Raw genomic sequence first — 57,671 nt, 5'->3', positions numbered from 1 at the left:
TAAATATTTTCATCTTTTAACCTTTTAATAACGCGTATAGCCTGATCTATTGCTGCGTCTCCATTGACGTGAAGCTGTGCAGTTATATGGTTTTGGAAAAGTATTTTTAGATCGTTATATAATGTTTCATCCGTAAAGATGGGAAACCCTTTGTAATCTTTAGACTGACCTTCAGGGGGAATTAAATAAGGCTGAGTAAGCCAGGCTGTTTTACCTTGTGGAGAACCATCATCAGAAAATTTGAACCCGGCTAGCTTCAAACGATTTTCATACTTCATATATTTTGGCTTGAAACTGGTGAAATCCTTTTTGAAATACTCATAATCCGGAAAGTAAACAACATCAGCTTTAAGAAGATGTTGAGATGCAGCTTTTTCTAACAAAGCAACACTTTCTCCCATAGTCCTTCCGTCACAAATAGTCGTCTGTCCATAGCTGAGCCATTCATCCTGAGCTTTCATCAGATTTTCCATGGCATGAGCTTGAGTATCTTTGCCCTTATTCATTTTTTCCGTTATTGCCAACAACGCAGTGAAACTTGCATTCTCTTCTAATTTTCCATTCAGTTTCCCTGTTTTTTTATCCCTGCCAATATGCCCTCCTTCAGGATCTTTTGATGATTCTGTTATTCCCAGAAGTTTTAGCATGGCACTGTTTGCTACGCTGGCATGACCTGAAGCATGAATAACTATAATAGGATTGGTTTTACTGATGACATCCAGTTCTGTTTTTGTAGGATGACGATGTTCTGTGATAATCGCATCATCATACCCATTTCCAATAACAGGTATATTATCTGTGATTTTTTTGTCTTTGATGTAGTTTTTAATTGTAGCCTGTAAATCTTTAATTGAATTTACAGTGCCATAAGGCTCAGGAGATAAATCTACAACATCCATCATCCCGGCTCTTGAAGTAAGATGTCCATGAACATCTATAAAACCGGGAAGAAGTGTTTTACCATTTAGATTAATGATTTTAGTGGCTGGTTCTGAAAAATGTTCAGCATCCGATTTTGTTCCGGCAAAAAGTATTTTCCCATCTTTGACGGCTACTGCTTCCACTTGAGCAGGAGTATCCTCCATTGTTATAATAGGACCTCCGAAATAGAGTATTTCTGCTTTTTCTTGGGGAATCTTATTTTGACAACTGCTTATAACTGCAGGTAAAAGAAGAGTGTATAATATCCTTTTCATAAATAATTAATTCAAATCATGGTGAGAAACAAATTTACAAAATAATAGATTATTATTAGTGAATTTTATTATGTGTTTATAATTTCATTATATTTATAAGACTAATCTCAATTTTTTAATATAAAATAATAAACTATGGATCTATTTATGTTAGTGCCAATTTTTGGTGTCATAGCTTTGCTTTATACATTTCTTCAGAGCAACTGGGTTAATAAACAGAATGCGGGAAATGAAAAAATGAAAATAATCAGCGGCCATATTGCAGACGGTGCAATGGCTTTTCTAAAGGCTGAATATAAAATCTTAACGTACTTTGTTGTTGTAGTCGCCATTCTTTTGGCTGTGATGGGCTCAAGCAATGCCAATTCACACTGGAGTATCGGAGTTGCCTTTGCGGTAGGAGCGATATTCTCTGCATCAGCCGGTTTTATCGGTATGAAAATCGCCACCAAAGCGAATGTGAGAACTGCTGAAGCTGCAAGAACTTCACTGTCAAAAGCCCTTAAAGTATCTTTTACCGGAGGATCAGTAATGGGAATGGGAGTTGCCGGACTGGCTGTGCTGGGCTTAGGAGCTTTATTCCTGATTATTAAACAGATCTTTGCGCCTGAAGCAACTGTTGATTCTCATGAAATGGAAAAGACCATTGAAATTCTCACAGGATTTTCTCTTGGAGCTGAATCCATTGCCCTTTTTGCAAGAGTAGGAGGAGGTATTTATACAAAAGCAGCTGATGTGGGCGCTGATCTTGTAGGTAAAGTAGAAGCCGGAATTCCGGAAGATGATCCCCGAAACCCTGCAACCATTGCAGATAACGTAGGAGATAATGTAGGAGATGTTGCAGGAATGGGTGCTGACCTTTTCGGGTCTTATGTTGCAACAGTTCTGGCCACGATGGTATTAGGCAGGGAAACTGTTTCTGATGATGCTTTCGGAGGTTTTGCACCAATTCTTTTACCCATGCTGATTGCGGGGACAGGAATTATCTTTTCCATGATCGGGACTTTATTCGTGAAAATTAATGATAATGAAGGCTCATCCACTTCCAGCGTTCAGAATGCTTTAAACCTTGGAAACTGGGGAAGTATCGTGATTACTGCTATTGCATCTTACTTCCTGGTAACCTATATCCTTCCTGAAAAAATGGTTCTCAGAGGTCATGAATTTACTAAAATGGGAGTATTCGGAGCCATTATGGTAGGTCTGGTAGTAGGAACTTTAATGAGTATTATTACAGAATATTATACAGCAATGGGGAAAAGACCGGTTTCCAGTATTGTGAGACAGTCTTCTACAGGACATGCAACCAATATTATCGGTGGGCTTTCCGTGGGTATGGAATCTACTTTGCTTCCGATTATTGTGCTGGCAGGAGGAATCTATGGCTCTTACCTGTGTGCCGGACTTTACGGAGTGGCTATTGCAGCAGCAGGAATGATGGCTACTACAGCTATGCAGCTTGCTATCGATGCTTTTGGACCTATTGCAGATAATGCCGGAGGGATTGCCGAAATGAGTGAGCTTCCTAAAGAAGTCCGTGAAAAAACAGATATTCTTGATGCGGTAGGAAATACAACGGCGGCTACAGGAAAAGGATTTGCCATTGCTTCAGCAGCATTGACAGCATTGGCCTTATTTGCAGCTTTTGTAGGGATAGCGGGAATTGACGGGATTGATATTTACAGAGCAGATGTCCTTGCAGGGCTATTTGTAGGAGGAATGATTCCGTTTATCTTTTCATCATTAGCAATTACAGCGGTAGGACAGGCAGCAATGGCGATGGTAGAAGAAGTAAGACGACAGTTCCGCGAAATACCGGGAATTCTGGAAGGAAAAGCACAGCCTGAATATGAAAAATGTGTAGCTATTTCTACGGATGCATCCATCAGAAAAATGATGTTGCCGGGCGCTATTGCTATTATTTCTCCACTCTTAATCGGGTTTATTTTCGGACCTGAAGTATTAGGAGGATTTCTGGCTGGAGCTACGGTTTGCGGTGTTTTGATGGGAATGTTCCAGAATAATGCTGGAGGAGCGTGGGATAATGCAAAAAAATCATTTGAAAAAGGGGTAGATATCAACGGTCAGACTTATTATAAAGGTTCAGAACCTCATAAGGCATCTGTAACAGGTGATACTGTAGGAGACCCATTTAAAGATACTTCAGGACCATCTATGAATATCGTGATCAAATTAATGTCTATTGTTTCTTTGGTTATTGCACCTACTTTGGCTGTTTTACATAAAGATAAAATTGAGGCGAACAGAAAAGCGAAAATTGAAAGTCTTACCGGAGTTCCGAGTGCTACAACGGCTGTAAATGGAGATGCTAAAATAATTACGGTTATTCCGGGAGAAATTAAAGGATATCTTAATGAAAGTGGAGATTTTGTTTACGAAACAGGAAATATTCAGAAAATAAAACTGGATGGAGGAAAAACGATAGCCATCGGAGATGGAAGCCAGCTTTACCAGTTCTATAAAGTGGTTAAACAAAAAGATAAATCGGCATTAGATCCTAATAAATGGTATACCATTGAAAACCTTTATTTTGAGACAGGGTCAAGTGATCTGAAAGCAGAATCTGTGCTCCAGCTGAATACTTTAGCTGAAATTCTAAATGCTTACCCGGCTCTGAAAATAAAATTAGGGGGTTATACAGATAACAGTGGTAATGAGGATAGTAATCTCAAGTTATCTAATTTACGGGCACAAACAGCAAAACTTAAACTGCTTGAGTTAGGTATTTCGGCAGACAGAATAGAAGCAGAAGGATATGGATCACAGCATCCTGTATGTGAAGCTAATGACACTGATGAATGCAAAGCGAAAAACAGAAGAATTGATGTAAGGGTTTTGGCTCTTTAAAAACCGATTTTAAAATAATGAAAGCATCGCTCTGGCGGTGCTTTTTTACTTGCTGTATAAACTTGGTATACAAAGTAAATAAATATCTTATAAGTAAAATATCCCCAATCATCAGCGAAAATCTGTGTAATCTGTGGGAAATATCAAAGATTTCTTTTCAAGTGCTCCAACGCCTGAATAATCAACTCGTCTTTTTTAGCAAAGCTGAATCTTATATAATCCGAATTCTGTCTTGAGTTGTAAAAAGCAGAAAGCGGAAGGCAGGAAACCTTTTTCTCAATGGTCAGCCACTTTGAAAATTCTACATCTGTCATGCTTTTAGAAATATTCCTGAAATTAACAATCTGGAAAACACTTCCTTCCGCCATTTGTTCAACCTGAAGAGGAGTTTCTTTAATCAGTTCATTAAATGTATCCCGTTTTTTCTGCATGAGTCTTTTATTAACAGCTGAATCAAATACATCAAGATATCTGGCTATTGCATATTGAGCCGGAGCATTGGCACTGTAAGAAATATACTGCTGATGACATTGAAATTTTGCCGTTAAAGCTTCGGAAGCAAGCATATAACTGACTTTCCACCCAGAAGTATGAAACATTTTCCCAAAAGAAAAAATACAGAACGTCTTTTCCCTGAGTTCAGGATGAATAAAAGAACTGTAATGTTCATTCCCGTCATAACAATAAGTGTCATATATTTCTTCCGAAATTAAATAGATATTGCGGTCTTTAATCAGTTCATACAGTTGATTCCAGTCTTCCTTTTTCCAGATCTTCCCGGTTGGATTCTGGGGAGAGTTCACAATGACTGCTCTGGTTTTTTCAGTAATACAGCTTTTAAACCGATCCCAGTTGATGGTAAAATCACCATCAAGATCGTAATAGACAGGGAGTCCGCCATTCATAACAACAGCAGGTCCGTAGGTATAATAGGAAGGCTGGATAATAATGACTTCATCATTCTGATTCAGAATGGATTTAAGGGAAGTATATAAAGCAAAAGTTGCACAAGGAACAATCGTAATTTCCTTATTCGTAATGCTGATACTATGGGTTCGTTGGATATTGAAACGGATGATACTTTCAATGAGCATAGGATTGCCGGCAAGAGGCTCATAATGATGAGTATCTTTTTCAGCAGCTTCTTTTAAAAATATTGTAAGGCGCTCGTCTATATCAAAATCGGGAAGTCCCAGAGAAAGATCAAAACTTCCGTTCCTGATGGCAAGCTCGGACATTTCTGTGAAAAAGGAATAATGAGTAAATCCGTAAATTTTATCCATCTATTTTGTATTTTAATCAAATATAATAAAATTTTAATATCATATTGTATTTAAAATTAAGGTGTTGTTAAATTTATAATGAGTTGCATATTATTTTGTCGTATGGATTAATCCTATTAGGATTCAATAAAATTTGTTATTTTTAAGAAATTTATTCTTTATGAAAAAAATACTTATTCCGTTATTTGCAATGGCTGTGGTAACCAGTTGTGGAACGGCAAAAATATCTGACGGGAATGCTTTAAATCCTGTTTCTACAAAACATAACAAAGCATTTAATAATGCATACAAAGTGATCAATGCTGAGGATTTAAAGAAAAACCTGTATGTCATTGCTGCAGATGATATGGAAGGACGTGATACCGGAAGCAAAGGACAGAAAAAAGCGGGTGAGTATATGATTAATTATTATAAAACCCTGGGTATTTCAGCGCCTAAAGCATTAGGCTCATACTATCAGAAAGTACCGTCTGAATTTATGAAAAAGAGAGGAGGAGGCAATCTTCCTGATTCTGAAAATATTTTAGCTTTTATCGAAGGAACTGAAAAACCAGACGAAATTGTGGTGGTTTCTGCACATTATGATCACGTAGGAACCAAAAATGGAGTCGTTTACAATGGGGCAGATGATGACGGAAGCGGAACTGTAGCCGTAATGGAAATCGCTAAAGCATTCCAGCAGGCAAAAAAAGCAGGAAAAGGACCTAAAAGATCAATCCTGTTTCTGCATGTTACAGGTGAAGAACACGGACTGTTTGGTTCAGAATATTATTCCGAAAACCCTGTTTTCCCATTAGCCAATACGGTTGTTGACCTTAATATTGATATGATCGGACGTGACGATCCTGCCAACAGAGGAAAGCAATATGTGTACGTGATTGGTTCTGAAATGTTAAGTTCTCAGCTTAAAGTCATTAATGAGGCAGCCAACAAAAGAACCAATAATCTGGAACTGAATTATAAATACGATGATTTGAATGACCCCGAACAATTGTATTACCGTTCAGATCACTATAATTTCGCCAAACACAATATTCCTGTAGCATTCTTCTTTGATGGTATTCATGAAGATTATCACAAACCAGGTGATGATCCTGAAAAGATTGATTATCAGTTATTGGAGAAAAGAACTCAGCTTATTTTTACAACAGCCTGGGATATCGCGAACAGAGAAGAAAGAATTGTTGTTGATAAAAAATAATCAAAAAAATATTTAACGCCTTTGCGTTTACTAACAAACTACCATGAATATAATGATCCGGGAAGCAAAGCCAGAAGACATTTCACAGATTCAGTGGGTAAGAAATTCTGTGAAAGAAAATATACTCTCAGATCCGGGATTGGTTACTGATAAAGACTGTGAAGAATTTTTGTTTCAAAGAGGAAAAGGCTGGGTATGTGAGATGAAAAATCAGATTGTTGGTTTTTCTATTGCAGACCTTAAAGAGAATAATATATGGGCACTCTTTGTACATCCGGATTTTGAAAATCAGGGAATTGGCAGAAAACTTCATGACATCATGCTGGACTGGTATTTTGAGCAGAATAAAGACTTTGTATGGCTGGGTACTTCACCGGGAACAAGAGCCGAAAACTTCTACAGAAAATCTGGCTGGAAGGAAACAGGAAAGCATGGCAAAGATGAGATTAAGTTTGAATTTACCCATAAAGACTGGAAAAATAAAGAAATATGACACCAAAACTGAAATCTATCAGACCTTTTATCGGGGCACAAAATTTTGAAGTCAGCAGAAACTTTTACAGAGACCTGGGATTTGAAGAAGTTGTTCTGGAACCGAAATTATCACTGTTTATACGTGAAGAGCTTGGCTTTTATCTTCAGGATTATTATGCCAAAGAATGGGTTGACAATACAATGGTCTTTATGGAAGTAACCGATACTGATGAATTCTGGAAAGAACTGGTGTCTTTAGGACTTCCGGATCAATATGAAAATGTAAGACTTACTCCTGTAAGAACGATGGATTGGGGAAAAGAGTGTTTTGTACATGATCCTTCAGGAATATTGTGGCATTTCGGAGAGTTTTTTTAAGGAAAAGAAATATGATTTACGCATTCGATACCTACTACTATGAAGATTATGCCAATACGGTCTGTATTGCATTTGAAGACTGGTCATCTGAAAAAGAAGTGGAAACTTTTATAGAACAGATCCCTGTGAGCTCTGAATATGAAAGTGGAGCCTTTTACAAAAGAGAATTACCCTGCATTGTAAGCCTTTTAAAGAAAATAACATTAAGACCCGAAGATATTATCATTGTGGATGGATATGTTACACTGGATAATGAGGGAAAAATTGGCTTAGGAGGACACCTTTATGAAGTATTGGACGATAAAACCCCTGTTGTTGGAATTGCAAAAAATGAATTTACAACCCCGGATTCCCAGCGAAGAAGTGTATTCCGTGGGGAAAGTAAAACACCGCTTTTTGTGACTGCCAGAGGAATTGACGTTGATGATGTTCAGGTAAAAGTAGAACAGATGCATGGTGCTTACAGAATACCTACACTGCTGAAAAAACTGGATCAGCTGAGCAGAGCATAAATAAAAAAGTCTTACCATTGAAGTAAGACTTTTTTAAAATTTTGAATATACCAATCGGTATATTTGCTATCTTTGTTATAATTTCCTTACTAAAATAAAGAGGGATTTTTTTTAATTATAAATATACCGATCGGTATTAAAAATAAATCAATGAAAGAAGTATTTATATTATCAGCAAAACGTACTCCTGTGGGTGGTTTTATGGGAAGTTTGTCTGGATTTACAGCAACTCAGCTAGGAGCTATAGCGATTCGGGATGCCTACGAAAACATTGGACTTACTCCTGAACATGTAGACAGTGTGTATATGGGAAATGTGCTCAGTGCCGGAGTAGGTCAGTCTCCAGCGAGACAGGCTGCTATTTTTGCCGGAATTCCTGTAGATAAGGATGCGACAACGATTAATAAAGTCTGTGCTTCAGGAATGAAATCAGTAATGATGGGTGCTCAGCAGATCCAGCTTGGTCTGGACAATATTGTCATGACGGGAGGAATGGAAAGCATGAGTAATGTTCCGCATTATGTAAAGCTCCGTCAGGGAACAAAGTTGGGAGATACCAGCCTTATTGATGGACTGATCAAAGATGGGCTGTGGGATGTATACAATGATTTTCACATGGGAAGTGCAGCAGAATTAGGCGTGAAAAAATATGGTCTGACCAGACAGGAACTGGATGAATATGCTCTGTTTTCATATCAGAGAGCTCAGGAAGCGGCTAAAAACGGCAAGTTCAGTAATGAATTGATCTCAATATCCATTGAAGGAAAAAAAGGGACTATAATCGTTGATAAAGACGAAGATATCGATAAACTGATCCCTGAGAAAATAGCTCTTCTGAAGCCTGCATTTGAAACTGACGGTACTCTTACCGCTGCCAATTCCAGTAATCTGAATGATGGTGCCGCAGCTATAATATTAGGGTCTTCCGAAGCTGTAGAACATCATAATCTGAAGCCACTGGCAAGGATAGTAGCCTATGCAGACGCAGCTCAGTCGCCGGAATGGTTTACCACTTCGCCTTCTGTAGCTATTGAAAAGTTGCTAAAGCAAACAGGTCTTCGTTTGTCTGATATCGACTTTTTCGAAATTAATGAAGCTTATTCCTCAGTGATTTTATCCAATCAGAAAATCCTGGGCTATGATCTGAGCAAAGTAAACATATATGGAGGAGCAGTTGCATTAGGACATCCGATTGGGGCTTCAGGCGCAAGAATTGTAACCACTTTGGTGAATGTTTTACGTCAGGAAAAAGGAAGATATGGGATTGCTGCCATCTGTAATGGAGGAGGAGGTGCTTCCGCAATTCTTATTGAAAATATAGACTAAAGCAGTAAATACCCTAAATTTTTATCCTTATTATTAAAAAAGATCTTTCTTGAAGTAAAATTGAGAAAGATCTTTTTGCATAGGTAACAGATTGATTATCCATTAATAAATCAAATTATTAAATGTGTACAGGCGGAGCGCTGACTGGTTATTTTTATTAAACTGATAAATATCATTGCTATGTTATTTTTATTCATTCTAAATAAATATAAATTTGTCTCAAGAAATTTTACAAAGAAAATGAAAAAAATAACTACTCTTTCTGGTATTGTACTTGCCTCACTGATGAATGCACAGGCGCAGTATTGTATGCCGGCCTTTCAGTATGGAGCTGACAGCAATATGATTAGCCATGTAACTTTCGGGAACATTAATAATTCATCTCCTGTTCAGTCCGGGAACGCACAAGTCTATGAGAATTTTACCTCAATGTCTACTGATTTACAATCCGGAAGTAATTACAATATATCTGTGACTGGGCCTTCCAGCACATTTCCAAGTGATGTAGTTGTTTTTATAGACTTTAATCAGAATGGTAATCTTGATGATGCAGGAGAAAGCTTCTATATTGGAAGACTTGAAGCAGCCAATCCAGCCAATGCGTTTACCATCAACAATACAATAACGATTCCTGCCACTGCAGCCAACGGAAGTACAAGAATGAGGGTTCTTAAAAATACAAATGTTCAGGCGTATTCTAACACTGCAGCCCCAAATTCTATTAGTTCTGCTTGTGATAGCAGTTTAAGAGCGGGACAGACAGAGGATTATACGGTTAATATTATAGGGCAGACCGCCAATTTCCCGGCTCCTTATTGCGGTACTGAAAATATTACAAGTTTGACCGTGAGTGAGATCAGTACAGTAGAATTTGCCGGAGTTGTTAGAAACAGTGCGCTCAACGGGAATTCTGATGTTCTTGAAAACTTTACAGCAACAGTTTTCAATGTTAATCGTGGAAATACCTATCCGATAACAGTTACAGGAGGAACACATGGGCAAAGTACCGTATCAGCCTATGCTTATATTGATTTTAACCATAATAATCAGTTTGATGCTGATGAACAATTTAATCTTGGATACCTGGATAACTCCAATCCGGTTTCTGGTCAGCAATCCGGGGTTACAACAGGTAATATAACCATTCCGGCAGGAGCACAACTGGGAGAAACCCGTTTCAGACTGGTAAAAGCTTATGAATCCAATTCATGGATGGGAGCTTTGAAGAATCTTCCGTGTCCTTCAGGTTGGTTTATTGGTCAGGCAGAGGATTATACTTTAAATATTCAGCCTGAGAGTCTTTCAACCATTGAAGTTTCTAAAGAAGCTTCAGCCTATGTAAAAATATATCCAAATCCTACCCCAAATTCTGTAACAATTAAGATGAAAGAAGGACTGGAAAAATACGAAATCTACAACATGTCCGGGCAAAAACTGCTGGAAGGAAATTCAGTAACGGTTTCTATGGACAGTTTTGTTCCGGGAACTTATCTGATTAAAATTCAGACAAAAAATCAAAAACTCATCACAGAAAAGATTATCAAGAAATAGACACATCATATCTAAATCATATCCATATCAATTTTTGTTTTTTAATCGACAGGCAACGACCTGTCGGTTTTTTTTATGTTAGGAACAATAGAACTCCTGTATTTGAGTCGCTTTTAGCGGTATTATGAACCGGATTCCAGTAAATCCATAAGATCCTGCTTAGATAGTCCTTGAAGCTTTTTCCCATCAGTTGCAAGCAGATTCTGAGCCAGTTGTTTTTTCTTTTTCTGAAGCGTAAGTATTTTTTCCTCTACAGTATTGGAACAAATCATTCTTACAGCAATTACATTTTTAGTTTGCCCTATACGATAACTACGGTCAATAGCCTGGTTTTCAGAAGCAGGATTCCACCAGGGATCTACAAGATAGATATAATCTGCCTCGGTAAGGTTGAGACCTACACCACCAGCCTTCAAGCTGATCAGAAACACACGGATATTTTCATTGTTCTGGAAATTCGCTACTTTTTCCCCTCTGTTCTTACTTTGTCCCGTTAAATATTCAAACTGAATGTTGTGCTTTTCAAGTTCAGCCTTAATCAGATCCAGCATTCCAACAAACTGAGAGAAAACAAGGATTTTATGATCTTTGGATTTGCCAAGGATCTGCTCCATCAGAATTTCGATTTTAACGGCATTTTCACCGGAATATCCCTCCTTCATCAAAACAGGAGAATTACAGATCTGTCTGAGTCTTGTAAGCCCTGTAAGAACGTGCATACTGTTTTTGTTCAGGTCATCGTCATCATTGGCTGCAATAAATTCACGAAGTTCCTTTTCATAGGCATCGTAGATCTTACGTTGTTCTGTATTCATTTCACAGTAAATTACTGTTTCTGTCTTTTCAGGAAGTTCCTTTGCAACCTGTTTCTTCGTTCTTCTGAGGATAAAAGGTTTGATCTTTTGCTGAAGTTCCACCGCCCGTTTGCTGTACTCAAATTTATCAATAGGAATGGCATAAATATCTTTAAAATATTGTTTGCTTCCCAACAATCCGGGACAGGCGAATGAAAGCTGGCTATAAAGATCAAATGTGCTGTTTTCGACAGGTGTACCAGTCAGTACAATTCTATTTCTGGACTGAAGCAGGCGTGCTGCTTTGTATCTTTCTGAATTCGGATTCTTAATAATCTGTGATTCATCCAGAAAAATATAGTTGAAGTTGAAGTTTTTCAGAAACCGGATATCTGAAAGAAGCATTCCATAGGTCGTAAGAACCACTTCATAGTCTGGCATATGAGCCGTTGTCTTTGGTCTGTCAGCTCCATAATGCAGCAGAACTTTTATAGAAGGAGCAAATCTGCTTATTTCTTCCTGCCAGTTGAAAAGCAGGGAAGTAGGAACTACAACAAGATGAGTGGTATAGCCTCGCTTTTCCCTCTGCGACAGGATAAAAGCGATAATCTGGATGGTTTTTCCCAATCCCATATCGTCTGCAAGACATCCTCCGAAGTTAAACTCATCAAGAAAATTAAGCCAGTTCAGTCCATCATGCTGATAATCCCTCAGTTCAGCATTCAGTTCAGCAGGAACAGCCACTTCCGGAATGTCTTTTACTTTTGAAAATTTCGTGGAATATGAAGTAAGTTCTTCCTGAACCTCTTTACTCAGGACTTCTTTCTCAAACAATGCGGTAACTTCCGTAAAATTGATTTTCGGAATCTTTAAAAGTTCTTCATCAATTTCTCCTGCATGAAAATAAGCGGATATTTTGTCTATCCATTCTTCAGGAAGAATTCCCATGCTGCCATCATCCAGCTGAACAAATTTACTCTTGTTTCGGATCGCACGGTGAAGCTGTTTCAGGGAAGCTTCTTTCGGACCAAATCCTACTTTTAATTTGGCATTAAACCAGTCCAGCCCACTGGTAATCTGAATATTGATTTTAGCCCGGTGAGCGTTTAATTTATTGTTTTTTAATTCGTTAAAGCCTAGTATGATTATTCCTTCATTTCTCCAGGTCTCAAATGCATCAAGAAACCAGTTGTTATCCAGAAACTTATCTCTGTGAAGATAAAAATACTGATATCCGTCCATCTGTTCTTCAAAATCAGGATGCTGCTGCATAACCAAAGAAGTAAAGCGGGCTTCAGCAGATTCATTTCTTTCTATTTTGAATGGATTTCCATTCTGATCTGTATCAAAAAGCTGCTTCCTGGAATACACCGGAACTTCTACATTTCCGTATTTCATAACGGGAGTAATTCCTATATAATTTTCCTGCTGACGAAGATAAATAACCCTTTCGGTCTGATAATTTTTATCTTCAAGCTGTACTTTTGTTGCAGGCTGTATATAGCTGTAATTAATATGAATACGTTCTTCTATCGTAGAGAGAATGTTCTGCATAAATGCATCATATTTCGAAGAATGAACCAGTAAAATTTCATTATTAGCCTTGAAAAACCGGATGATTCTGAGCATGTCAGGGTCATCTACAAAGCTGAAAGTGTTGCGGTTATATACAAAATATTCATTTCTGAGAACAATATTTTTGAAAGGAACAGAAATGTCGTTGAACAGCAATTCTCCGGTTATTTCAAAAAATGGATCTTTCTTAAATACAGATAATTGAATCTCCGCATCTAAAGTATTTAATTCAGTTCGGGAAAGGGACTTTGCCGAAACGGTTTCTGCAATTTCCCGGTCGTGATAATACACTTCCAGTTCCCGGGGGTTTTGTACAATGAGCTTTAAAGCTTCCAGTTCTGATGGATTATAATCTTCATTGTAATTATTCTGGAAAGAGGTAATGGCTGTAAAAAATTTGATGTCCACAGGCTTCTCTGCTTTCCATATCAACTGCATGGCATCTACAGGAGTTACGGGATTCTTGATTTTTCCCGTCTGTGTTATTTCTGCCTCCATCAGAGAGAAGGTCATATGATTGTAATAACGGTGCTTCCCGATGACTAATATTTGTTTTTTTCCGGTTTCCAGTACTGCCAGCTCATCCAGTTTAGAAGGAAGCTGTGGGAGAAGATCTCTGGTAAGCATCACATCATCTATGGGAAGCATTTCCTTGATTCTGGGTAGTATTTCAATTTTCCCGTCAGTATATTCAAGCTGAAAATAGTGATCCAGATCGGGTTCATTTTCAAGACCATATCCCTTGGCTTTAGGGAGAAACATCTTTTTACGGAGCATATCATCAAAAAACAGGCGGTAATTTTTATCCTCTATAATACAGTGGATAATCTCTGCCTGATGGGAACAAAGCTGTTCTTTTGGATGGTCACACGTACAGGTGCAAAGCAGCGAACTGCCTATTTTGCTGATACTGACCACCGGAAAATCCTGTAGTGAAGATTGCTTGGTAAATATTCCTGTATTGTTTTCAATAGCAACCGGGTAGATCTCACGGAAATCCCTGATTCCGATAAACGAACTGTCTGAAGTATGTTTCAGCAGATCATATACGGAAAGTGTACTGATATTGATGTTATCAAGAATATATTCTGCCATAAAAATTGATGAAGACAAACTTACAAAAAACAAATGTATTTCAGCATCCGTTTTGGCTACAGCTTACCGCATTTTGGCAACTCCGGCGTTTCTTCTAATGCTGAACTTTGTCCTGTAATTTTAAACCAAGAAAAATGAAAACAATTTTTATAACAGGTGCTTCTACAGGATTAGGAAAAGCAACTGCACAATTATTTCAAAACAGAGGATGGAAAGTAATCGCTACGATGAGAAACCCGGAAGCAGCGGCCGATCTTACAGCTTTGGAGAATGTAACTGTACTTCCACTGGATGTTACCAATCCGGCACAGATACAATCCACCGTGAAGCAGGCTCTTGAGCTTGGAGATATTGATGTCGTTTACAATAACGCAGGATATGGCCTTATAGGACCTTTGGAGGCTCTTTCTGATGATCAGATCGTAAAACAGCTGGATACTAATTTATTAGGGGTTATACGCATTACACAGGCATTTATTCCTTACTTCAGGGAACAGAAAAAAGGAATGTTCATTTCTACAACGTCTATAGGAGGACTGGTTGCTTTCCCGTTAGGTTCTACGTATCACGCTACCAAATGGGCACTTGAAGGGTGGAGCGAAAGCTTGGCTTTTGAGCTTAATACATTGGGAATTGATATTAAAACGGTATCTCCGGGAGGAATCAAGACTGATTTTGTAAGCCGTTCATTGGATTCAGCATCCAGTCCTGCTTATGAAGAGATGACTAATTCTCTATTTTCTAAAATGGATGGAATGATGGAGGCTGCTTCTACACCGGAACAGATTGCAGAAGTAGTGTATGAGGCTGCTACGGATGGTAAAAAACAGCTTCGATATGTGGCCGGAGAAGATGCTAAGGCTATTTATGCACAGCGCCTTGAACTAGGTGATGAAGTGTTTAGAGAGCAGTTTGGGAAACAGTTTATTTAATCAGGTTTTTGAAAGACAGTATAAAGTAAATCTCATTTATACTGTCTTTTCCAACAAATAATTTATAATTTTATATCATGGAAAAGAAAGATAATGTTCCTTTGAAAATTTCATCCATATCAGAACTGCACAGTATGCTGCAGCTCCCTAAACCGCTTCATCCATTGGTAAGCCTTGTGGATAATACGAAAATGAGTATCAAAAAGGATATGCTGAAGAGAAGTTTTATCCTGAATTTTTATAAAATTTCTTATAAATATTCTACTACCGGGAAAATGGGCTATGGACAGGGATATTATGATTTCAATGAAGGAGGAATGATGTTCACGGCACCAGGACAGGTTCTTTCTACCGATGAAAATGCACAATATTCCGGGTATACATTACTGGTGCATCCGGATTTCATCAGAAGCTATCCTTTAGCAAAGAATATTAAGAATTTCGGTTTCTTTTCTTACGATACCAATGAGGCACTGCATTTGTCTGATCAGGAAAAAACTACGGTAACAGGATTGCTGAATAATATTGAAAATGAGCTCAATACAGCCATTGATGAAGTAAGTCAGGATGTTATCGTTTCTTATATTGATGTTCTTCTCAATTACAGCAACCGTTTTTATAAAAGACAATTTATTACCAGAAAAACAGTCAATAATGATTTGCTGACCAAACTGGATCATGTGCTTGAAAATTATTTTAACCAACAGGAGACCTTAAATAAAGGGCTTCCAACCGTAGAATTTCTGGCTTCCACACTCCATCTGTCTCCTCATTATCTGAGTGATATGCTTCGTAATCTTACCGGACTGAATGCCCAGCAGCATATTCATGAAAAACTGATTGAAAAAGCGAAAGAATATCTTACCACTACAGGGTTCTCTGTATCTGAAGTTGCCTATGCTCTGGGATTTGAGCACCCACAGTCATTCAATAAACTTTTTAAAAAGAAAACCGATAAAACACCGCTGAGTTACAGACAGTCTTTTAATTAGAGACAGATCGGGATTTTCTAAAGGAATAGGTATGCTTCAGTGAGCATGGAAGAAAGAAGAATTTGTTTCAAAGAAAAATTATAAAAAAATAAACTGAATTCAGGTTTAAACCTTAACAAAGTTGACAGTATAATATCTTTTCCCATCCGGAATTGATTTTATACTGTCTTTTGTTGTTTATAAAGTGGACTGTTTTTCTTTTATCAGAGTTTCGATCTTAAGCTTTGCGGCATTCCATTCATCATCTAAAATACTGTAATAAGCAGCATTTCTTGTACTGCCGTCACTGAGAACCTTGTCTTTGCGTAAAATACCTTCAAATACACCGCCGATTTTTTCAATGGCTTTTCTCGATCTGAAGTTATTGTCTTTCGTTTTTAATTGTACTCTGTTTGTTTTCAAAATATCAAAACAGAAGGTGAGAAGCAGTAATTTGCATTCAAGATTAATGGCTGTTCCCCAGAATTCCTTGATAATCCATGTCCATCCGATTTCCAGCTTTCTGTCTGCAGGGTATATTTCAAAAAAACGGGTGGAGCCGATCAGTTTTCCGGTTTCTTTATGACGGATTACAAAGGGATATTGATTTCCGGTTTCCCTTTCTGACAAGGCAAATTCATAGCTTTTATAAAACAGATCTTTATCTGAGCAGTCTGTAGGAATCAGTGCCCAGAGTTCTTTATCTGAAGCGGCAGTAAATAATTCTTCAAGATGTTCTTTTTCAAGAGGAATTAACTCAACCGTTTCTCCTTCTAAAATTGTTGGATAGGAAATCCATTTTTCTTTCATGGTTTATTTTTATAGAACGAAATTAATGAAAAATGAAGATCAGTGTTCCAAAAACACAGTGATTTTCTACCATATTGAAGTCTGCTTTCCTACTTATTGGTTAAAATGGAACATAAAAATGACAAAAATGAACTAGATTTTAATGCATGTCCGTATCTAACTTTGCAAAAGGAATTTTATTACCCTGTTATAATGAACGAGAGAGAATCTTTTAATGCAAAAATGCCGACAGCCTGCTTCTTACTTTTTTTTGCCCATGGGCTTGTTTTTTCTTCCTGGGCGAGCCGGATTCCCATCATAAAAAATGCTCTTTCGATCAATGAAGCAGAATTGGGAACCCTTTTGCTTCTCATGCCAATAGGACAGCTTTCTACAATGGTTTTAGCCGGAAAATTGATCAGTGTCTACGGAAGCAGCTGGATTATTAAAAGATGCTTTTTATTGTATCCTTTTTTTCTTTTGTTAATCGGGTTAGCTTCTTCTTACTGGACGCTGGCCGTTGTTCTGTTCTTCTTTGGCGTTTCCGGAAATATGTGCAATATAGCGATCAATACACAGGCTATTGAAATAGAATCTATAACAAAAAGAACACTTCTTTCTTCGTATCACGGAGCCTGGTGTTTTGCAGGCCTTACGGGAGCGGTAGTGGGTTTATTAATGATCAATCTCCATATAGGAACTTTTTACCATTTTGTTTTTACTTTTATCCTTGTTGGGATACTTTGGTTCTATAGCAAGGGAAATCTGACTAATATTATCCATAAAGCAGAGCCGCAAACCCGGTCAATATTCAAATTTGTGAATCCAACATTGTTGGGACTGGGCGTTATTGGATTCCTGAGTATGGCGATTGAAGGGGCAATGTTCGACTGGAGCGGAGTGTATTTTCAAACGATAGTTAAAGCACCGGAGAATCTTGTTATACTGGGATATACGAGTTTTATTTTAATGATGACTTTAGGTCGTTTCATCGGGAACAGAATTATTGAGAAGTATGGGAAAAAGATTGTTTTGCAGTGTTGTGGAATCCTGATGAGCGGAGGACTTTTTCTAAGTGTTTTCTTCCCGGAATTATGGATCTGCATCATCGCTTTTATGATTATTGGCCTTGGAAGTTCTCTGAGTGTGCCATCCGTTTATAGTACGGTGGGGAAAGTGAGTACGGTAGCTCCAAGTATTGCTTTGTCTTTTGTATCCAGCATCTCATTTTTAGGATTTTTGATGGGCCCGCCTCTTATCGGATATATTGCAGAAAGCTTTGATCTCAGATATTCCTATGGACTTTTTGCCTGTTTTGGGATTTTACTGGCAATTATGGCCGGGCAGATGAAAGTTTTCAGAAAGTAATACGTACTCTCTTTTCAAGGGAATTCTGACATCTGTTAAGTATTTTTTGACATGTTCCGGCTTGTTGTCATTGACTAATGTTGCATTTCAAAATACTGTTTATCTTTATTTAAAATTTACTTTCATGAAACCGGTCTCAGCAATTTTAACCGAATCTGTTATTGATCATTCTTTTTCTGTAAAACGGCTGGAGGATGATATACCGTATTCAAGAGGTTTTGTGAGACTTAATTATCACCATATTTTGATGATCGAAAAGGGTAGAGGAATACTGACTGTAGACGAACATTCTTTTGATATAGAAGATCAGGAAATTTTTTTACTGTCTAAAGGTCAGATCTGCAGGTTTGAAAATAATACGGATATCCGTGGTTATTATATTTCCTTTGGGGACTGTTTTTGGGAAAAAGTACCTTCCAGTGCCAGCAATTGCAAGGCTGTGCTGTTTAATAATGCTGCTGCAAATCAAAAACTGAAACCGGATCAGGCTGAAACAGATGAATTTGTAAGCTTGTTTAAAAATTTACTGGCAGAATACCAAACGGAGGCTTATACCAACCAAATGGATGTACTGGCGGCCTATTTAAAAATCATTATGATAAAACTGGCGAATGTAAAAATTGTATCGGAAGAAACTTTTGACAGCCAGGCTTATATTATTTACCGCAAGTTTATGGATCTGCTGAGCAGTCAGTATCACAGTCTTCATGCAGTCAGTGAATATTCAGAGCTGTTGAATATTACCCCGAGAAGACTTAGTGAACTGTGTAAGCGGTGTTGCCATAAAAGCGCAAAAGAAATCATCAACGGACAGATTATTGCGGAAGCCAAAAGACTCCTTCAGTTCAGCGCTCATTCTGTAAAAGACATTGCCTATCAGCTTAATTTCAGTACATCGGAACAGTTCAGTCATTTCTTTAAAAAAAATACAGAAATATCTCCGGCTAACTATCGCAGTCATTTCATTCATATTGGAATGTAAACGGAATCGAAATTTTGACATGTTATCGGTATTTATTGATATTCTCAGGCATCTGTAATCATGATACCTTTGGATAAAATTAAGTAAAGATATGTCAGTAAATCGTATGAAAGAAGTAGCCGGAATTATGATCCCGGACAGTAAAATTGCAACAGAAGCCACAGAACTTCTGTTAGAACACGGAACAGAATTTATCTACAATCATTCTCTTCGTGTTTTCCTGTTTTCCTCATTAAATGCAAAACGTGAAAACAAAGTTCATGATTCTGAGCTGTTGTATGTAGCCTCAGTATTTCATGATCTGGGGCTTGTTTCTCATTACAGCAGTCCTGATCTGAGATTTGAGGTAGATGGTGCCAATGCGGCACGAGACTTTTTGAAAGGACATGGGATTGCTCAGGATAAACTTCAGCTCGTTTGGGATACCATTGCTCTTCACACCACCATCGGTATTGCAGAACATAAAGAGAATGAAGTTGCCTTAATGTATTCAGGAGTAGGACTGGACGTGATGGGAGAAGGGTATGAAAACCTGAGTACAGAACATCGTGAAGAGATTATAAAAGCTTTTCCGAGAAATGATTTTAAAAAGAAAATTATTCCCACTTTTTTCGGAGGCTTTGAACATAAAACAGAAACCACTTTTGGAAATATAAAAGCAGATGTCTGTGCCTTCATGATCCCGAATTTTGAAAGGAAAAATTTCTGTGACTGTATTTTGCATTCTCCTTGGTCTGAATAAACTTGTCAGCCAGCCCGAATATTATATATATCCGGGCTGTTAACTTTCACTATATCGATATTGTTTATATCCAATGCTCTATAAGGTGGAGCCAAAGTGCTTTTTCTTCATTCAAAAGAAAAACGGCTGATGATGCTCTTTTGGTCGTGATTTGGCCTGTAATCTGGGTTTCAGTATAAGTGGCAAGGCCATGATGGTCAGAATGGCTTACTTCAATATTTTCAACGTGAATAGTACGTTCCGGAAATTTTCCAAATACGGTGGGAAGCCAGTCTCCAAACATGGATAAAGTAACAGGGTCTCCATTTCCAGTGATCATTTTGAAATCCGGTGAAAATCCGGATAATAACGCTTTATAAAGACTTTCCTGATGTTCTGATTTTCCCTGAAACCACTTTTCAATATTCTTATGAAATTCTTCTATTTCCCAAATGATTTTTTCTGTATTGTTCATATTTAAATGTATAGTATTTTTTTGATTTTAAATGGTCTTTTTAATCAATGATTTTTCTTAATCTGCTTCCTGCCCATATTCCAATGAGTTGAAAAACACCAATCATTCCTACAGCGACTACAAATGCTTCATTGAATCCCAGAATTTTTATCAGATTAAAAAATAGTGTTCCAATGATAGCTCCTCCGGTGACACTTCCAATCTGAATGCCTATGCTTATCAGTCCTGAAGCCTGCCCGGCTTTTTCTTTAGAAACCAATGAAATGGCTGTCCGCATCATGACCGGCATAATAGTACCATGTCCAAACCCTGCAATAAATAAGGTAATATGAGTAATGAAAGATGGTTTTTGCTGAACATAAAATGCTGCTGCACTTATCACAAAACCTGTCATCAACAATCCCAATCCTGTATACATCATTTTGTAAGTTGTCAGTTTTATTTTTGAAGTCACCAGAGGTCCCAGGAAAAAGGCAAGTCCATAAGGAACTATTGCCAGACCTGTCTGCATGGAGTTTTGATGAAGAAACTGCTGAAGATAATAAGGGTAACAAATAAATAAACCTGCTGTGAAATTGTAAAAGAAAATAATCAGAAGACTTAATGCAAAGGGTTTCTGTTGCAGCAATGCAGGATCTATAAGTATCGGACGGTTTTTTTGCAGTTGTTTCTTCTCATAGCGTAGAAATGAAATTAATAATAAAATTCCTGCAAGAAGAACCCCGAAAATCCACCATGCCCATTCGAATTTCTGTCCGAAAATAAGAGGGCAGATGAGCATAAGCAATGCCAGAATCAACAATAAAGCTCCCATAAAATCAATACCTGTCTGTTCTTTTTTATTAAGGTCGTCCATCGTAAAATGAATTCCCAGAATACAGATAACGGTAATAGGTACATTCACAAGAAATACCATTTCCCAGGAAAAATGTCCCCATTGCATGCTTAAAAGAACTCCGCCAAACAATTGCCCAACCACTGATGCAAGACCAAATACAGAACTGAAAAGACTTACAGCTTTAGGTTGTTCCTGACTGCTGAAAAGATCTTTTATGGAAGCTAATACCTGAGGAGCCAAAAGTGATGCTCCAACGCCCTGGAACATTCTGAAGATAATGAGCCCTGTAACATCCGGAGAAAAAGCGCAGGCTAGAGATGAAAAAAGGAAAGTATATAATCCCGCAATAAATATCTTCTTACGTCCGTAAATATCACCCAGCCGTCCGCCGCAAACAACAAGTGCAGCATAGGTGAGTCCGTAAATGGCAATGACCATTTGAAGCTCATGATCACTGGCATTGAAGGCTTTTTTAATAGAAGGTAATGCCATATTAACAATAAAATAATCCAGGGGTGAAAGAAATGCTCCTGCGATCAGAAAATTTAGTGCCTGCCACCGTTTCGGATATGTGTTCATATTTTTTTATGCAAAATTACCCGCTTTGTATCCTGTTAAAATTGTACTTTTGGAGGAAAATTGAGTGTGTAATGAAAGGAATGCATCTTGAAGGGATTGAAGTAAGGGAGATACAACTGAAAGAAGAGATGTTGTTCAGGACAAAGACTTTTCTTTCATTCGTTTATATTGTCAAAGGAGAAGGAACGCTTATGTATGATGAGCGGAATATTAATTTCTCTGAGGGTAAGCTTTTCATTATTCCGGAGCAGGAAGTGTATCGTTTTGAAAGCAAAGCTGCCCGGCTTATCAGTATTCAATGTCCGGTTGAATTTATTGATAAAATCCGGTTGGAAGCAGATCGTATTGAAAGCTGTGAGAATTTGTATAAGCTGCAGTATATCAGTAATAATTATCACGCAAGGGCAGGATGTGTTTTCAGAAATAAAAACGATGAACATTTTGCAGAAACTCTTATTCTGCAGATCGTCAATGAATTTAACAATAAAGCAGATGATTATCTTATTATCCGCAACTGTATGTCAATCCTTCTCAATCTGATTGCAAGGAATATTATTCAGAGTGAAACTTCTGATCTCCAGGAAAACCGGAAAGCTTTTTCCATCATGAAGATCATCGCGTATATTCAGCAGAACATAAAGGATCGTGAGAAGACAGGAATTCAGAAGATTGCTGAACATTTTGGAATTTCAGGGAATTATTTCGGAGAATATTTTAAACAACAAACAGGGACTTCCTATCAGGATTATCTGTTGGATTACAGACTAAAGCTGGTGGAAACCTATTTGAAATACAGCAGTGTCCGTCTAAGTGAAATTGCTTATGAACTTCAGTTCAGTGATGAAAGCCATCTTTCCAAACTTTTTAAAAAATACAGAGGAGTAACGCCTGGTGAATACAGGAAGAACTTCAAATAACTTTTATCTTAAATTCTTAATTCAAAAAAATATAAAGCTAACTATATAGTTGACTTTATATTTTTATATATTTACAGCAAAAAAATTTCAGATGGATTTTGACTTTATTAGAGAACTAGGGTATAAGGCTTTAGATAGTCGGTTGAAAAGAATCAGTGACAGAATGTCTCATGATGTGAGGAAATTTTATAAAGAATTTGAGATCGATGTGGAACCGAATTGGTATCTGGTGTTTATGCTGCTGAAAAGGAAGGGTGAAATTTCAATTACTGATATTGCTGAACCCCTAGGGTATTCTCATCCGTCCGTTGTGGTGATCGTTAAAAAAATGAATGAAAATGGTTATCTCATGATCAGAAAAGACAGTGTGGATAAACGGAAGCAGATCATTTCATTGTCTCCCAAAGCCATTGAAAAGCTCCCACAGCTGGAGCAGATCTGGGACAGTTGTGAAAAAGCAATCCTGAAGGTTTTATCTGAAGATCTGGCAATTTTTACTTATCTGGATCATATTGATCAGGAACTGAAAAACGAATCTTTTCATCATCGTTTTAAACAAGAATATTTAAAATCAACTCAATCATGAAAGCATTCATTCTCCTCACAGCATTTCTTTTTTCCAATCTTATGATTTCTGCAACAGAAACAAAAATCATGATAAGAGCTAAGGCAAGAGATGCAAAATTTATCGGAACTTCATTAGGTGGAGCTCATGTTATCATTAGAAATAAACTTAATCAGAGAATTCTGGCAGAAGGAAATACAACCGGAAGCACCGGGAATACTGATCTGATTATGAAAACGCCTAAAACCAGAGGGAGCTCAATTGTCGATGCACAAACGGGAGGTTTTATGGCTGCTGTGGATATTGACGAACCTACATTTGTGAATATAGAAGTTATCTCTCCTCTGAACAGTAAACAGGCTCAGGCCGTTGTAAGCACAGAACTATGGCTTATTCCCGGGAAACATATTTTGGGAGAAGGAATAATCCTTGAAATTCCCGGCTATATTATTGATATTCTGAAACCCAGAACCCATCAGTATATCGCATTGAACAGTATTAAAGACAAGCCTTTCCAGTTTCAGGCTAATATTGTCATGATGTGCGGATGTGTCATTGATAAAGATGGAGTATGGAATTCCAATGAAATTGAAGTAAAAGGAATCCTTAAGAAAGACGGAAAGTTTGTGAAGAATATAGAGATGTCCTGGGTATCAACCAATCTGTTTGAAGGAAGTCATTTAATCAATTCTCCGGGAAATTATGAACTCGTCCTGTATGCCTATCATGAGAAAACCGGAAATACGGGTGTAGATAAGGTGAACTATGTTGTGTTTGAATAAACAAAATAAAATATATTTGAATGAAAAGAGACTTTTGAAAGGTCTCTTTTTTATTCAGAATACGAATTATAAAACCTGAAGTTCTTTAAATACCTCAATAATGGCTTCAATAAGTCCTTTATCTATAGACTTTTCCGCAGTAGTATCCGGCAAAAGAGCCCGCAAATCACCGTGATCATCACGTTCAATAACGACTTCAGTGCCCTCCACATCCACATATAATTTGTATCCGTAAGAAAATGTTGCAAGCTTTCCGTTGAAAAGCAGTTCTTTACCTTTATAAGTTACCGGTACTTCAAATTCTTCCATTACTGTAAGTTTCTATTCATTTAAAATCCAGACAAATGTCGGAAAATTTTAATTCATATTATCATACAAATTATAATGATAAAGCCAAATAATACAAATCACTAAAATTATTTATAGGTTAAAATCTGTATATTTATCCGTATTTACGAAAGCAATTCTAAAACAGAAATGATCAATGAAATTGAAAAGAACTTCTATGAAAAATACAATCACCCTCTTTTGGTTCAGACGTGATTTGAGATTGGAAGACAATATCGGACTTCACCATGCACTCCAATCTGATGCTCCTGTAATGCCTGTATTTATCTTTGATAGTGATATTCTCGAAAAACTGGAAGATAAAGAAGACCGCAGGGTGGATTATATTCATCAGGCTTTGACGGCTATCAATATTTCCTTGGAAAAATACCATTCAAAAGTGAATACTTACTATGGCAAACCTATAGAAATATTTAAAAAATTATGCGAAGAATATACTATTGAAGGTGTTTTTTGCAACAGAGATTATGAACCTCAGGCCATTGAACGAGATAAGGAAGTCTATTATTTTTTCAAGGAAAAGAATATCCCCTTCAAAGCCTACAAAGATCAGGTAATTTTTGATAAGGATCAGATTATTAAAAAGGATGGCACACCCTATACTGTTTACACCCCTTTTGCAAAGAAATGGAGGGAAACCTTAACTCCTGAACATTATAAATCTGTAGAGCCCAGCTTTACAAACCTTTTCCCACAGGAATATACAGACATTCTTACCCTAAAGGAGATTGGTTTCAGAAAAACGGAAATTAATTTTACCCATCCTGTTCTGAATGCTTCAATTATAGATCATTATGATCAATTTCGTGATTATCCGGCCTTACAGCATACAACCCAATTGGGAATTGCTTTACGTTTTGGAACCATCAGCATCAGGAAATGTGTGGCCTTTGCCCTGAAACATAATGCTGTATGGCTTTCAGAATTGATCTGGCGTGAGTTTTTTATGCAGATTTTATATCATTTTCCGCAAGTGGTTCATCAGTCTTTTAAAAAGCAGTATGATAATATTAACTGGCGGAATAACGAAGAAGAATTTAAACATTGGTGTGAAGGAACTACAGGCTACCCAATTGTAGATGCCGGAATGAGAGAATTAAATCAGACTGGTTATATGCATAACCGTGTACGAATGATTGTGGCGAGTTTCTTATGTAAACATCTGCTGATCGACTGGCGTTGGGGAGAAGCGTATTTTGCTTTAAAACTTAATGATTATGATTTGTCTGCAAACAACGGAAACTGGCAGTGGGCAGCAGGTTCCGGCTGTGATGCGGCTCCTTATTTCAGGGTTTTTAATCCGACAGCTCAGGTTGAAAAGTTTGATAAAGACTTATTGTATATCAAAAAGTGGCTTCCGGAATGGAATACCTCAGCATATCCTTCCCCAATCGTCGAACACACTTTTGCCCGTGAAAGAGCCTTATCCGAATACAAAAAAGGATTAACATAAATAGACAATACCAAAAAATGCCCGGTAACAAAAATGTCACCGGGCATCAACCAATTGATATTTAATATGAAAATTAAATCGTTTTCAGATACAGCTCCTGTAATTCCTGAGCGGTAAAAGCTTTGGAAGGCAGATTTTGCACCAGCTCTCCCTGTTTCATAATTCCGATATTGGTGGCTACACTTACTGCATTGAAAATATCATGAGTAGCCATTAAAATAGTTCTGCCTTCTTTCCCCAGCTGGCGAACAATTTCAGTGAATTCGGCTGTTGCTATTGGATCCAGTCCGCTGGTAGGCTCATCCAGAAGAAGTACTTTTGCATCTTTGGCAAGGGCAATAGCAATACCTACCTTTTGCCGCATCCCTTTTGAATATCCTCCCAGGGCTTTGTGGTGAGCTGTCTCCTGTAATCCTGTACGCATGAGTAATGCGGAAAGCTCTTCTTTTTCATAATTAAATCCAGCAATTTTGGAGAAAAAATCGAGATTCTCCAATCCGGTAAGATGAGGATATAAAAGCACTGTTTCAGGAATATATGCCAGATGTTTTTTTATTTTCTGAGGCTGATCTTTTACTGAAATATCATGAATGAAGGCATCTCCGGAAGTGGCTTTTATAAGCCCAAGAAGAATATTGATGGTTGTACTTTTACCTGCTCCGTTTTGCCCGAGTAGCGCAAAGATTTCCCCTTTCTTTACTTCCAGATTAAGAGAATGAAGTGCTGTAAAATCATTATATTTTTTATGTAGGTTGATCGTTTTTAACATAGTTTTCTGTATTTGTATTGTGAAAGGATAATGAATAGTGTGATGAAGATGAGGTATGGCAGAAGGATCTGTATCCATTGGATAGGTGCAGATAATTTGAATACCTGTATGGTTTGCTGTCCCCAGTTGATAGGTTCTGCCGTCTGTCCTGAAAAAATAAGAGGGTAGAAGTACAATCGTTTTTTCTCATGGAATTTTTTGAGTGAAGAGGCATACTGCAGATTATTATTCATATCCGTTTTTGCCAGATGGCTTTCTACAAGCTGGGTATGAAGGTTGGGAAGGAAATAACCTAAATAAACTGCAGCCTGATTTCGTTTTTGCATTTTTTCTGTATACTGTTCAGAAGATGCTGCAGATTCAAGATCTCCCATATGCTGCATGGCGTAATACCATGTCCAGGTGAACGTATCATTTTCTTCTACGGTGAAATTTCTGTATTGAGGATATGCTTTGTAAAATTTTTCCATGGTAGGGAGCTTAGCTTCATCCCATTTATTGTGATAGCCTTCTCTCTGTTCCATCACTGCTTTAAGAGATTCGTTAACAGGGTATATCTTTTGTATCAGAATATTACTGCTCATCGGAATAATAAAGTTAATGCCCACCCATACGATCAGAAGGATTAACGCATTCTGAGCTGATGATTTTCGGAAAGAAATAACCCACCTGCATAAGGCAAACCAGAACAGAAGATAAAGCCATCCGCTGATAAGAAAAGCAATATAATACAGATCCAAAGGTATTTTTATCCAAACTGAGGCGATGATCATTAATGCCAGATATACCGCAGTAACAGCCAAAAGACGGATAAGCATCTTATGATCCAGAAGCTTTTGTAAATTTCCGCTTTGTACCGAAAGCAATTTCCAGGTTCCTCTTTCTTCTTCCTCAGAAATCAGATTATAACAGAACGCCACAATCACCAGAGGAAAAAGGAAAACAATGACAAAACTAAAGTCAAAATTTCCGACAGCCGCATTGGCAGGATTATAAAAATCAGAATTGTAGCGTTGTTCCTCCAGATTTCGGATGGTCACTCCCTGGATAGATGGGTTTAAATCCCGCATTCCGATATTTAAAGCGGCAATTCTGGGAGTTTCATTCACTAAATTAAATTTGATGTAGTAAAGAACCAGTCCCAGATCATCTTTATGGAATTTTATATTCCGTTGAATGCTTTCTTTTTGAAATGTTTCACTTTTGGAAATGATATCCTCGTTCCGATCCAGAAATTTTTTTCCGGTATAAATGGCCATGATCCCAGCCATGAATAAAAACAACAATGCAATGATATAAGCCTTGTTACGGTAAAATTGAGTATATAAATAACGATTCATTTAGATGAGTTTTAATTTTCTTCCACTTATTTCAATTGCAATAACACATACAGCCAGCCATAGAACCAATGCAGCAGCAGGAATTGGCTGTTCTTTCAGACTGTACAAAACAGGAGTATATTGATATTCAAAATCCGGAAATTTTTCCCAGTTGTCTTTGTCGATTACAGCGGGTGGCCCTCCATTTTCAGGCTTTACATTGCTGATATGTTCAATTTGCAGGTCATTTAAATGCTGAGCCATCTGATAGCGGTATTCTTCTGCCTGCTTTTGAAATTGGGTATAAGAGAAGAAATCCGTACCTGTAGCAATCATGGAAAAGTTTTTAATAGCAATGGCCGGATTAATCAGTCCTGAAATATCCGTAAGGTTTTGTTGTTTGTTATAAATGGTCTGCAGTTCTTTCTGATGTCTGATATAAATCTGTGAACTTATTTTTTCCCCTTCCTTCATGACAAATCCGCCATAGTTGAAAGGAAGCTCATTGGTTGTTTTTACCTTATACTTTGCCAATAAAGAATCTTTGATCTTCTTAAAGTGCGGATCATCAGGATTGTGGCTGTCTCCTGATTTTAAAATATCCTTTTCCAGCGTAGTTTCAAAAGCAATACGGGAAGGTGCGGGATAAAGGTTCTGTGCGGCAAACTGAATTCCCTTAGGCAAAACAATAATGAAAAGAAGCCAGAAACCTATAAGGCTGATCAATGCTGAAGAAGTACTTTTATGGTTCGCCGAAACAATAATAGTCAAAGCGCTGATAAAAAAATAATAGATCATATAAGCAGGCAATATCAATGCAAGCCTTATTACAATATCAGCAGAATCAGTAGTTTCTGACAGAAGTGTAGCTGCCAAAACAACAGGAATTACCGGAATCAGGAAACATAAAGAAAAAAGCCACAGTCCTATGACTTTCCCCCAGACAATATCTCTTCCTGAAGCTCCCTGTACGCTGATGATTTTTAATGTGGCATTTTCACGTTCCTGTACAATTAATCCAAATCCTAAGAAAAGGATAATCAAAGGAACAATGCTCTGCAGAATAAAAGCACTGCTGAAAGCTCCAAATCTGACCAAAGTTCCTGAACTTCCGGCTTCTGAAAGGTTCGCTGTATTCTGTTTATGGGCTTCCAGGAATATGACATTCCCAAGATAATCGTCCAATCCATTATCAAAAATATTCAAAGGATGCCCAATTCTGAAAACCAGATAGCCATAATGAGCCATACGGTGCGGATGCTTATCAGGTCTGTGTTCCCAGCTTTCCCGTACTTCTTTCCGGTATTCTTTTATTTTTGAAAAGGAATCAGTGTATTTTGCATATCCTATGCTGATGCTCAACAGACAGAATAGGAGAACAGTAATCATGGTGAGGAGGCTTTGTTTTCCTTTAAACAAATCCTGCCAGGTTTTTCTCACCATCAATTGTAAGTTTGAAATTGCCATATATTAAAATTTGTAAGTAGCGGTTAGTAAATAATTTCTTGGAGTTCCCGGAAATAGCCTTAGATAGTTCTGAGCTCCGATCCAGTAGACTTTGTTGGTGATATTATTCAGATTAAAAACAAGCTGAACAGTCTTTGCCGGAGTGTAATACAATGCAGCATCTATCGTAGTATATTCGGGAAGTTCAAAACTTCTTGTGAACCATGGAACTTTAGAACTCTGGTAAAGCATTCCTGCTCCAATTCCAAAGTCTTTTATCAGTTCAATATTTGAAAAATTGTAGCGTGTCCAGATATTGACGGAATTTTTAGAAGTATTTTCTTTTCTTTTTCCCACAAGGTCCAGATGGGTATCATCCAATATTTTTGCATCAATATAACTGTAGCCTCCGTAAATATGCCATTGAGGGAGAATATGTCCGGAAAACTCGGCTTCAAATCCGCGGCTTTGGTCGGCACCACGCTGTATAAGCTCATCAGGTTCTGAAGGATTATTGGCATTGATGATAAGATTTCTTTGGTTGATCTCATACACTGCAAGATTCAGAGAGATTCTGCCAAAAAGCTGTGTTTTGATTCCCAGTTCTTTAAGATCTGAGGTTAAAGGTTTAAATCTCGCTGCAGATCCTGTAAGACCGGAGGTATTAGGCATCAATGTTACCGTATTGGACTGAGGTTGATATCCGGTAAGGAAAGTCCCATACAGATTGATGTTATCCGTTATGCTGTAGGTAATACCGAACCTGTACAGAAGTTTGTTGTTTTGAAATGAAGATTCGTTGGATTCTTTGAAATTAGTGATGTCCTGAAACCATTCATGGCGTATCCCTGATAATATTTTAAACTTCTTCCAGGTAAAAAGATGCTGGATATAAGCCGCATGAGTAGTGGTAAGAGCAGAAGGCAGAGGCGTAATCACATTAAGGGTATTAAAATCCGTACCCTGATAATTTTCCGCTCCCGGGTTCAGATCAAACGGAGTGACATTCGGTTTAGGAATGAGTGTCCCATTGTAATTGACAGTCTGATACTCTGAAGCTTTTGCAGGATTGTAGGATGAAACCACAGAGCCATTCTTTAAAAGAAAACCTCTTGCTGTATTCTGCTGCCCGCCTTTACGTTTTTCCCAAATCTGACTGTCATAGCCAATTAAAGCCTGATGCTGAACAGAACCTGTTTTGAATTTAAAATTAAAATAAGCATTAATATTGTCTGTTGCCCAATTTTGTTTTCTTTGCACAAACTGCATCATGGCAAGGCTGGAAACCGGTTTGTTATCCATATCGGGAACAAAAGAATTGGTAGTTCTGTGTTCCTGAAGGTTTTCTCTCCAGTATTGCTTCATATAAGAAGCGTTGAAGCTGATGGATGGGTTAAAATGATGGGCAACACTTCCCATTATAATAAGTTCTCTGGTTTTAAAGAAATCATCGGGTGCTCCAAGGTTTAATGTTCTTGGAGTACTGTATAAATCTGTTTTTCCTGCAACCGCCCCGAAAATAGGCTGACCTCTGTCCAGATTTCCATAAAGATCATTGAAAATCATTTCTACATTCACTGATGTTTTTTCATTGGGAACAAAGGTGATTGAAGGAGAGATCAGAATACCGCTGTTCTTGACATAATCCCTGAATGAATGGGCATTCTGGTAAGCTCCGTTAAAACGATATAATAAGGTCTTACTCTTATTCAAAGGGCCTGTAAGATCTGTTGTGACACGGTAAGTATCAAAGCTGCCTCCTGATAAACTGATCTCATGACGAGGATTAGACAAGGGTTTTTTCGTGACCATATTGATGGTTCCTCCGGGATCCACACTGGACATGGTAATACTTGCCGGACCTTTGAAAATTTCTACACGTTCTATATTGGAAGTCATCGGCTGCAAAAAGTAATATTGCCTTGTCCGCATTCCATTGATGATCTGTCCTTCTTCATTTTGGCTGATTCCCCGAATGTTATATTGGTTATAATAGCTGGAAGGAGAAACTCCGTTCACATTTTTCATAACATCTCCAAGCTGGAAGGCCTGGCGGTCGGTGATCAGTTCTTTGGTAACGGTATTAAGCGTTAAAGGCAGATCTTTATTTTTCATAGCAATCTTAGTGGCGGCAAAAGAGTAGTCGGAAGTATAATCTTTAGACTTTCTTCCGATGATCTCAACGGTTTGTACCACTGTAGATAAAGAATCTTCAGAATGCGACTGGGCATACAAAAATGATGATGAGGTGAGGAAACTTACGCTGAAAAGTTTCACAGAATTCAGGGAAATACAATGAATTATTCCCAAATAATTACAATTATTGGTAGTCATGAAAAGGGATGTACGGGCGATGAAAATGCCCATTAATAAAAGGATATCCTTAATTGTGTGAAGACACAGGTATCCACGGAATAACAGTACAGACTTATAGAATCTGTATACGGGAAATGAAGGCAGCGTATATTAAGCTACCGCGAAAAATGCAGATGGGGGAGCTCTGGAGCTGAAGAAGTCAAGAAGACAACGATATGAAATGGCTTTAGGTTGTGGCATTTCGTTATCATTGGTTGTATCAATAGCAAAATCCATATCCAAAGGCTCAGGGAGAAGAATATTATTCATGTGCATATGTAGAGCACACTGACATTCGTCGTCCTGGGAAAAAGTAAGGATTTTCTCTTCTTTTGAACCTTTTTTATAGATCACTTTACTCTTGGCGTGTTGAGCATGATCAAGACATGTACTTACCCCGCTGACATTCGAAACAAATATCAGAAGTAAAGAGAAAACAAAAAAGACTCTGAGAAATTTTTGCATAATAGAAAAGCAAATGTACAATTTAATTTGATATAAATGGAATGATGAGTGAAAAGCAGCAACTATTTTCCTAACATATATTGATTTTAAGGATACGCAGATCCATGACAATCTCAATGATGGTTTTTATCAGCGATATGATTCAGATCATACTTCGGCATATAAACACTTATTATATTTGGGCATTGAAAATTTCATATTTCTGACAAATTACAGTATACCTTCCGGTGATTCGGGAGGTTTTTTTGTTTTTATATTCAGTTTATAAGTGCAGCCTCAATAAGTTCCGATAATGAGCAAATTCAACAAAATGTTCGCTATAATCTACTTAAAAAGAGATTTATAATACCAGAATTAAAAATGGGTGTTTTTCCTCACTGTCTTGGGATTTACAATTTTAATTTTGCTGAACAAAAAAACGAAATAAATGAAAACATCACAAAAAGGAATCAATCTGATTGTATCATTTGAAGGCTTCAGCGCTAAGCCCTATCTGGATTCTGCAGGAATTCCGACAATAGGATATGGCAATACTTACTATTCTGGAGGAAAGAAAGTAACCATGAAAGATCCTGAAATCACAAAAGAAAAAGGCGCTGAATTATTTGTGGCAGTCTTACCAACTTATGAAAAAATTGTGAATTCAAAAGTAAAAGTGGATTTAACGCAGAATCAATTTGATGCTCTTGTATCTCACACTTACAATACCGGAGGATCTGACACTTTGTTTTCTTTAATTAATAGAAAAGCAGCGGATTCTGAAATTAAAGATTGGTTTATAAAACGATATATTACTGCTGGAGGGAAAGTTTTAAATGGATTAATCCGGAGAAGAAAGGCGGAGGCTGATTTGTTTTTTTCTAAATAAATAATTCCCCACTATTAGGTGGGGAATAGCTTATCAATAAAGTTCGTAATTCCTATTGTAATAAAATAATGATAATAACAGAGAAACACTATCTATGAATAAACTCAATTGGATTATTATCATGAATTTTACTTTCTTTGATTTTAATATCTAAATCTTTTAGAAATTTTTGCTGTTCTTCATTAGTCTTAAAGATTATCACCTGTAAAAGCTTTTTTTCTATATATTTCTAAGTCGCTTTCTTTAGATATTTTTTCGTATTCATTTAAAGAAATTTGCCTCACATCTTTATACATGTGGCAACAAATATCAATTTGCTTACCACAGCAGTTGGTTTGAGGCTTCCACCCGGTATATTTCCATCAGATCAAAAGCAAAATATCCAATCGCTCGAGAAGTTAGCAAAACTTAATCCTGCTATTATCTGCTTTGTTCATGGCCCCGTTATGCGAAATACTGATCGGGAGTTTGAAAAATTTGTAGAGAACTACAGCGTTTCTGGTTAAAAATACAACATAATGAAATTGCTTGCGTTTTATTGTTCCCATCTGAAAACTCATGATGAGAATCTTAAATTTAACTCGTACTTTTTTATAAAGATTAACAAAAAAATGTATATTTGCCCAGCAAAAAAAGAAAATGATATTATCTAACTTAAAAAAAGGAAAGAAACAGTACTTACGTCCAACGTCGTGAGTCATTTTCCTATTGGTTAGAAATTAAATAAAAAAGGAGCTTGTCATCACGACAGGCTCTTTTTTTTATTGATAAAAATTAACAATTAATCTTATTATGAAAGTATTGAAATTTGGAGGGACCTCAGTAGGAAGTCCGGAACGTATCGAACAATTATTACCAATAATCAGATCTCAGCAATCAGATAAACATCTGGTGGTTTTGTCAGCTGTTTCAGGTACGACAAATGATTTGGTGAAATTATCTGAGCTATATGAAAACAAAGATATTGAAGCAGCCTACAAGCATATTGATGGACTGGAGCAAAAATATATAAAATTTGTAAATGAGTTGTTTAAAACTGAAAAAGGAATTTTGGAAGCTTTAGCTTTTATTGACAAGGTTTTTGATCTTTTTTATCAGTTCAAACATAAAAATTTTTCTTCTACAGCGGAACGTATTATTCTTGCACAAGGTGAGATTATTTCAACCACCCTTTTTCATTTATACTTAAAGGAAAAAGAAGTTTCTTCTGTATTATTATCAGCATTAGATTTTATGGTAATTGATGAAGATAAGGAACCCAATATTGATAAAATAAGAAAACAGGCAGCTGTTGAAATTGCAAAATATCAGGAAGATACTTTATTTATTACCCAAGGGTATATATGCAGAAATGCTCAGGGTGAAATTGATAATCTGCAAAGGGGAGGTTCTGATTATACTGCTTCCTTGCTGGGAGCAGCATTGCAGACAGAAGAAATTCAAATCTGGACAGATATTGATGGTTTTCATAATAACGATCCGAGATATGTACAGAATACAAAATCTATAGCCAGACTTAGCTTTGATGAAGCAGCTGAACTATCGTATTTTGGGGCTAAAATTCTTCATCCCCAAAGTGTGTTTCCTGCCAGAAAATATAATGTTCCTGTAAGGTTATTAGATACCATGAATCCATCTGCCGTTGGAACATTGATTTCTGGGGAGGCTACCAATCAAAATCAAATTGTGGCAATCGCTGCTAAAGATGGAATCACGGCTATCCGTATTCAATCTTCACGTATGCTGATGGCCTATGGTTTTTTGAGAAAGGTTTTTGAAATTTTTGAACGATACAAAACACCTATAGATATGATAACAACTTCTGAAGTAGCTGTTTCTCTTACTATTGATCACACGGATAATCTTTCTGAAATTATAAGAGAACTAAACACCTTTTCAGCTGTTGAAATTGATAGTGAGCAATCTATTATATGTATTGTAGGTGATTTCAGGAAAAATAATCACGGATATGCAACTATTGTCTCTGAAGCAGTGAAGCATATTCCAATACGAATGATTTCCTACGGAGGAAGTGAAAATAATATTTCATTATTAGTTCCTTCAGTCTTTAAGGTAGAAGCTTTGAGATCACTGCATAACAGGCTGTTTTAGAAAAATAGATAGGTAGTGAAGAAGATAAAAATACTATAAAATTTAATTCAACTTAGCGATCTCAAAATGTACCACAAAAATCGAAATTTCTTTAAACGGTGATGTATATGGCACAGGCATTGTTAATGTTAAAAGAAGTTTTGAAGAGAAAACTTGTTTAACACCACATCACTCTACTTATAATTCATTTTGAACTTTTACCTCCCTATTGACACGGGAGGTTTTTTTATGTTATAAAAATATCCAAGACTATCTCTAACCTCTTTATCTGCGATTGTAGTTTAAAATTTATATTATTGAGAATGTATTCATGAAATTTTCAAATAAGCCGTTGATTATATTCCGGTTTTCATGTTTACATTATGATATCATATTCCTGTTTAAGTTGATCGTTTCGTAATTATTTGCAGTTAGAGTGTAAAAAATGGTAATAGAAAACAATGATTTGCTTCTTTTTTAATAATAAAAAGTGTGCTTTTTACATTTTTTTTTCGTGCAAAATGAAAAAAAAATTAATTCTTCTTATCATAATATTTATTCAAAAAAAAATAATCTTTTTAGACGTATTGTAAAATTGCAATTGATTGTGAATTCATGTTTTATGAAATTACTAAGTGTAAAATTAATGATAACCTTATCATATTTTTTATACAATTGATATCATAAAAATTCGATATGTAATTGGTTGATAAGCAGTAGATAATGGTGGATTTATTTTTTTTATTCAGATGAATTTTTATATTTGTAATGTTACCAAAATGTTAACAAACTAATGAATCAGAACTTTATCCATACCTATGTCTCTGTAGATTGTGTTGTCTTTGGATTCGACCATGAAAACCGGTTGAATATATTACTGGTACAACGCCATGTTGATGATGTACCGTTGGAAAAACAGATCAAACTTCCCGGAAGTTTAATTTTCAGCGACGAGGATGTAGATGATGCTGCACAAAGAGTACTTCATGAACTGACAGGGATAAAAAAAATGGTGCTCAAACAATTTAAGTGTTTTGCAGATCCGATGAGAGCAAGCAATGCGCATGATATCAAATGGATGGATCAGGAATATAAACATCATATAGACAGGATTATTACAGTGGCTTATCTTTCTCTTTGTAAAATAGATCACAAGATCAACAGTACAAAATATGAAACCGTAGACTGGTATCCTGTTGATGAAGTTCCGGTATTGCCTTTTGATCATAACAAAATTATCACTGAATCTTTAATGGAGATCAGAAAATGGATTGAATCTGATTTCTCCATCATATTTGAGCTGCTGCCAAAAAGATTCACCATAAGACAGCTCTATCAGCTTTACAGTGCTTTGAATGAAAAAAATATTGATATTAAGAATTTTCATAAAAAAATATCTTCATTCCCCTATATCGTTCCTCTGGACGAAATTCAGAAAGATGTATCTCACCGTGCAGCAAGGTATTACAGATTTGATGCAAAGATCTACAAGAAAAACAATACAAAACTTATAAAATAACCCTTTTAAAAATTATGTACTTACTAGGCTATGACATTGGCAGTTCTTCTGTGAAAGTGTGTCTCATTGAGGCGTCCAGCGGAAAAGTGATTGCTTCTGAATTTTCTCCCAAAAAAGAGATGAAAATCACTGCTATAAATCCAGGATGGGCAGAACAAAATCCGGTAGACTGGTGGACTAATCTGAAATTAGCGCATGAAGCTGTTATGCATGAATCCGGAGTACATGCTGAAGATATAAAAGGAATCGGAATTACCTGGCAGATGCATGGGCTGATTCTGGTAGACAAAGATCAGAATCTTTTAAGACCATCGATTATCTGGTGTGACAGCCGTGCTGTTCCTTACGGTGAAAAGGCTTTCAAAACAATAGGAGAAGAGAAATGTCTTTCTCATCTTTTAAACTCACCGGGAAATTTTACCGCATCAAAGCTTGCCTGGGTAAAAGAAAACGAGCCTGAAATTTTTGAAAAGATAGATAAAATCATGCTTCCGGGAGACTATATTGCCATGAGACTTTCCGGACAGATAGGAATAACAATTGAGGGACTGTCAGAAGGAATCTTCTGGGATTTTAAAAACAACTGTATTTCGGAAGATATTATCAACCACTATGAGATCCCGAAAAGCTTTTTCCCGGAAATTGTACCCACTTTTGGCATCCAGGCAACAGTTTCAAGGGTAGCAGCTGAAGAATTAGGTCTGAAAGAAGGTACCCCTATTTCATACAGAGCAGGAGACCAGCCCAACAATGCGCTTTCCCTGAATGTCTTTAACCCGGGAGAAATTGCCTCCACAGCAGGAACTTCAGGAGTGGTTTATGGAGTTCTGGACCAGCTTGAATATGATAAATTATCAAGGGTCAATACATTTGCCCATGTCAATTACACACCGGAACAGATCAGACTGGGAGTTTTACTTTGTATCAACGGAACAGGAATTTTAAACTCCTGGCTGAAACATAATTTCGCTACCTCACTTTCTTCTTATGGTGATATGAATGATATGGCTTCACTTTCACCTATTGGCTCAAAAGGGTTAAGCATTATTCCTTTTGGAAACGGAGCTGAAAGAGTGCTGGAAAATAAGGATACTAGCTGTTCAATTCACGGAATTAACTTCAATATTCATTCAAAAGGTGATATTCTTCGCGCAGCACAGGAAGGTATTGTATTCTCGTACGAATACGGAATGGATATCATGAGAAATATAGGTATGGATATCCAGGTGATCCGTGCAGGAAATGCCAACATGTTTTTAAGTTCAATCTTTCGCCAGTCACTGTCCAGTGTCAGCAATGCGGTCATTGAACTTTATGATACCGATGGAGCGGTAGGAGCGGCAAGAGCTGCCGGAATGGGAATAGGATTTTATGCAGATTCCAGAGAAGCATTTTCTTCACTTGAACAGATAGCAGTAATAGAACCTGAACACGAAAAACAAGAACAATATTTAGAAGCCTATGGCAGATGGAAACATCATCTTAACGAAATAATCTAGAACAAATTCAACAGCATTTTTCATCCTCTTACTGACTTTTAGGAATCAGTGAGAAGGGAATCTCTACGCAAAAATTAAAAAAATAAATTAAAAATAATCAAATAAATATGAACACTTTAACAGGTACAAAAGAGTTTTTTACAGGTATTGAAAAAATTAAGTTTGAAGGGAAGGAAAGCAAGAACCCGTTGGCATTCCGCTATTATGATGCTGAAAAGATCGTGCTGGGAAAACCGATGAAAGACTGGACCAGATTTGCGATGGCATGGTGGCATACCCTATGTGCAAACGGAAGCGATCCATTCGGAGGACCTACCATTCACCACCCTTGGGATATCGGAAATGATCCGGTAACAAGAGCAATGCACAAAATGGATGCAGGCTTTGAATTTATGTCTAAAATGGGCTTTAGCTACTACTGCTTCCATGATATCGATCTGGTAGATCCTGCCAGTAACTGGAAAGACTACGAGAAAAATATGCAGACTATAGTGGAATACGCAAAACAAAAGCAGCAGGAAACAGGAATTAAGCTTTTATGGGGAACAGCCAACGTTTTCACTCATGAAAGATACATGAATGGAGCCTCTACCAATCCCAACTTTGATGTAGTAGCTTGCGCAGGAACTCAGGTGAAAAATTCAATAGATGCTACGATAGCGCTTGGTGGTGAAAACTATGTCTTCTGGGGTGGAAGAGAAGGATATATGAGCCTTTTAAATACCGATATGAAGCGTGAAAAGGATCACCTTGCTCGTTTCCTTTCCATGTCAAGAGACTATGCACGCCAACAAGGTTTTAAAGGAACTTTCCTGATTGAGCCTAAGCCTATGGAACCTACCAAGCATCAGTATGATTATGATTCTGAAACCGTAATAGGCTTTCTGAGACATTATGGGTTAGATAAAGATTTCAAATTGAATATCGAAGTGAATCACGCTACATTGGCAGGACATACATTCGAACATGAGCTTCAGGTTGCAGTAGATGCAGGACTTTTAGGAAGTATTGATGCCAACAGAGGAGATTATCAGAACGGCTGGGATACGGATCAGTTCCCGATTGATTATTATGATATGGTTCAGGCATGGCTTGTTCTGCTTCCTGCAGGAGGTCTGGGAACAGGAGGGGTGAACTTTGATGCTAAAATCAGAAGAAATTCTATTGATGCCGAAGATTTATTCATTTCTCACATTTCCGGAATGGATGTTTTCGCTAAAGGTCTTCTTGCAGCGGCTGATATTCTTGAAAATTCAGATTACAAAAAGCTGAAAACAAACCGCTATGCTTCTTTTGATAATGGAAATGGAAAAGCATTTGAGGAAGGTTCACTTACATTGGAAGATCTTCAGAGAATCGCTCACGAAATCGGCGAACCACAGCCAAAAAGCGGAAAACAGGAATTGTTTGAAGCGATCGTGAATATGTATATATAATTAAAAATAAAAGGCTTATCAACACTAAGGATTTTTATACACAATAATTATTAAAGAGCCTTTTATTCAACAACTAATACTAAAATAATAATTATGAACCGATTTTATTTCAATAAAAGCAATAGAGCTGCACTGTTTTTTGCAATGACTTTATTGCCTTGCGGCATAGCATATTCACAGGTTAAGAAAGATACAGTAGCTAAAGAAAATAAAATAGATGAAGTTGTTGTGATAGGATATGGAACCCAGAGAAAAGAAGCTGTGACAGGTTCTGTAGCCACTGTAAAAGGAGATGCCCTGCGTGAAGTACCCTCTGCCAACATTACCCAGGCATTACAGGGAAGAACGGCGGGGGTAGATATCTCGCAAACCTCCACTAAACCGGGTGCTGCTATGCAGATCCGTATCAGGGGAACACGATCTCTTACAGGCGATAACAACCCGTTGATCGTATTGGATGGTATTCCTTTTGTGGGATCACTGGGAGATATAAGCTCAAGTGATATCAAAAGTATTGACATCCTGAAAGATGCTTCTGCTACAGCAATTTACGGATCCAGAGGAGCAAACGGTGTTATCCTTGTTACTACCAACAGAGGAGCAAAAGGGCAGAGACCCAAATTCAGTTACAACACCTTTACGGGAGTTCAGACCTTATTTTCAAAATATCCGATGATGGATGGTCCTCAGTTTGCAAAGTTACGTTCTTATGCAATTCCTGCAGGAAATACAACCCCTTTGTATTCTAACGGAGCTGATGAAAATAACGGCGTCAATACAGACTGGCAAAGCCTGTACTATAAGCCGGCGATGATGACCAGTCATGATATTGGGGTTTCAGGCGGGACAGATGGGGGAAATTATAATGTGGGGCTGTCATACTTCAAACAAAATGCTTTAATCCCAATTCAAAGTTATGAAAGATTTGCTCTGCGAATGGCCATTGACCAGCAGGTAGGATCTATCTTTAAGTTCGGTTTTACAACCAATACCAATTATTCAGTTTCGGAAGGAAACGGAGTAAATCCGGGAGCTGTTTTAGGTTATTCTCCTATTGCTAACCCTTACAATCCGGACGGAACTCCGAAAAGAGTCATGAGCACAGCGGGCGGTATCGATCAGACATGGATTTATACAAGGGGAAGCTTGGGAAGCCTGGGAGATAAATATATCGACGAGACCAAGGCATTTGCATCCTATAACAATCTTTATGGGGAAGCCAGCCTTCCGATCAAAGGACTCAAATACAGATTAAATGTAGGGTTGGATTACCGTACCTCAAACAGTGGAAATTACTCAGGTGTAGGAGTCTTTAACACAAACCCTTTGGGGCCTTCAGCGGCAGGAAGAGGAAATAATCAGACGTATCATTGGGTATTGGAAAACCTTTTAACCTATGACCGTACATTTGGTAAGCATAAAGTAAATGCTGTAGCATTATATTCGGCAGAACAGAATAAGTATACAAGCTCATACATGAGTGCAAAGAATGTCCCTGCAGACTTTTTCCAGTATTACAACCTAGGGCAGTCGCCTCAGGCTGATATTACTGTAAGACCAGAAGACCAAATTTATTGGAAAACCGGCCTGCTTTCAGCCATGGGAAGAATTATGTATACGTATGATAACAAGTATATGCTAACCGCAACACTTCGGGCTGACGGATCATCAAGGCTTGCTCCGGGCAACAAATGGCATACTTATCCTGCATTATCATTAGGATGGAATGTCACCAATGAATCCTTCATGCAGAATGTCAAAGTCATCAATCTCCTTAAATTCAGAGCCGGATGGGGACAGACTTCCAATCAGGCAGTAGATCCATATTCTACAATGGGAAGATTTAACGTTGCTCCTTATAACTACGGAAGTGCAGGAAGTACAGGGATCTATGGAAATCAACCACCTAATCCAAGTCTTGGTTGGGAGTATTCAAAAACACAAAACTATGGAGTAGATTTCGGGATTTTGAACAACCGCCTTACGGGGAGTGTGGAATATTACAAAACCCATACCTATGATTTGTTGACACAGAAAAGTCTTCCTGCGACAAGCGGATGGTCATCCATTGTTTCCAATGTAGCAGAAACAGAAAATAAAGGAGTTGAAGTTTCTTTAAACGGGGTTATTTTTGATAATCCGGATGGATTTACCTGGGAAGCAGGAGTTAATTTCTATACCAATAAAAACAAAATTTTATCGCTTGCTTCAGGAACAGAACGTGACGTCAATAACTTATGGTTTGTAGGGCATAATATTAATTCATTATATGATTATCAATACATCGGTCTTTGGCAGGCTGGCGATCCTTATCAGAACATTCTTGAGCCGGGAACTGCTGCAGATGTTGTAGGATCTATCAAAGTTCTTTACACCGGAGGTTACAATGCTGACGGAACACCGGTAAGAGCAATTGGTCCGGATGACAGACAGATCTTTGATACTGCTCCGAAATTCCAGGGAGGATTCAATATGCGCTTTGCCTACAAAAATTTTGAGCTAAGCACAGTAGGAGCTTTTCAGCACGGGGGAATTCTGGTAAGTACCATCTATGGATCTGCAAGTTATCTTAACAGATTAACGGGAAGAGGAAATAACGTAGATGTTGATTATTGGACAGAAGATAATACTGGGGCTTATTTTCCTCGTCCGGGACGCCATCTGAGTGGTGACAATCCAAAATATTCTTCTACTTTAGCCATGTTTGATGCTTCTTACCTTAAGCTTCGTACCATTACATTAGGTTATAATGTCAATAAAGACTTTTTAAAGGATCTGAAAATTACCAGCTTAAGAATTTACTTTACGGTAACCAATCCCGTTGTATTATTTTCTCCTTATCATAAGTTCTCAGGAATGGATCCGGAGCCAAACTCTTTCGGAAATGAAAATCAGGCAGTAAGCGGATATCAAAACCGACAGCTTGTTATAGGAACCAATAACCCTTCCACAAGAAATTACTTAATGGGACTTAACTTAACCTTTTAAAACTGTACTGTCATGATAAATTTTAACAAAAAACTACTATTAGGAGCAATCTTTTTATCCTTAACATTTACAGGTTGTAGTGAAATTCTTGATGAACAGCCAAGAGCAATATATACAGCTGATTATTTTAATACACCGGATGGAGTTAATCAGGGGTTTACAGCCTTATACAGACAGATGAGGTTATTATATGGTAATGGCTACTTTATGAGCAATTGCCAGAATGGAACTGACGAATCTACCTGGGCACAAAGTGCAGATGGTAACTTTAAAGAATTGGATATGTCCGGAAACGGTATTATCAATTCCAATACTTTTCCTACAAGTATGGTTTGGAATTCCGTGTTCCCCTATATCAATACAGCCAATGGTATTATTGAAAAAGGTCCAGGATTCGGAATTGCCGAATCTATGGTTTCTGAAGCCCGTTTTTTTCGTGGATTTTACTACTTCATGCTGGTGCAGACCTATGGAGGAGTTCCCATGGATTTAGGGGCCGGAGAATTGAAATACAACACTGTGCCGTCAACCTCTTCTGCCAGAAATACCGTTCCGGAAGTATACACAAAAACTGTTTTTGCTGACCTTAAAAAAGCAGTAGAAAATCTACCTGCCTCACCAAGAGTAACCGGAGGTGTCACCAAAAATGTAGCAAGATTGATGCTTGCCAAAGCTTATCTTACTTATGGATGGTGGCTGCAGAATCCAAACAGCATTCCAACTTATCCTGAAGTGACAAGAAATGATCCTGACGGACACAATGCCCAGTGGTATTTCCAGCAGGCTTATGATATCGCGATGGAAGGAATCAACAACCCAGGACCCTATGCACTTCAGCCTACTTTCTATGATGTGAATGTAGGTTCAAATGACAGAAATATCGAATCTATGTTATATGCAGACCATACCCAGTCTAGTACTTACTATAATGAAAGTGATCCCGTAGGATTTGGTTCAGGCTGGGCTCCGGATAATTTTGCAGCATGGATGCAAACCTGGAACTATACTGCTATCAAAAGCAGTAAAACTACAGCATGGGCGGGAGCAGATGTAGTAAGTGGTGTGCAGCGTGAAGCCGCTCAGTCTCTGGGGCGTCCATGGGTTCGTATGTGTCCTACCTTAGGAGTTATTAAAAATACTTTTGCAGATAAAACCAATGATTCCCGCTATGACGGAACTTTTGTAACCACCTATAGAGGAAACTGGAACAAGAATGGAACGGGATTAACGTCAGTACCTGTACTTTATAATGCCAATAATTTACCTGTACAGCCGGGAGGCGCTATCCTAAGCTTCCTGAATGATGACAGCCAGACTCCTTCTTATCCTACAGGAGCCGGACAAAGCGGCGTGGGAGCCGGAACTCTTTCAGGAAGAGCAGACTGGGTAATTTCACCGAACGGTATCAGCAGAATTGTATATCCTGGCTTATGGAAAATCGGAACTTACCGTACTGATGATCCAAACGGTTTAGGATATCCGAATGCAGGATTAACCCGTCCTTTCAGCGTTGCCAAATTCTCAGAATTCTACTTTATTGCAGCGGAAGCAGCCGTAAAAGGAGCTTCAGGCGCTATGACAGCCAGAGACCTTATCAATGTTATCCGTGCCCGTGCCGGAAAATGGAAGTTCAACAATGCTCAGAATACCGCTTATATAGCAGATAACAGTGCTGCAATGACTGCTGCCACACCATCTGTAATTACCATTGATTATATTCTTGCAGAAAGATCCCGTGAATATTACGGAGAATTCTACAGATGGTATGATCTGGTACGTACTCAGAAGTGGGGAGATTATGCAGCTACTTATCAGATCGGAGGAGCTTCTTATGGAGATCACAATCCGCAAACGGTTACTAGAACGATAAAACCATTTCACTATCTGAGACCTATTCCTCAGAACCAGATTGATGCAATGGAAGTATCGGCAGATATTAAGGCAAAATATCAGAATCCAGGATACAATTAATTTCATTCTACATTCATATCAGCAACAGAGTGGGTGTGCAAGCACCTGCTTTGTTTATCTGAATTAAAATTTAAAACTATGGAAAAAACATGGCGTTGGTTTGGCAAAAAAGACAAAATAGCACTGAGCACACTTCGTCAAATAGGAGTAGAAGGAATTGTTTCTGCTCTGCATGATATCCCAAACGGAGAAATCTGGAATTCAGAGGCCATTATTGATTATAAAAACTATATAGAAAGCCACGGACTTCGCTGGTCTGTTGTGGAAAGTCTTCCCGTAAGCGAAGCCATCAAATATGGAGGTGAAGACCGTGACTCTTTAATAGAAAATTATATCACTAGCCTAGAAAATCTGGGTAAAGCAGGCATTACAACAGTTTGCTACAACTTTATGCCTGTTCTCGACTGGGCAAGAACCGATCTTTTCCACGAATGGGAAGACGGTTCATCATCACTTTATTTTGACAAAGCCAAGTTTGCCTACTTCGAAATTCATATCCTTCAAAGACAAGGAGCAGAAAGGGATTACAGCTCAGAAATCCTTCAAAAGGTAGAAGAATTAAAAAATACCTTAACGGAAAAAGATAATCATGACCTGATAGACTCAGTCATTGTAAAAACACAGGGATTCGTGAATGGAAATATCAAAGAAGGCGAATTGAATCCCGTAGAAAAGTTCAAAAGTTTATTGGCATTGTATGATGGAATCGATAAAGACAGACTTCGTCAGAACATGAAATATTTCCTCGAAAAAATAATGCCTGTCTGTGAAAAATGGAATATCCAGATGTGTGTACACCCTGATGATCCTCCTTTTTCACTACTGGGCTTACCCAGAATAGTAACCAATGAAGAGGATATTGACTGGCTTCTGAAAACCGTTGATAACCCTCACAACGGTTTAACGTTCTGTGCCGGATCTCTAAGTGCCAACCTTCAGAATGATGTTCCAAAACTGGCGCAGAAATTTGCCCACAGAACCAAATTCGTTCACCTGAGAAGTACAAATGTCTTTGAAAACGGTGACTTCATCGAGGCTCATCACCTGGGAGGAAGAGGAAAGCTCATTGAAGTGATCCGTGTATTCGAAAAAGAAAATCCTGATCTTCCTATGAGAATAGACCACGGAAGACTTTTAATAGAAGATATTGACAAAGGTTATAATCCCGGTTATTCATTTTTAGGAAGAATGCTGGCATTAGGCCAGATTGAAGGAGTAATGGCAGCCGTTCAGTCAAAATTACAGAAAAATTAAACTGTGTTTGTAATAAAATAATAAAAAGTAAATGAAAGACCTGTTTAGTATTAAAAACAAAGTAGCAGTCATCACGGGGGCTTCAGGTGTTTTGGGAGGCAGCCTTGCCAAAAGTTTTATAGCGGCCGGAGCAAAAGTTGTGGTATTGGGAAGAAACCAGGAAACACTGGATGCTCGCGTGAAAGAACTTACAGATTTGGGCGGAGATGCACTTGCTGTAGAAGCCAATGTGATGGATATTGAAAGCCTTGAAGCTGCTTCTGTGAAAATAAAAGAAAAGTATGGCAGCATTGATATTCTGCTTAATATAGCGGGTGGAAATATTCCGGCAGCAACTTTATCCCCGGAACAGTCATTTTTTGATATGGATATGAAAGGATGGGCTGAGGTTACCGATCTCAATATCAACGGAACTGTTTATCCGAGCTATGTTTTCGGAAAAGCAATGGCAGAACAGGGGAGCGGCAACATTATTAATATTTCTTCAATGGCTGCCTATTCAGCGATTACGAGAGTAGCCGGATATTCTGCAGCCAAATCGGCAATTACCAATTTTACCCAATGGCTGGCCTGTGATCTGGCATTGAAATTCGGAGATAAAATACGCGTGAATGCCGTAGCTCCAGGATTTTTCATTGGTGATCAGAACCGGGCCATTCTTCTGAATCCCGACGGAAGCTTAACCGAGAGAAGTAAAAAAGTAATGGCCAAAACACCCATGCAGAGATTTGGAGAAGTAGAAGAACTGAATGGTGTTGTACAGTTTCTATGTTCAGATGCTGCAAGTTTTATCACAGGAGCCTTAATTCCTGTTGACGGAGGTTTCAGCGCATTCAGTGGAGTATAAAAAACTAATTTCTTCATATATAATAGTTGGAACAGGACCTTAATGGTTTCATGCAAGGTCTTGTTTTTAAACTGCTGACTTTTATGAAGTCAGAACTTAAAGACAATTAAAATCCTGGATTGTAACAATAAATAATGAGTAATTCCATTAAAAATAAAGATGTTTTCGGAGAAATGTTTCTGCTTGAATCAGCAAAGGCAGAGAATCTCTATTTTGGATATGCCAAAGATATGCCGGTGATTGATTATCACAATCATCTTGAGCCGGATGTTATTGCTGCCAATAAGAATTTCCTTTCTCCAACTGCTATCTGGCTGGATGGTGACCATTACAAATGGAGAGCCATGAGAAATTTTGGTATTGATGAACAGTTTATTTCCGGAAATGCTTCAGATCATGAAAAATTCATGAAATGGGCAGAAGTGGTGCCATATACCCTTCGAAATCCACTATTTCACTGGACTCATCTGGAGTTGAAAAATCCTTTTGGAATCAGTGAATATTTATCACCCAATAATGCAGATACTGTATATCATCAGATGAATGAAAGTCTGCAGACATCCGGCTTTTTACCACAATCCATCATTCAGAATTTTAAGGTAGAAGCGTTGTGCACTACAGATGATCCTGCTGATGATCTGGTTCATCACAAGGCTTTAAAAAACAGTGGATTTAGCACAGCCGTTCTTCCGGCTTTCCGTCCTGATACCTATATTAATATCATTAATTCTGAACAATATCTTACAGGAATCAAAAAGCTTGAAAAAGTCTGTGGATTTTCAATCACATCAGTCTCTGACCTGTTGAATGCACTTCAGTCCAGAATCAACTATTTTGCGGAAGCAGGGGCAAAAGTGGCCGATCATGGCTTTGAATATTTCCCAGATACTACAAAATGGAACTATAGCCTTGAAAAAGAGTTTTCCGAATTCTTAAAAGGTAATCTTTCAACTTTTTCTGATCCGGAAGCATTGTGTGGCTATATGCTGAAAGAGCTTTGCAAAATGTACGCAGAAAAAGGCTGGGTACAGCAGTTTCATGTAGGGGCAACCCGAAATAACAATTCAGAAATGTTCAGAAAAATGGGCGCTAATGCAGGATATGATGCTATTGGAGAACCCTATTATGCACAGAGATTGAGCGTTTTGCTGGATGCACTGAATACAGAAGGAAAACTGACCAAAACAATTATATACAATCTGAATCCTGCATTCAATGAAGTTCTTGCAGCCCTTGCCGGAAATTTCAATGAAGGAGGAATCAAATCCAAAGTACAGTTTGGAGCAGCCTGGTGGTTTCTCGATCAGCTCGACGGGATGACAAAACAAATGAACACGCTTTCCAATATTGGTCTGATCAGCACTTTTGTCGGTATGCTGACCGATTCCCGAAGCCTGTTATCATTCTCAAGACACGATTATTTCAGAAGGCTTTTGTGCAATCTGTTCGGAAATGAGATGGAAAGAGGTCTTCTGCCCGATGATGAAAAATGGGTAGGAAAGATCATCCAGGATATCTGTTATCACAATACGAAAAACTATTTTGAAATCTAATACCATGCAGGACTTGACGAAAATACTATGTTTTGGAGAATTGCTTCTCCACTTTGCACCGGATTCCGAAGGAAACTGGCTGAATGAGCAGTCTCTGAAAATGTATGTTGGCGGTGCTGAATATAATGTGGCTGCAGCGCTTTCCCAGTGGAAGAATCCTGTGAAATTATTATCAGCTTTACCGGAGAATTTCGTTGGAAATCAGCTGGAGTCCCAGCTTAACAATAAAGGAATAGAAGTCCTTGCAGAAAAAACTCAAGGGAGAATAGGAACATTTTACCTTTCTTCTGATGGAGATATGCAGAACGCTTCAGTGGTGTACGACCGCTTTCCGTCTGTTTTTACCCAATCGGATTTTGAAACTTTCAGTAATGATGAAATATTTTCAGAAGTAAAATGGTTGCATATCAGTACCATCACACCGGCCTTGAGTGACCATACATTCCGTAAATGTCTGCATATCATGAAAGAAGCCAGAACCAAAAATATTACAGTTTCTCTCGATCTGAATTACAGGGCATTGCTTTGGCAAAACCAGGATCCTCACAAAATTAAAGAGCTGATGCCTTTTGTGAATGTTCTTATGGGAAATATCTGGTCTGTTGAGCAGTTTCTGAATATTCCTGTTGAATATGAGCTTAACGGGAAATTTGATGATGAAAATCTTCTGAAACAGGCTGAAAAAACAGCGTTGGAAATCCGGAAACAATTCCCGTCTGTGGAAAAAATTGCAAATACCTTCCGCTTTACAAACGGCGAACAGGTCAATTATTTTGCCACCTTATTTACTGATGGGAAACTTTTGGCTGCAGAAAAATATAGTTCAGATAAAATCGAAGAAAGGGTAGGAAGCGGTGATTCTTTTATGGCCGCCTTAATTCATGGAATTTTAAAAGGAAATCCTGATCAGCAGATTCTTGAGGATGCGACAAAAGTTGCTTTTAAAAAGCTTTTCGTAAAAGGAGATACCATTGATGAAAGCATTAATATTGAAACATTATGAGTGAAATACTACAAAAAATAAAAGACCAGAAAATAGTTCCTTTATTCTATAACGAATCATTTGAAGTCTCAAAAAATATCATAAAAGCTTTATACGAAGCAGGAATCCGTGTGATAGAATATACCAACCGGGGTCATCAGGCACTGGAAAATTTCACTAAGCTGAAAGAAATTTCCCGTACAGAATTTCCTGAACTTCTATTAGGAATTGGAACCGTAAAAAACCTACAGGAAATGGATGATTATGCTCATGCAAAAGCAGATTTCATCATTACACCGGTTATCAGTGAAGCATTGGTACAACATACTCTTGAAAAAAATATCCTTCTGATTCCGGGTTGTTTTACTCCTTCCGATATCAATATTGCCTATCAGAATGGTTTAAAACTGGTTAAAATATTCCCTGCTGATGCTTTAGGGAAGAACTATATCAAATCGGTACAGCCTGTTTTCCCGGGAATGAATTTCATGCCCACCGGAGGGATCCATGCTGAATTTGAAGATATTATAGAATGGCTTAATGGCGGAGCTGTAGCTGCGGGGTTGGGAAGTTCTCTTATCGGAAAGGATTTTAATGAAGAAGAACTGATTCTGAAAACAAGAAATTTATTACAACAACTTAATCATAACTAAATGCAGGCTCCTCAAAACCGCAATATAAGATGGTGGATGCTGTCCCTTGTCTTTCTCGCCACTACGATCAATTATCTTGACCGTCAGGTAATGGGCTTGCTGAAACCTGTACTGGAAAAGGAATTCAGCTGGGACGAAAAAGATTACAGCTATATCGTCATGGCCTTTACTACGACTTATGCCATTGGTTATATGGCGATGGGAAGATTTATAGACAAGGTGGGAACCAAAATCGGGTATGCAGTTTCTCTTATTGTATGGAGCCTTGCCTCTATAGGACATGGTTTTGTGAAAAGTACCATCGGGTTTATCATTGCGAGAAGTACTTTGGGAATCAGCGAAGCAGGAAATTTCCCTGCTGCCATCAAATCTGTGGCTGAATGGTTTCCTAAAAAAGAAAGAGCGCTGGCAACCGGAATTTTTAATTCAGGAGCTACGGTGGGAGCTATTTTAGCACCGCTGCTGGTTCCGTTCATTCTTGGATATTACGGCTGGAGACAGACTTTTGTGTGGATCGGCGCTTTGGGTATGGTTTGGATTGTCCTTTGGTGGAAATTTTATACCGTACCGGAAAAAACAAAAAATCTCAGCAAGGAAGAACTGCAATACATTAAAAGTGATCAGGCTGAAAAAGAAGAAGAGAAAACGAAAATTCCTTTATCTGAATTACTTAAATATAAAGTAACATGGTCATTTGCCATCGGTAAAATATTAACCGACCCTATCTGGTATTTTTTCATGTTCTGGCTGCCGGCGTATTTTTCGGATGTATTCAAAATGGATTTAACAAAACCATCGCTTCCGTTGATTATTATTTACAGCGGAACTACGATCGGAAGTATTGGCGGAGGCTATATTTCATCATTTCTGATTAAAAAAGGCTGGGCCATCGGAAGAGCCAGAAGCATTACGATGTTAGTGTTTGCATTAATGGTGGTTCCGGTCATGTTCTCAAAATATGTAGACAATATGTGGATGATCACAATCATCATTGCCTTTGCAACAGCTGCACACCAAGGTTGGGGAGCCAATCTTATGACCACGGTCGGAGATCAATTACCTAACAATTATGTCAGTTCTGTCATTGGTTTTGGCGGAATGCTCGGCTCAGCGGCAGGAATTATTTTTCCGCTTTTTATCGGAATTGTTCTCGATGCTTTTAAAAAATCAGGAAATATCAACGGAGGCTACAACATTATATTCTTCATAGCCGGAATATCCTATGTTACAGCCTGGGGATTAATTAAAATAATCAACAGAAAGAAAACCGTTTAAAATATATAACGCTCGGTAAACGATTATAATGATAAAATATGATACCCTTTGCTGAGTATAACGCCTTTGCGAACCTCAAAAGATAATAGTTAAAAAACTTGCGGACTCAGCGTTAAAAGAACAATAACACCTATTCAAAAAATATACATTTTAAAAACTATAAAAAAGAATAACAATGAAACAGAATATAATGAATTTAGCTTTTTTCAGGAATAAAACGAATATACTTGCAGCAGCAGCTTTGCTATCAGTGACTTCTATTTCTGCACAGACATTCTCAGACTTCAACTACCGTGGAAACGATAAAATATATAATGACAACCCTCTTAAGCCGGACGAGTTCTATTCCCCGATTTTACAGGGCTGTTATCCCGATCCCAGCATTACCAGAAAGGGAGAAGATTACTATCTCGTAAACTCTTCATTTTCAATGTTTCCGGGAGTCCCGATATTTACTTCTAAAGATCTCGTGAACTGGAAACAGGTAGGACATGTCCTGGACAGACCTTCGCAGCTTAAAGTTGAAAAATCAGGCGTTTCCCATGGAATTTATGCCCCGGATATCAAATACAATAAGCACAACGATACTTTTTATATGATTACTACCCAGTTTGCAGGTGGTATTGGAAATATGATCGTAAAAACAAAAGATCCGGCAAAAGGATGGAGCGAAGTTCAGAAACTGAATTTTGAAGGTATTGATCCGGCTATTTTCTTTGATGATGACGGGAAAGCATATATTGTTCATAACGATGCTCCGCCACAAGGTACCGAACAGTACAACGGCCACCGTGTTATTAAGATGTGGGACTATGATCTCGAAAAAGATCAGGTAGTTGCGGGTTCGGATAAGATTATTGTAAACGGCGGCGTGGATCTTTCTCAAAAGCCCATCTGGATTGAAGGCCCCCATATTTATAAAAAGAACGGTAAATACTATTTGATGTGTGCTGAAGGAGGAACTGGCGGTAATCACAGTGAAGTTATCTTTATGTCTGATTCTCCGAAAGGTCCTTACGTTCCGGCTGGTAATAACCCGATTCTGACACAGCGTTATTTCCCGAAAGAAAGGAAAGAAAAGGTAGACTGGGCCGGCCATGCAGATTTGGTAGAAACACCGGATGGCCAATATTACGGAGTATTTCTGGCGATACGCCCGAATGAGAAAAACAGAGTCAACAAAGGTCGTGAAACCTTTATACTTCCGGTTGACTGGAGCGGAAAATATCCTGTTTTCCAAAATGGACTGGTTCCAATGAAACCAAAATTAAAGCTACCTTCAGGAACTCAGAATCAAAATGGGCAAAACGGATTTTTTCCGAACGGAAACTTTATCTATGCTGATAAGCTGACCGATAAAAATCTTGACTTCCGATGGATTGCCATGCGTGGACCTCGTGAAAGCTTTATTACGGTTACAAAAAACGGCGTAAAAGTAAACCCTTTTGCAACCAGTATCAAGGCATTGGCTCCGGTTTCGGCACTGTTCCACAGATTGCAGCATGAATCATTTGAAACTTCTGTAACCCTGGATTTTAAGCCTAAATCAGAAAAAGAGCTGGCAGGAATTACCTGTTATCAAAGCGAAACATTCAATTATGTTTTCGGAATCACGAAAAAAGATAAAGATTTCTACATCGTATTGGAAAGAACTGAAAAAGGAGTATCAAAACTGATTGCCAGCGAGAAAATATCGTTATCCAAGCCAGTTAAATTACAGGTGGTTGCTGATAAAGATGAACATAGTTTTAATTACTCAATAGACGGTAAAAACTATAAAAATCTTGGAGGACCGGTTTCAGGAGATATACTTTCTACGGATGTTGCGGGAGGTTTTACAGGAAGCCTTATCGGACTCTACAGTACCTCTTCTAATGATATTATCCCGAATTAAGTTAGTATCAGCAATGTCACACTGAGCTTGTCGAAGTGTTTCCTTTTAAAATTGAAAAAAGTAAAACCAAACATCACTGTACATTTTGAAAATCAAAAAATCTTATATAGTTTCTTTATTGGGGTTTATCGGGCTGAATCTTCTTTCAGCCCAGGTAAATCCTTCCGGAAAACAAAGTACGACATTTACAAACCCAATCATATGGGCAGATGCACCGGATTTATCCATTACCGGAAACGGAAACGATTTTTACCTGATCAGTACCACTATGCATTTAATGCCGGGAGCTCCGGTGATGCATTCAAGAGATCTGGTAAATTGGGAAATGTCCGGGTATGTTTTCGATACTTTGAATGACAACCCGAAATATGATTTATTGAACGGAACCGTTTACGGAAGAGGTCAATGGGCTTCTTCAATCCGCTATCACAAAGGGAAATATTACGTTTTATTCTCTCCGAATGATGAACCTTTCAAATCCTATTTCTATGTGACTGATAATCCTGAAAAAGGAAAATGGAAACTGATCACAAGAACAAGGCATTTTCACGATGCTTCATTGTTTTTCGATGATGATGACAGAGTATATGTTTTCACTTCCAACAAAGTTTTTGAACTGAGTTCTGATTTTAAGCAGGTAATCGGAAATCAGGATGGAAGTGAGGTGTTTCAGAAAGATGCTTCGGAAACCGGACTTCTTGAAGGAAACCAGATCATCAAAAGAAACGGAAAATATTATATGATGATGATTTCCTGGCCGAAAAACGGGAAACGCCGTCAGGTCGTCTACAGAGCAGATAAAGTGACAGGTCCTTACGAGAAAAAAGTAATCCTGGAAGATAATTTTTTAGGGTTTTCCTACGCAGGTCAGGGCGCTTTGATAGATGATAAAAACGGAAACTGGTATTCTCTTATTTTTCAGGACAGAAATGGAGTAGGACGTGTTCCGCTGCTGCTTCCCGTACAATGGGAAAATGACTGGCCCGTATTGGGAGATAACGGAAAAGCTCCTTTGAAAGGTGAGGTTCCGCTTCCGCCATTCAAAGCCAAAAATCATCTGGTGGAAAGCGATGAATTCTCTGATAAAAAAATGAAAATCCAGTGGCAATGGAATCATAATCCTGTGAATGAAGCATGGTCTTTATCCGAAAGAAAAGGCTTTCTGAGACTGAAAACAAACAGAGTAGTAGACAATTTGTACGCAGCACCCAATACTTTGACCCAGAGAATGGAAGGCCCGACTTCTTCAGCAATTGTTGCAATGGATCTTAAAGGAATGAAAGATGGAGATGTTGCAGGTTTCAGTGCTTTCAACGGGGATTCCGGGATTTTATCAATAGTAATGGAAGGTAAAGAAAAATTCATTGTTTTTTCAACCAATGAAGTAAGCTTAGATAGTAAAACCAAAGCGATTACAGGAGTGAAAAAAGAAGAAAAAAAACGGATTCCTCTCAATTCGGATAAGATTTTCCTCCGGATTGATGCCAATTTTAACCTTGGGAAAGATCTTGCAGATTTTTATTACAGCACCGATCAGAAGAACTGGACGGAAATGGCAAAAGATTACAAAATGATCTTCGATTACCGGAGATTTTTTATGGGATCAAAATTCGCTGTTTTTAATTATGCTACTAAAAATACCGGAGGTTTCGTAGATGTAGATTTTTTCAGAGTCAATAAAGCCAGAGAATGAAAAATAACAAAAATTAGCAGAGAAAAGTCTGCCATAAACAGATAAATAAATAAGTATTCAGATGTTTAAACTGTATTAAACCACAAAAGTCACAGAAGCTTTTATTTTAAAAACACTTGAGTTCACTTAAGTAAGTTTGAAATGATTTCGCAGAAAGTTCACATAAGATGAAAATCAAAGATTTTCGCAACACTTAGGTGTACTTATTATGCATAAAGCTTGTCTCTAAAAAAACTTAAGTGTTAAACCTTTTGTGGTTTAAAATAATCAGTATAAAACTTTAAGCAGCTTGGATATTATTTTTTTATCTGAAATAATAAGTGTTAAAACTACAAATAAAAATCATGAATAAATCAGTTGTATTGGCATTAGGTTTCATGCTGTCAGGAGTTTTTATTTCTGCACAGGCTTTTGAGAAAAAAGTACCCCAGGATTTTGATACTGAGAAAAAAGAAATTCCACACGGAAAAATAGACACCATACAGTATTATTCGGTAACGGTTGGAACTACCCGAAAAGCATTGGTATACACACCTCCCGGATTTAAAAAAGACACTCAATATCCTGTTTTATATCTGCTTCACGGTATTGGTGGGGATGAAAAAGAATGGTTTAGAAATGGAACTCCCCAAATTATTTTAGATAATCTGTATGCCAAAGGAAAACTTACTCCTATGATCGTTGTACTTCCCAACGGCCGGGCAATGAAAGACGACAGGGCAACCGGAGATATCATGGCAAAAGATAAAGTAGAGGCTTTTGCAACTTTTGAAAAAGACCTGCTGAATGATCTGATTCCCTTTGTAGAAAAAAAATATCCGGTAAAAAAAGACCGAAATAACAGAGCTATTGCCGGACTTTCCATGGGAGGCGGACAGACCCTGAATTTCGGACTGGAAAATATCGACAAGTTCGCATGGGTGGGAGCCTTTTCCGCAGCCCCAAATACCAAAGAACCTCAACTTCTTCTTCCGGATCCATCCAAAGCTAAAGAATTAAAACTTCTCTGGATCTCATGCGGAGATCAGGACAGACTAATGCCTTTCAGCAAAAGAACAAGCGACTATCTTACAGAAAATAACGTTCCCCATATTTTTTATTTAGAACCGGGTGGCCACGATTTCAAAGTGTGGAAAAATGATCTGTACCTGTTCTCGCAACTGCTTTTCAAACCCGTCAATCAGGAAGAAGTTAATCGTATTCTGAAGTCACAATAAATACAGGATTAAAGTTTTAAATCCAAATTTCTATGAATATCCGTACAATACATATAAGTTTCATTGCGCTGACAGGTTTATTTTCGATGGGATCTGCGCAGAATCCTATCGTTCAGACCAATTATACTGCAGACCCTGCACCGATGGTCTACAATGACAGGCTGTATGTGTATACCACACACGATGAAGACGATTCTACCTGGTTTACCATGAATGACTGGAAAGTATATTCCACCAATGATATGGTGAACTGGACAGATCACGGAACAATTCTCTCGTATAAAGAGTTCGACTGGGCAAAACGCGATGCCTGGGCTGCACAATGTGTAGAAAGAAACGGAAAGTTTTTCATATATGCTCCCATGTGGTCTAAAACCAATAATAAAGGTGCTATAGGTGTTGCTGTGGGTGACAGTCCGTTTGGTCCTTTTCATGATCCACTGGGAAAACCTCTTGTTCAGAGCGAATGGGGAGATATTGATCCTACTGTTTTCATTGACGATAATGGGCAGGCGCATATGTATTGGGGAAATCCTAAGCTTAAATATGTAAAGCTGAATGAAGATATGATTTCTTATTCAGGGAATATTGTAGAAGTTCCGATGACCGAAGAATCATTTGGCAAAAGAGATGGGCAACCCAATCCGGAAAGACCCACAAAATATGAGGAAGGACCTTGGCTGTACAAAAGGAAAAATCTGTACTATCTTTTCTGGCCGGGTGGTCCGCTTCCTGAATTCATAGGTTATTCTACAGGAAAAACAGCACAGGGACCATGGAAATACGGGGGAATTGTAATGCCTACGGAAGGGAAGTCATTCACCAATCATCCCGGTGTTATTGATTTTCGGGGGAAAACCTATTTCTTTTATCATAATGGTGCATTGCCAGGCGGAAGCGGTTTTACAAGATCGGTAAGTCTGGAAGAACTTACCATCAATAAAGATGGTTCTATTTCACCGTTTAAAATGACCAATGGAATTACAAAAGCTATTGCAACCGTTAATCCTTACTCATTCAATCAGGCGGAAATGATAGCATGGTCCGAAAATGTAAAATCCTATCAGAATAAAGAGGCTGGTGTTTTCATTAAAGCAAAGAAAAATGGAGCTTATACGAGTGTAAAGAATGTGGATTTCCGGAAAAAAGGAGCCGCTGGTTTCTCTGCCAGGGTGGGAACTACCCATAACAGTGATGTAACAATGAGTGTTCATCTGGATGCTGTGAACGGTCCGGTTGCCGCAACAGTAAAGGTTCCGCTGACGGGTGGAGATGACCGCTGGGAAACCGTAAAAGTTCAGCTTACTGAAAAGATTACCGGCATTCATGATTTGTATTTTGTATTCCATGGAAAAGCTTCAACAGACATTATGTATTTCGATTACTGGACCTTTCTTGAAAATAATGAGTTATGAGAAAAAAAATTTTGTATTTTGTATTCAGCTTGTTTCTGATCAGCAAAAGCTTTGCCCAGGTAGCAGAAATTTCAAGCCCTGACGGACAACTGAAGCTTCATGTTTTTTCAGAAGACGGAAAAGCCTTATATGATGTGATCCTTCAGGGAAAAACAATGCTTGAAAAATCCCCGTTGGGCTTAGTAACCA

General features: G+C 38.0%; 46 protein-coding genes and 1 pseudogene (2 of these 47 running past the window's edge). 35 read left to right on the top strand and 12 right to left on the bottom strand.

What is annotated here, in order from left to right:
- A protein-coding gene (locus JOE44_RS05755; protein WP_209784735.1) for an amidohydrolase crosses the window boundary here: on the bottom strand, window positions 1-1,196 show its 5' portion. It extends 526 nt beyond the left edge of the window; the window shows 1,196 of its 1,722 coding nt (coding positions 1-1,196); it begins with the start codon at window positions 1,194-1,196; its stop codon lies off the left edge, out of view.
- 135 nt (window positions 1,197-1,331) lie between these two features.
- Here JOE44_RS05755 and JOE44_RS05750 point away from each other — a divergent pair, with 135 nt between their 5' ends.
- Window positions 1,332-4,064 carry a sodium-translocating pyrophosphatase gene (locus JOE44_RS05750; RefSeq protein ID WP_209784734.1) on the top strand — a complete coding sequence of 911 codons (2,733 nt, stop codon included), beginning with the start codon at window positions 1,332-1,334 and terminating at the stop codon, window positions 4,062-4,064.
- A 143-nt stretch (window positions 4,065-4,207) separates the two neighbouring features.
- On the opposite strand, the gene JOE44_RS05745 is transcribed toward JOE44_RS05750, so the two are convergent.
- Window positions 4,208-5,347 (bottom strand): aminotransferase class I/II-fold pyridoxal phosphate-dependent enzyme, encoded by a 1,140-nt coding sequence (locus JOE44_RS05745; protein ID WP_209784733.1) that lies wholly within the window; start codon window positions 5,345-5,347, stop codon window positions 4,208-4,210.
- A 160-nt stretch (window positions 5,348-5,507) separates the two neighbouring features.
- Between JOE44_RS05745 and JOE44_RS05740 the strand changes: the two genes are divergently transcribed.
- The 6 genes from JOE44_RS05740 (at window position 5,508) to JOE44_RS05715 (ending at window position 10,789) form a co-directional block, all read left to right on the top strand.
- A complete protein-coding gene (locus tag JOE44_RS05740) occupies window positions 5,508-6,548 on the top strand; it encodes a M28 family metallopeptidase (protein WP_209784732.1) in 1,041 nt (346 codons plus the stop codon).
- A 43-nt stretch (window positions 6,549-6,591) separates the two neighbouring features.
- Window positions 6,592-7,041: a GNAT family N-acetyltransferase gene (locus JOE44_RS05735; protein ID WP_245169718.1), complete on the top strand. Its 450-nt coding sequence runs from the start codon at window positions 6,592-6,594 to the stop codon at window positions 7,039-7,041.
- A complete protein-coding gene (locus JOE44_RS05730; protein WP_209784731.1) occupies window positions 7,038-7,400 on the top strand; it encodes a glyoxalase in 363 nt (120 codons plus the stop codon). The genes JOE44_RS05735 and JOE44_RS05730 overlap by 4 nt, the downstream gene beginning before the upstream one ends.
- An 11-nt stretch (window positions 7,401-7,411) precedes the next feature.
- Window positions 7,412-7,912 carry an endonuclease V gene (locus JOE44_RS05725; protein WP_209784730.1) on the top strand — a complete coding sequence of 167 codons (501 nt, stop codon included), beginning with the start codon at window positions 7,412-7,414 and terminating at the stop codon, window positions 7,910-7,912.
- Between the two features lie 150 nt (window positions 7,913-8,062).
- Window positions 8,063-9,238: an acetyl-CoA C-acyltransferase gene (locus tag JOE44_RS05720; protein WP_209784729.1), complete on the top strand. Its 1,176-nt coding sequence runs from the start codon at window positions 8,063-8,065 to the stop codon at window positions 9,236-9,238.
- Between the two features lie 240 nt (window positions 9,239-9,478).
- On the top strand, window positions 9,479-10,789 hold the full coding sequence (locus JOE44_RS05715) for a T9SS type A sorting domain-containing protein (protein WP_209784728.1): 1,311 nt from the start codon (window positions 9,479-9,481) through the stop codon (window positions 10,787-10,789).
- Window positions 10,790-10,911: 122 nt separating this feature from the next.
- On the opposite strand, the gene JOE44_RS05710 is transcribed toward JOE44_RS05715, so the two are convergent.
- Entirely contained in the window at window positions 10,912-14,253 is a 3,342-nt protein-coding gene (locus tag JOE44_RS05710) for an SNF2-related protein (RefSeq protein WP_209784727.1), read from the bottom strand.
- Between the two features lie 134 nt (window positions 14,254-14,387).
- On the opposite strand from JOE44_RS05710, the gene JOE44_RS05705 reads away from it, so the two are divergent.
- Both JOE44_RS05705 and JOE44_RS05700 read left to right on the top strand, forming a co-directional pair.
- Window positions 14,388-15,185, top strand: coding sequence for an SDR family oxidoreductase (locus tag JOE44_RS05705; protein WP_209784726.1), 798 nt, complete (start codon window positions 14,388-14,390; stop codon window positions 15,183-15,185).
- A gap of 77 nt (window positions 15,186-15,262) precedes the next feature.
- Window positions 15,263-16,177, top strand: coding sequence for an AraC family transcriptional regulator (locus JOE44_RS05700; protein WP_209784725.1), 915 nt, complete (start codon window positions 15,263-15,265; stop codon window positions 16,175-16,177).
- Window positions 16,178-16,354: 177 nt separating this feature from the next.
- Here the strand turns inward: JOE44_RS05700 and JOE44_RS05695 are convergent, their stop codons facing one another.
- Window positions 16,355-16,966: a GNAT family N-acetyltransferase gene (locus tag JOE44_RS05695; protein ID WP_209784724.1), complete on the bottom strand. Its 612-nt coding sequence runs from the start codon at window positions 16,964-16,966 to the stop codon at window positions 16,355-16,357.
- A gap of 192 nt (window positions 16,967-17,158) precedes the next feature.
- Here JOE44_RS05695 and JOE44_RS05690 point away from each other — a divergent pair, with 192 nt between their 5' ends.
- The 3 genes from JOE44_RS05690 to JOE44_RS05680 all read left to right on the top strand — a co-directional run bounded on the left by JOE44_RS05690 (window position 17,159) and on the right by JOE44_RS05680 (window position 20,037).
- Complete coding sequence (locus tag JOE44_RS05690; protein ID WP_209784723.1) at window positions 17,159-18,313, top strand: MFS transporter; 1,155 nt, start codon at window positions 17,159-17,161, stop codon at window positions 18,311-18,313.
- A gap of 124 nt (window positions 18,314-18,437) precedes the next feature.
- Complete coding sequence (locus JOE44_RS05685) at window positions 18,438-19,295, top strand: helix-turn-helix domain-containing protein (RefSeq protein ID WP_209784722.1); 858 nt, start codon at window positions 18,438-18,440, stop codon at window positions 19,293-19,295.
- Between the two features lie 91 nt (window positions 19,296-19,386).
- Window positions 19,387-20,037, top strand: coding sequence for an HD domain-containing protein (locus tag JOE44_RS05680; protein WP_105682565.1), 651 nt, complete (start codon window positions 19,387-19,389; stop codon window positions 20,035-20,037).
- 64 nt (window positions 20,038-20,101) lie between these two features.
- Here JOE44_RS05680 and JOE44_RS05675 read toward each other — a convergent pair whose 3' ends face one another.
- Together JOE44_RS05675 and JOE44_RS05670 are read right to left on the bottom strand one after the other, a co-directional pair.
- Window positions 20,102-20,491 (bottom strand): hypothetical protein, encoded by a 390-nt coding sequence (locus JOE44_RS05675; RefSeq protein WP_209784721.1) that lies wholly within the window; start codon window positions 20,489-20,491, stop codon window positions 20,102-20,104.
- A 40-nt stretch (window positions 20,492-20,531) separates the two neighbouring features.
- Window positions 20,532-21,908 (bottom strand): MFS transporter, encoded by a 1,377-nt coding sequence (locus tag JOE44_RS05670; RefSeq protein ID WP_209784720.1) that lies wholly within the window; start codon window positions 21,906-21,908, stop codon window positions 20,532-20,534.
- Between the two features lie 71 nt (window positions 21,909-21,979).
- Here JOE44_RS05670 and JOE44_RS05665 point away from each other — a divergent pair, with 71 nt between their 5' ends.
- The 3 genes from JOE44_RS05665 (at window position 21,980) to JOE44_RS05655 (ending at window position 24,172) form a co-directional block, all read left to right on the top strand.
- Complete coding sequence (locus JOE44_RS05665) at window positions 21,980-22,825, top strand: AraC family transcriptional regulator (protein WP_209784719.1); 846 nt, start codon at window positions 21,980-21,982, stop codon at window positions 22,823-22,825.
- Between the two features lie 91 nt (window positions 22,826-22,916).
- Entirely contained in the window at window positions 22,917-23,411 is a 495-nt protein-coding gene (locus tag JOE44_RS05660; RefSeq protein ID WP_209784718.1) for a MarR family transcriptional regulator, read from the top strand.
- Entirely contained in the window at window positions 23,408-24,172 is a 765-nt protein-coding gene (locus tag JOE44_RS05655; RefSeq protein ID WP_209784717.1) for a hypothetical protein, read from the top strand. The genes JOE44_RS05660 and JOE44_RS05655 overlap by 4 nt, the downstream gene beginning before the upstream one ends.
- A 66-nt stretch (window positions 24,173-24,238) precedes the next feature.
- On the opposite strand, the gene JOE44_RS05650 is transcribed toward JOE44_RS05655, so the two are convergent.
- Window positions 24,239-24,481 (bottom strand): hypothetical protein, encoded by a 243-nt coding sequence (locus JOE44_RS05650; protein WP_209784716.1) that lies wholly within the window; start codon window positions 24,479-24,481, stop codon window positions 24,239-24,241.
- A 196-nt stretch (window positions 24,482-24,677) separates the two neighbouring features.
- Here JOE44_RS05650 and JOE44_RS05645 point away from each other — a divergent pair, with 196 nt between their 5' ends.
- Window positions 24,678-25,973: a deoxyribodipyrimidine photo-lyase gene (locus tag JOE44_RS05645; protein WP_209784715.1), complete on the top strand. Its 1,296-nt coding sequence runs from the start codon at window positions 24,678-24,680 to the stop codon at window positions 25,971-25,973.
- 73 nt (window positions 25,974-26,046) lie between these two features.
- On the opposite strand, the gene JOE44_RS05640 is transcribed toward JOE44_RS05645, so the two are convergent.
- The 5 genes from JOE44_RS05640 to JOE44_RS05620 all read right to left on the bottom strand — a co-directional run bounded on the left by JOE44_RS05640 (window position 26,047) and on the right by JOE44_RS05620 (window position 32,327).
- On the bottom strand, window positions 26,047-26,742 hold the full coding sequence (locus tag JOE44_RS05640; RefSeq protein ID WP_105682558.1) for an ABC transporter ATP-binding protein: 696 nt from the start codon (window positions 26,740-26,742) through the stop codon (window positions 26,047-26,049).
- A complete protein-coding gene (locus JOE44_RS05635) occupies window positions 26,736-28,082 on the bottom strand; it encodes a DUF3526 domain-containing protein (RefSeq protein WP_209784714.1) in 1,347 nt (448 codons plus the stop codon). The genes JOE44_RS05640 and JOE44_RS05635 overlap by 7 nt, the downstream gene beginning before the upstream one ends.
- Window positions 28,083-29,528, bottom strand: coding sequence for a DUF3526 domain-containing protein (locus JOE44_RS05630; protein ID WP_209784713.1), 1,446 nt, complete (start codon window positions 29,526-29,528; stop codon window positions 28,083-28,085).
- Window positions 29,529-29,531: 3 nt separating this feature from the next.
- On the bottom strand, window positions 29,532-31,841 hold the full coding sequence (locus tag JOE44_RS05625; RefSeq protein WP_245169717.1) for a TonB-dependent siderophore receptor: 2,310 nt from the start codon (window positions 31,839-31,841) through the stop codon (window positions 29,532-29,534).
- A 132-nt stretch (window positions 31,842-31,973) separates the two neighbouring features.
- A complete protein-coding gene (locus tag JOE44_RS05620; protein WP_209784711.1) occupies window positions 31,974-32,327 on the bottom strand; it encodes a hypothetical protein in 354 nt (117 codons plus the stop codon).
- A 427-nt stretch (window positions 32,328-32,754) separates the two neighbouring features.
- On the opposite strand from JOE44_RS05620, the gene JOE44_RS05615 reads away from it, so the two are divergent.
- From JOE44_RS05615 to JOE44_RS05530, 19 genes and pseudogenes are all read left to right on the top strand, one after another.
- Window positions 32,755-33,195: a lysozyme gene (locus JOE44_RS05615; protein ID WP_209784710.1), complete on the top strand. Its 441-nt coding sequence runs from the start codon at window positions 32,755-32,757 to the stop codon at window positions 33,193-33,195.
- Window positions 33,196-33,494: 299 nt separating this feature from the next.
- A pseudogene (locus JOE44_RS25105) lies at window positions 33,495-33,701 on the top strand (MBL fold metallo-hydrolase); the annotation flags it as partial.
- Between the two features lie 286 nt (window positions 33,702-33,987).
- Complete coding sequence (locus JOE44_RS05610) at window positions 33,988-35,307, top strand: aspartate kinase (RefSeq protein ID WP_209784709.1); 1,320 nt, start codon at window positions 33,988-33,990, stop codon at window positions 35,305-35,307.
- A 772-nt stretch (window positions 35,308-36,079) separates the two neighbouring features.
- Window positions 36,080-36,805, top strand: coding sequence for an NUDIX domain-containing protein (locus JOE44_RS05605; RefSeq protein WP_077415954.1), 726 nt, complete (start codon window positions 36,080-36,082; stop codon window positions 36,803-36,805).
- 14 nt (window positions 36,806-36,819) lie between these two features.
- On the top strand, window positions 36,820-38,304 hold the full coding sequence (locus tag JOE44_RS05600; protein ID WP_077415956.1) for an FGGY family carbohydrate kinase: 1,485 nt from the start codon (window positions 36,820-36,822) through the stop codon (window positions 38,302-38,304).
- Window positions 38,305-38,411: 107 nt separating this feature from the next.
- Window positions 38,412-39,740: a xylose isomerase gene (xylA, locus tag JOE44_RS05595; RefSeq protein WP_209784708.1), complete on the top strand. Its 1,329-nt coding sequence runs from the start codon at window positions 38,412-38,414 to the stop codon at window positions 39,738-39,740.
- Window positions 39,741-39,833: 93 nt separating this feature from the next.
- Window positions 39,834-42,728: a SusC/RagA family TonB-linked outer membrane protein gene (locus JOE44_RS05590; RefSeq protein ID WP_209784707.1), complete on the top strand. Its 2,895-nt coding sequence runs from the start codon at window positions 39,834-39,836 to the stop codon at window positions 42,726-42,728.
- Window positions 42,729-42,740: 12 nt separating this feature from the next.
- Entirely contained in the window at window positions 42,741-44,699 is a 1,959-nt protein-coding gene (locus JOE44_RS05585; protein ID WP_209784706.1) for a RagB/SusD family nutrient uptake outer membrane protein, read from the top strand.
- Between the two features lie 78 nt (window positions 44,700-44,777).
- Window positions 44,778-45,953 carry a mannonate dehydratase gene (uxuA, locus tag JOE44_RS05580; protein ID WP_209784705.1) on the top strand — a complete coding sequence of 392 codons (1,176 nt, stop codon included), beginning with the start codon at window positions 44,778-44,780 and terminating at the stop codon, window positions 45,951-45,953.
- 31 nt (window positions 45,954-45,984) lie between these two features.
- The gene (locus JOE44_RS05575) at window positions 45,985-46,800 is read left to right on the top strand and encodes an SDR family oxidoreductase (RefSeq protein WP_209784704.1); all 816 of its coding nucleotides are present in this window, start codon (window positions 45,985-45,987) and stop codon (window positions 46,798-46,800) included.
- Window positions 46,801-46,934: 134 nt separating this feature from the next.
- Window positions 46,935-48,353, top strand: a complete 1,419-nt coding sequence (gene uxaC / locus JOE44_RS05570) for a glucuronate isomerase (RefSeq protein WP_209784703.1) — start codon at window positions 46,935-46,937, stop codon at window positions 48,351-48,353.
- A gap of 4 nt (window positions 48,354-48,357) precedes the next feature.
- Complete coding sequence (locus JOE44_RS05565; RefSeq protein ID WP_209784702.1) at window positions 48,358-49,356, top strand: sugar kinase; 999 nt, start codon at window positions 48,358-48,360, stop codon at window positions 49,354-49,356.
- Window positions 49,353-49,988 carry a bifunctional 4-hydroxy-2-oxoglutarate aldolase/2-dehydro-3-deoxy-phosphogluconate aldolase gene (locus JOE44_RS05560; RefSeq protein WP_209784701.1) on the top strand — a complete coding sequence of 212 codons (636 nt, stop codon included), beginning with the start codon at window positions 49,353-49,355 and terminating at the stop codon, window positions 49,986-49,988. The genes JOE44_RS05565 and JOE44_RS05560 overlap by 4 nt, the downstream gene beginning before the upstream one ends.
- Window positions 49,989-51,263, top strand: a complete 1,275-nt coding sequence (locus JOE44_RS05555; RefSeq protein ID WP_209784700.1) for an MFS transporter — start codon at window positions 49,989-49,991, stop codon at window positions 51,261-51,263. It abuts the gene before it with no gap.
- 175 nt (window positions 51,264-51,438) lie between these two features.
- Entirely contained in the window at window positions 51,439-53,157 is a 1,719-nt protein-coding gene (locus JOE44_RS05550) for a glycoside hydrolase family 43 protein (RefSeq protein ID WP_209784699.1), read from the top strand.
- Window positions 53,158-53,242: 85 nt separating this feature from the next.
- On the top strand, window positions 53,243-54,850 hold the full coding sequence (locus tag JOE44_RS05545; RefSeq protein ID WP_209784698.1) for a glycoside hydrolase 43 family protein: 1,608 nt from the start codon (window positions 53,243-53,245) through the stop codon (window positions 54,848-54,850).
- A 344-nt stretch (window positions 54,851-55,194) separates the two neighbouring features.
- Window positions 55,195-56,067, top strand: a complete 873-nt coding sequence (locus JOE44_RS05540; RefSeq protein WP_209784697.1) for an alpha/beta hydrolase-fold protein — start codon at window positions 55,195-55,197, stop codon at window positions 56,065-56,067.
- Window positions 56,068-56,099: 32 nt separating this feature from the next.
- The gene (locus JOE44_RS05535) at window positions 56,100-57,482 is read left to right on the top strand and encodes a glycoside hydrolase family 43 protein (protein WP_245169716.1); all 1,383 of its coding nucleotides are present in this window, start codon (window positions 56,100-56,102) and stop codon (window positions 57,480-57,482) included.
- Window positions 57,479-57,671, top strand: the start of a protein-coding gene (locus JOE44_RS05530) for a glycoside hydrolase family 97 protein (RefSeq protein WP_209784696.1). The gene runs 1,745 nt beyond the window's last position; 193 of the gene's 1,938 nt are visible here — the first part of the coding sequence; the start codon lies at window positions 57,479-57,481; its stop codon lies beyond the right edge, outside the window. The genes JOE44_RS05535 and JOE44_RS05530 overlap by 4 nt, the downstream gene beginning before the upstream one ends.

Origin of the sequence: Chryseobacterium sp. PvR013, from assembly GCF_017833095.1 — a bacterium.
In the GTDB taxonomy this organism is placed as follows: Bacteria; Bacteroidota; Bacteroidia; order Flavobacteriales; family Weeksellaceae; genus Chryseobacterium; species Chryseobacterium culicis_A.
This window is presented reverse-complemented; position numbering and strand designations above follow the sequence as displayed.

Coding starts and splice junctions, on each gene's coding strand:
- JOE44_RS05730 (WP_209784731.1), top strand. CDS start 7,038: ATGACACCAAAACTGAAATCTATCAGACCTTTTATCGGGGCACAAAAT.
- JOE44_RS05590 (WP_209784707.1), top strand. CDS start 39,834: ATGAACCGATTTTATTTCAATAAAAGCAATAGAGCTGCACTGTTTTTT.
- JOE44_RS05725 (WP_209784730.1), top strand. CDS start 7,412: ATGATTTACGCATTCGATACCTACTACTATGAAGATTATGCCAATACG.
- JOE44_RS05705 (WP_209784726.1), top strand. CDS start 14,388: ATGAAAACAATTTTTATAACAGGTGCTTCTACAGGATTAGGAAAAGCA.
- JOE44_RS05750 (WP_209784734.1), top strand. CDS start 1,332: ATGGATCTATTTATGTTAGTGCCAATTTTTGGTGTCATAGCTTTGCTT.
- JOE44_RS05740 (WP_209784732.1), top strand. CDS start 5,508: ATGAAAAAAATACTTATTCCGTTATTTGCAATGGCTGTGGTAACCAGT.
- JOE44_RS05600 (WP_077415956.1), top strand. CDS start 36,820: ATGTACTTACTAGGCTATGACATTGGCAGTTCTTCTGTGAAAGTGTGT.
- JOE44_RS05700 (WP_209784725.1), top strand. CDS start 15,263: ATGGAAAAGAAAGATAATGTTCCTTTGAAAATTTCATCCATATCAGAA.
- JOE44_RS05690 (WP_209784723.1), top strand. CDS start 17,159: ATGAACGAGAGAGAATCTTTTAATGCAAAAATGCCGACAGCCTGCTTC.
- JOE44_RS05745 (WP_209784733.1), bottom strand. CDS start 5,347: ATGGATAAAATTTACGGATTTACTCATTATTCCTTTTTCACAGAAATG.
- JOE44_RS05685 (WP_209784722.1), top strand. CDS start 18,438: ATGAAACCGGTCTCAGCAATTTTAACCGAATCTGTTATTGATCATTCT.
- JOE44_RS05670 (WP_209784720.1), bottom strand. CDS start 21,908: ATGAACACATATCCGAAACGGTGGCAGGCACTAAATTTTCTGATCGCA.
- JOE44_RS05540 (WP_209784697.1), top strand. CDS start 55,195: ATGAATAAATCAGTTGTATTGGCATTAGGTTTCATGCTGTCAGGAGTT.
- JOE44_RS05550 (WP_209784699.1), top strand. CDS start 51,439: ATGAAACAGAATATAATGAATTTAGCTTTTTTCAGGAATAAAACGAAT.
- JOE44_RS05720 (WP_209784729.1), top strand. CDS start 8,063: ATGAAAGAAGTATTTATATTATCAGCAAAACGTACTCCTGTGGGTGGT.
- JOE44_RS05680 (WP_105682565.1), top strand. CDS start 19,387: ATGTCAGTAAATCGTATGAAAGAAGTAGCCGGAATTATGATCCCGGAC.
- JOE44_RS05575 (WP_209784704.1), top strand. CDS start 45,985: ATGAAAGACCTGTTTAGTATTAAAAACAAAGTAGCAGTCATCACGGGG.
- JOE44_RS05675 (WP_209784721.1), bottom strand. CDS start 20,491: ATGAACAATACAGAAAAAATCATTTGGGAAATAGAAGAATTTCATAAG.
- JOE44_RS05635 (WP_209784714.1), bottom strand. CDS start 28,082: ATGAATCGTTATTTATATACTCAATTTTACCGTAACAAGGCTTATATC.
- JOE44_RS05615 (WP_209784710.1), top strand. CDS start 32,755: ATGAAAACATCACAAAAAGGAATCAATCTGATTGTATCATTTGAAGGC.
- JOE44_RS05630 (WP_209784713.1), bottom strand. CDS start 29,528: ATGGCAATTTCAAACTTACAATTGATGGTGAGAAAAACCTGGCAGGAT.
- JOE44_RS05660 (WP_209784718.1), top strand. CDS start 22,917: ATGGATTTTGACTTTATTAGAGAACTAGGGTATAAGGCTTTAGATAGT.
- JOE44_RS05560 (WP_209784701.1), top strand. CDS start 49,353: ATGAGTGAAATACTACAAAAAATAAAAGACCAGAAAATAGTTCCTTTA.
- JOE44_RS05735 (WP_245169718.1), top strand. CDS start 6,592: ATGAATATAATGATCCGGGAAGCAAAGCCAGAAGACATTTCACAGATT.
- JOE44_RS05555 (WP_209784700.1), top strand. CDS start 49,989: ATGCAGGCTCCTCAAAACCGCAATATAAGATGGTGGATGCTGTCCCTT.
- JOE44_RS05620 (WP_209784711.1), bottom strand. CDS start 32,327: ATGCAAAAATTTCTCAGAGTCTTTTTTGTTTTCTCTTTACTTCTGATA.
- xylA (WP_209784708.1), top strand. CDS start 38,412: ATGAACACTTTAACAGGTACAAAAGAGTTTTTTACAGGTATTGAAAAA.
- JOE44_RS05565 (WP_209784702.1), top strand. CDS start 48,358: ATGCAGGACTTGACGAAAATACTATGTTTTGGAGAATTGCTTCTCCAC.
- JOE44_RS05535 (WP_245169716.1), top strand. CDS start 56,100: ATGAATATCCGTACAATACATATAAGTTTCATTGCGCTGACAGGTTTA.
- JOE44_RS05650 (WP_209784716.1), bottom strand. CDS start 24,481: ATGGAAGAATTTGAAGTACCGGTAACTTATAAAGGTAAAGAACTGCTT.
- JOE44_RS05605 (WP_077415954.1), top strand. CDS start 36,080: ATGAATCAGAACTTTATCCATACCTATGTCTCTGTAGATTGTGTTGTC.
- uxaC (WP_209784703.1), top strand. CDS start 46,935: ATGAGTAATTCCATTAAAAATAAAGATGTTTTCGGAGAAATGTTTCTG.
- JOE44_RS05665 (WP_209784719.1), top strand. CDS start 21,980: ATGAAAGGAATGCATCTTGAAGGGATTGAAGTAAGGGAGATACAACTG.
- JOE44_RS05655 (WP_209784717.1), top strand. CDS start 23,408: ATGAAAGCATTCATTCTCCTCACAGCATTTCTTTTTTCCAATCTTATG.
- JOE44_RS05645 (WP_209784715.1), top strand. CDS start 24,678: ATGAAAAATACAATCACCCTCTTTTGGTTCAGACGTGATTTGAGATTG.
- JOE44_RS05640 (WP_105682558.1), bottom strand. CDS start 26,742: ATGTTAAAAACGATCAACCTACATAAAAAATATAATGATTTTACAGCA.
- uxuA (WP_209784705.1), top strand. CDS start 44,778: ATGGAAAAAACATGGCGTTGGTTTGGCAAAAAAGACAAAATAGCACTG.
- JOE44_RS05710 (WP_209784727.1), bottom strand. CDS start 14,253: ATGGCAGAATATATTCTTGATAACATCAATATCAGTACACTTTCCGTA.
- JOE44_RS05715 (WP_209784728.1), top strand. CDS start 9,479: ATGAAAAAAATAACTACTCTTTCTGGTATTGTACTTGCCTCACTGATG.
- JOE44_RS05610 (WP_209784709.1), top strand. CDS start 33,988: ATGAAAGTATTGAAATTTGGAGGGACCTCAGTAGGAAGTCCGGAACGT.
- JOE44_RS05625 (WP_245169717.1), bottom strand. CDS start 31,841: ATGACTACCAATAATTGTAATTATTTGGGAATAATTCATTGTATTTCC.
- JOE44_RS05695 (WP_209784724.1), bottom strand. CDS start 16,966: ATGAAAGAAAAATGGATTTCCTATCCAACAATTTTAGAAGGAGAAACG.
- JOE44_RS05585 (WP_209784706.1), top strand. CDS start 42,741: ATGATAAATTTTAACAAAAAACTACTATTAGGAGCAATCTTTTTATCC.